At 42.3% G+C, this 55,148-nt stretch carries 62 protein-coding genes and 2 pseudogenes; 53 read left to right on the forward strand and 11 right to left on the reverse strand.

Going from position 1 to position 55,148, the window contains the following annotated elements; translation table 11 throughout:
• Positions 1 to 23 precede the first annotated feature (23 nt).
• From PGQ38_RS13600 to PGQ38_RS13630, 7 genes and pseudogenes are all read left to right on the forward strand, one after another.
• On the forward strand, positions 24 to 359 hold the full coding sequence (locus tag PGQ38_RS13600) for a DUF3784 domain-containing protein (protein WP_021982867.1): 336 nt from the start codon (positions 24 to 26) through the stop codon (positions 357 to 359).
• Positions 360 to 509: 150 nt separating this feature from the next.
• Positions 510 to 617: pseudogene (locus PGQ38_RS13605) on the forward strand (TnpV protein); the annotation flags it as partial.
• Between the two features lie 176 nt (positions 618 to 793).
• The gene (locus PGQ38_RS13610) at positions 794 to 1,468 is read left to right on the forward strand and encodes a response regulator transcription factor (RefSeq protein WP_077325134.1); all 675 of its coding nucleotides are present in this window, start codon (positions 794 to 796) and stop codon (positions 1,466 to 1,468) included.
• Entirely contained in the window at positions 1,456 to 2,637 is a 1,182-nt protein-coding gene (locus PGQ38_RS13615; RefSeq protein ID WP_077325132.1) for a HAMP domain-containing sensor histidine kinase, read from the forward strand. The genes PGQ38_RS13610 and PGQ38_RS13615 overlap by 13 nt, the downstream gene beginning before the upstream one ends.
• Before the next feature lie 82 nt (positions 2,638 to 2,719).
• Complete coding sequence (locus PGQ38_RS13620) at positions 2,720 to 3,784, forward strand: ABC transporter permease (protein WP_055057019.1); 1,065 nt, start codon at positions 2,720 to 2,722, stop codon at positions 3,782 to 3,784.
• Entirely contained in the window at positions 3,785 to 4,444 is a 660-nt protein-coding gene (locus PGQ38_RS13625; protein ID WP_055298348.1) for a hypothetical protein, read from the forward strand. It abuts the gene before it with no gap.
• 4 nt (positions 4,445 to 4,448) lie between these two features.
• Positions 4,449 to 5,324, forward strand: coding sequence for an ABC transporter ATP-binding protein (locus PGQ38_RS13630; protein WP_101884923.1), 876 nt, complete (start codon positions 4,449 to 4,451; stop codon positions 5,322 to 5,324).
• Between the two features lie 73 nt (positions 5,325 to 5,397).
• On the opposite strand, the pseudogene PGQ38_RS21020 reads toward PGQ38_RS13630, so the two are convergent.
• Both PGQ38_RS21020 and PGQ38_RS20105 read right to left on the reverse strand, forming a co-directional pair.
• Positions 5,398 to 5,454 (reverse strand): annotated as a pseudogene (locus PGQ38_RS21020) (hypothetical protein); the annotation flags it as partial.
• Complete coding sequence (locus PGQ38_RS20105) at positions 5,451 to 5,744, reverse strand: penicillin-binding transpeptidase domain-containing protein (protein ID WP_081016920.1); 294 nt, start codon at positions 5,742 to 5,744, stop codon at positions 5,451 to 5,453. The gene PGQ38_RS20105 and the pseudogene PGQ38_RS21020, both read right to left, overlap by 4 nt.
• Before the next feature lie 45 nt (positions 5,745 to 5,789).
• On the opposite strand from PGQ38_RS20105, the gene PGQ38_RS13640 reads away from it, so the two are divergent.
• Positions 5,790 to 5,999, forward strand: a complete 210-nt coding sequence (locus PGQ38_RS13640) for a DUF6219 family protein (protein WP_270432128.1) — start codon at positions 5,790 to 5,792, stop codon at positions 5,997 to 5,999.
• 102 nt (positions 6,000 to 6,101) lie between these two features.
• On the opposite strand, the gene PGQ38_RS13645 is transcribed toward PGQ38_RS13640, so the two are convergent.
• The 3 genes from PGQ38_RS13645 to PGQ38_RS13655 all read right to left on the reverse strand — a co-directional run bounded on the left by PGQ38_RS13645 (position 6,102) and on the right by PGQ38_RS13655 (position 7,887).
• Positions 6,102 to 6,755 carry a CpXC domain-containing protein gene (locus tag PGQ38_RS13645; RefSeq protein WP_029471597.1) on the reverse strand — a complete coding sequence of 218 codons (654 nt, stop codon included), beginning with the start codon at positions 6,753 to 6,755 and terminating at the stop codon, positions 6,102 to 6,104.
• Between the two features lie 65 nt (positions 6,756 to 6,820).
• Positions 6,821 to 7,336, reverse strand: a complete 516-nt coding sequence (locus PGQ38_RS13650) for an ImmA/IrrE family metallo-endopeptidase (protein WP_225876977.1) — start codon at positions 7,334 to 7,336, stop codon at positions 6,821 to 6,823.
• A gap of 92 nt (positions 7,337 to 7,428) precedes the next feature.
• Entirely contained in the window at positions 7,429 to 7,887 is a 459-nt protein-coding gene (locus PGQ38_RS13655; RefSeq protein WP_005423558.1) for a helix-turn-helix domain-containing protein, read from the reverse strand.
• 247 nt (positions 7,888 to 8,134) lie between these two features.
• On the opposite strand from PGQ38_RS13655, the gene PGQ38_RS13660 reads away from it, so the two are divergent.
• From PGQ38_RS13660 to PGQ38_RS13855, 40 genes are all read left to right on the forward strand, one after another.
• Positions 8,135 to 9,424: a Y-family DNA polymerase gene (locus PGQ38_RS13660; protein ID WP_330674506.1), complete on the forward strand. Its 1,290-nt coding sequence runs from the start codon at positions 8,135 to 8,137 to the stop codon at positions 9,422 to 9,424.
• Between the two features lie 14 nt (positions 9,425 to 9,438).
• A complete protein-coding gene (locus PGQ38_RS13665) occupies positions 9,439 to 9,855 on the forward strand; it encodes a hypothetical protein (protein ID WP_226969580.1) in 417 nt (138 codons plus the stop codon).
• 234 nt (positions 9,856 to 10,089) lie between these two features.
• Entirely contained in the window at positions 10,090 to 10,317 is a 228-nt protein-coding gene (locus PGQ38_RS13670) for a hypothetical protein (RefSeq protein ID WP_005334838.1), read from the forward strand.
• A gap of 350 nt (positions 10,318 to 10,667) precedes the next feature.
• A complete protein-coding gene (locus PGQ38_RS13675; protein WP_270432130.1) occupies positions 10,668 to 10,802 on the forward strand; it encodes a hypothetical protein in 135 nt (44 codons plus the stop codon).
• A gap of 135 nt (positions 10,803 to 10,937) precedes the next feature.
• Entirely contained in the window at positions 10,938 to 11,597 is a 660-nt protein-coding gene (locus PGQ38_RS13680) for a sigma-70 family RNA polymerase sigma factor (protein WP_177285078.1), read from the forward strand.
• Positions 11,598 to 12,070: 473 nt separating this feature from the next.
• Positions 12,071 to 17,332 carry a SpaA isopeptide-forming pilin-related protein gene (locus PGQ38_RS13685; RefSeq protein ID WP_270432133.1) on the forward strand — a complete coding sequence of 1,754 codons (5,262 nt, stop codon included), beginning with the start codon at positions 12,071 to 12,073 and terminating at the stop codon, positions 17,330 to 17,332.
• 68 nt (positions 17,333 to 17,400) lie between these two features.
• A complete protein-coding gene (locus tag PGQ38_RS13690; RefSeq protein WP_164492145.1) occupies positions 17,401 to 17,544 on the forward strand; it encodes a hypothetical protein in 144 nt (47 codons plus the stop codon).
• Positions 17,534 to 17,812 carry a hypothetical protein gene (locus tag PGQ38_RS13695; protein WP_055183036.1) on the forward strand — a complete coding sequence of 93 codons (279 nt, stop codon included), beginning with the start codon at positions 17,534 to 17,536 and terminating at the stop codon, positions 17,810 to 17,812. The genes PGQ38_RS13690 and PGQ38_RS13695 overlap by 11 nt, the downstream gene beginning before the upstream one ends.
• Positions 17,813 to 18,376 carry a PcfB family protein gene (locus PGQ38_RS13700; protein ID WP_118447861.1) on the forward strand — a complete coding sequence of 188 codons (564 nt, stop codon included), beginning with the start codon at positions 17,813 to 17,815 and terminating at the stop codon, positions 18,374 to 18,376.
• Complete coding sequence (locus PGQ38_RS13705) at positions 18,373 to 20,187, forward strand: VirD4-like conjugal transfer protein, CD1115 family (protein WP_270432137.1); 1,815 nt, start codon at positions 18,373 to 18,375, stop codon at positions 20,185 to 20,187. Before PGQ38_RS13700 ends, PGQ38_RS13705 begins: the two co-directional genes overlap by 4 nt.
• Positions 20,171 to 20,743, forward strand: a complete 573-nt coding sequence (locus PGQ38_RS13710) for a helix-turn-helix transcriptional regulator (RefSeq protein WP_226837804.1) — start codon at positions 20,171 to 20,173, stop codon at positions 20,741 to 20,743. Before PGQ38_RS13705 ends, PGQ38_RS13710 begins: the two co-directional genes overlap by 17 nt.
• A 249-nt stretch (positions 20,744 to 20,992) precedes the next feature.
• Positions 20,993 to 21,133, forward strand: a complete 141-nt coding sequence (locus PGQ38_RS13715) for a Maff2 family mobile element protein (protein ID WP_117528512.1) — start codon at positions 20,993 to 20,995, stop codon at positions 21,131 to 21,133.
• Positions 21,134 to 21,300: 167 nt separating this feature from the next.
• Positions 21,301 to 21,660 carry a PadR family transcriptional regulator gene (locus tag PGQ38_RS13720; RefSeq protein WP_015534245.1) on the forward strand — a complete coding sequence of 120 codons (360 nt, stop codon included), beginning with the start codon at positions 21,301 to 21,303 and terminating at the stop codon, positions 21,658 to 21,660.
• Complete coding sequence (locus PGQ38_RS13725; RefSeq protein ID WP_117946835.1) at positions 21,657 to 22,115, forward strand: DUF1700 domain-containing protein; 459 nt, start codon at positions 21,657 to 21,659, stop codon at positions 22,113 to 22,115. Before PGQ38_RS13720 ends, PGQ38_RS13725 begins: the two co-directional genes overlap by 4 nt.
• A 3-nt stretch (positions 22,116 to 22,118) precedes the next feature.
• Positions 22,119 to 22,562 carry a DUF6591 domain-containing protein gene (locus PGQ38_RS13730; RefSeq protein ID WP_117946834.1) on the forward strand — a complete coding sequence of 148 codons (444 nt, stop codon included), beginning with the start codon at positions 22,119 to 22,121 and terminating at the stop codon, positions 22,560 to 22,562.
• A 169-nt stretch (positions 22,563 to 22,731) separates the two neighbouring features.
• Positions 22,732 to 23,130 carry a sigma-70 RNA polymerase sigma factor region 4 domain-containing protein gene (locus PGQ38_RS13735; RefSeq protein WP_118749806.1) on the forward strand — a complete coding sequence of 133 codons (399 nt, stop codon included), beginning with the start codon at positions 22,732 to 22,734 and terminating at the stop codon, positions 23,128 to 23,130.
• Positions 23,131 to 23,146: 16 nt separating this feature from the next.
• Complete coding sequence (locus PGQ38_RS13740; RefSeq protein ID WP_117946832.1) at positions 23,147 to 23,359, forward strand: helix-turn-helix domain-containing protein; 213 nt, start codon at positions 23,147 to 23,149, stop codon at positions 23,357 to 23,359.
• Between the two features lie 570 nt (positions 23,360 to 23,929).
• Complete coding sequence (locus tag PGQ38_RS13745) at positions 23,930 to 24,328, forward strand: plasmid mobilization protein (RefSeq protein WP_002569238.1); 399 nt, start codon at positions 23,930 to 23,932, stop codon at positions 24,326 to 24,328.
• Complete coding sequence (locus PGQ38_RS13750; RefSeq protein WP_270432145.1) at positions 24,300 to 25,922, forward strand: relaxase/mobilization nuclease domain-containing protein; 1,623 nt, start codon at positions 24,300 to 24,302, stop codon at positions 25,920 to 25,922. The genes PGQ38_RS13745 and PGQ38_RS13750 overlap by 29 nt, the downstream gene beginning before the upstream one ends.
• Positions 25,923 to 26,107: 185 nt before the next feature.
• Complete coding sequence (locus PGQ38_RS13755; protein WP_002569236.1) at positions 26,108 to 26,320, forward strand: hypothetical protein; 213 nt, start codon at positions 26,108 to 26,110, stop codon at positions 26,318 to 26,320.
• Positions 26,310 to 27,059 (forward strand): phage replisome organizer N-terminal domain-containing protein, encoded by a 750-nt coding sequence (locus PGQ38_RS13760; RefSeq protein ID WP_002569235.1) that lies wholly within the window; start codon positions 26,310 to 26,312, stop codon positions 27,057 to 27,059. The genes PGQ38_RS13755 and PGQ38_RS13760 overlap by 11 nt, the downstream gene beginning before the upstream one ends.
• Positions 27,056 to 27,910, forward strand: coding sequence for an ATP-binding protein (locus PGQ38_RS13765; RefSeq protein WP_002569234.1), 855 nt, complete (start codon positions 27,056 to 27,058; stop codon positions 27,908 to 27,910). The genes PGQ38_RS13760 and PGQ38_RS13765 overlap by 4 nt, the downstream gene beginning before the upstream one ends.
• Positions 27,907 to 28,095: a transposon-encoded TnpW family protein gene (locus PGQ38_RS13770; protein WP_002569233.1), complete on the forward strand. Its 189-nt coding sequence runs from the start codon at positions 27,907 to 27,909 to the stop codon at positions 28,093 to 28,095. The genes PGQ38_RS13765 and PGQ38_RS13770 overlap by 4 nt, the downstream gene beginning before the upstream one ends.
• Before the next feature lie 111 nt (positions 28,096 to 28,206).
• Positions 28,207 to 29,817 (forward strand): recombinase family protein, encoded by a 1,611-nt coding sequence (locus PGQ38_RS13775; protein ID WP_002569232.1) that lies wholly within the window; start codon positions 28,207 to 28,209, stop codon positions 29,815 to 29,817.
• Between the two features lie 21 nt (positions 29,818 to 29,838).
• A complete protein-coding gene (locus PGQ38_RS20795) occupies positions 29,839 to 30,000 on the forward strand; it encodes a Maff2 family mobile element protein (protein WP_118581114.1) in 162 nt (53 codons plus the stop codon).
• A 19-nt stretch (positions 30,001 to 30,019) separates the two neighbouring features.
• The gene (locus PGQ38_RS13785; RefSeq protein WP_055195005.1) at positions 30,020 to 30,892 is read left to right on the forward strand and encodes a VirB6/TrbL-like conjugal transfer protein, CD1112 family; all 873 of its coding nucleotides are present in this window, start codon (positions 30,020 to 30,022) and stop codon (positions 30,890 to 30,892) included.
• A gap of 22 nt (positions 30,893 to 30,914) precedes the next feature.
• Complete coding sequence (locus PGQ38_RS13790) at positions 30,915 to 31,304, forward strand: PrgI family protein (RefSeq protein WP_005334813.1); 390 nt, start codon at positions 30,915 to 30,917, stop codon at positions 31,302 to 31,304.
• Complete coding sequence (locus PGQ38_RS13795; protein ID WP_118627942.1) at positions 31,255 to 33,723, forward strand: VirB4-like conjugal transfer ATPase, CD1110 family; 2,469 nt, start codon at positions 31,255 to 31,257, stop codon at positions 33,721 to 33,723. Before PGQ38_RS13790 ends, PGQ38_RS13795 begins: the two co-directional genes overlap by 50 nt.
• The gene (locus PGQ38_RS13800) at positions 33,707 to 34,165 is read left to right on the forward strand and encodes a hypothetical protein (RefSeq protein WP_270432149.1); all 459 of its coding nucleotides are present in this window, start codon (positions 33,707 to 33,709) and stop codon (positions 34,163 to 34,165) included. Before PGQ38_RS13795 ends, PGQ38_RS13800 begins: the two co-directional genes overlap by 17 nt.
• A 51-nt stretch (positions 34,166 to 34,216) precedes the next feature.
• A complete protein-coding gene (locus tag PGQ38_RS13805; protein ID WP_270432152.1) occupies positions 34,217 to 36,460 on the forward strand; it encodes a C40 family peptidase in 2,244 nt (747 codons plus the stop codon).
• Positions 36,461 to 36,486: 26 nt separating this feature from the next.
• A complete protein-coding gene (locus PGQ38_RS13810; RefSeq protein ID WP_005334805.1) occupies positions 36,487 to 36,795 on the forward strand; it encodes a DUF4315 family protein in 309 nt (102 codons plus the stop codon).
• Positions 36,770 to 37,510 (forward strand): CD1107 family mobile element protein, encoded by a 741-nt coding sequence (locus tag PGQ38_RS13815; RefSeq protein WP_270432155.1) that lies wholly within the window; start codon positions 36,770 to 36,772, stop codon positions 37,508 to 37,510. Before PGQ38_RS13810 ends, PGQ38_RS13815 begins: the two co-directional genes overlap by 26 nt.
• Before the next feature lie 72 nt (positions 37,511 to 37,582).
• The gene (locus PGQ38_RS13820; protein ID WP_270432157.1) at positions 37,583 to 39,694 is read left to right on the forward strand and encodes a DNA topoisomerase 3; all 2,112 of its coding nucleotides are present in this window, start codon (positions 37,583 to 37,585) and stop codon (positions 39,692 to 39,694) included.
• Between the two features lie 28 nt (positions 39,695 to 39,722).
• Positions 39,723 to 40,772, forward strand: a complete 1,050-nt coding sequence (locus PGQ38_RS13825) for a DUF5688 family protein (protein WP_270432160.1) — start codon at positions 39,723 to 39,725, stop codon at positions 40,770 to 40,772.
• Positions 40,773 to 40,854: 82 nt separating this feature from the next.
• Entirely contained in the window at positions 40,855 to 42,876 is a 2,022-nt protein-coding gene (locus PGQ38_RS13830) for a YodL domain-containing protein (protein ID WP_270432163.1), read from the forward strand.
• Positions 42,873 to 43,133, forward strand: coding sequence for a transposon-transfer assisting family protein (locus PGQ38_RS13835; protein ID WP_055055570.1), 261 nt, complete (start codon positions 42,873 to 42,875; stop codon positions 43,131 to 43,133). Before PGQ38_RS13830 ends, PGQ38_RS13835 begins: the two co-directional genes overlap by 4 nt.
• Positions 43,123 to 44,007 (forward strand): DUF4316 domain-containing protein, encoded by an 885-nt coding sequence (locus PGQ38_RS13840; RefSeq protein WP_117499797.1) that lies wholly within the window; start codon positions 43,123 to 43,125, stop codon positions 44,005 to 44,007. The genes PGQ38_RS13835 and PGQ38_RS13840 overlap by 11 nt, the downstream gene beginning before the upstream one ends.
• A 3-nt stretch (positions 44,008 to 44,010) precedes the next feature.
• Positions 44,011 to 44,301, forward strand: coding sequence for a molecular chaperone (locus PGQ38_RS13845; RefSeq protein WP_117528489.1), 291 nt, complete (start codon positions 44,011 to 44,013; stop codon positions 44,299 to 44,301).
• A gap of 233 nt (positions 44,302 to 44,534) precedes the next feature.
• Entirely contained in the window at positions 44,535 to 44,849 is a 315-nt protein-coding gene (locus PGQ38_RS13850; RefSeq protein ID WP_055183024.1) for a helix-turn-helix domain-containing protein, read from the forward strand.
• A 118-nt stretch (positions 44,850 to 44,967) separates the two neighbouring features.
• The gene (locus PGQ38_RS13855; protein ID WP_270432167.1) at positions 44,968 to 45,396 is read left to right on the forward strand and encodes a hypothetical protein; all 429 of its coding nucleotides are present in this window, start codon (positions 44,968 to 44,970) and stop codon (positions 45,394 to 45,396) included.
• 119 nt (positions 45,397 to 45,515) lie between these two features.
• On the opposite strand, the gene PGQ38_RS13860 is transcribed toward PGQ38_RS13855, so the two are convergent.
• Genes PGQ38_RS13860 through PGQ38_RS13885 form a run of 6 tightly spaced genes read right to left on the reverse strand, consistent with a single transcriptional unit; the run spans position 45,516 to position 49,241 of the window.
• Positions 45,516 to 45,794, reverse strand: coding sequence for a helix-turn-helix domain-containing protein (locus tag PGQ38_RS13860; RefSeq protein ID WP_118045703.1), 279 nt, complete (start codon positions 45,792 to 45,794; stop codon positions 45,516 to 45,518).
• Positions 45,795 to 45,798: 4 nt separating this feature from the next.
• Positions 45,799 to 46,212 carry a dUTP diphosphatase gene (locus tag PGQ38_RS13865; protein ID WP_330674509.1) on the reverse strand — a complete coding sequence of 138 codons (414 nt, stop codon included), beginning with the start codon at positions 46,210 to 46,212 and terminating at the stop codon, positions 45,799 to 45,801.
• Entirely contained in the window at positions 46,202 to 46,981 is a 780-nt protein-coding gene (locus tag PGQ38_RS13870; protein WP_117698771.1) for an FAD-dependent thymidylate synthase, read from the reverse strand. The genes PGQ38_RS13865 and PGQ38_RS13870 overlap by 11 nt, the downstream gene beginning before the upstream one ends.
• Entirely contained in the window at positions 46,968 to 47,294 is a 327-nt protein-coding gene (locus PGQ38_RS13875; RefSeq protein ID WP_003864545.1) for a hypothetical protein, read from the reverse strand. Before PGQ38_RS13875 ends, PGQ38_RS13870 begins: the two co-directional genes overlap by 14 nt.
• Positions 47,295 to 47,323: 29 nt before the next feature.
• Complete coding sequence (locus PGQ38_RS13880) at positions 47,324 to 48,877, reverse strand: relaxase/mobilization nuclease domain-containing protein (protein ID WP_270432171.1); 1,554 nt, start codon at positions 48,875 to 48,877, stop codon at positions 47,324 to 47,326.
• The gene (locus PGQ38_RS13885; RefSeq protein WP_117698773.1) at positions 48,855 to 49,241 is read right to left on the reverse strand and encodes a plasmid mobilization protein; all 387 of its coding nucleotides are present in this window, start codon (positions 49,239 to 49,241) and stop codon (positions 48,855 to 48,857) included. Before PGQ38_RS13885 ends, PGQ38_RS13880 begins: the two co-directional genes overlap by 23 nt.
• A 381-nt stretch (positions 49,242 to 49,622) precedes the next feature.
• Here PGQ38_RS13885 and PGQ38_RS13890 point away from each other — a divergent pair, with 381 nt between their 5' ends.
• The 5 genes from PGQ38_RS13890 to PGQ38_RS13910 all read left to right on the forward strand — a co-directional run bounded on the left by PGQ38_RS13890 (position 49,623) and on the right by PGQ38_RS13910 (position 55,128).
• The gene (locus PGQ38_RS13890) at positions 49,623 to 50,048 is read left to right on the forward strand and encodes a GNAT family N-acetyltransferase (protein WP_161144436.1); all 426 of its coding nucleotides are present in this window, start codon (positions 49,623 to 49,625) and stop codon (positions 50,046 to 50,048) included.
• An 18-nt stretch (positions 50,049 to 50,066) separates the two neighbouring features.
• Positions 50,067 to 50,417, forward strand: a complete 351-nt coding sequence (locus PGQ38_RS13895) for a TnpV protein (protein WP_035102904.1) — start codon at positions 50,067 to 50,069, stop codon at positions 50,415 to 50,417.
• Between the two features lie 366 nt (positions 50,418 to 50,783).
• Positions 50,784 to 52,703 carry a tetracycline resistance ribosomal protection protein Tet(O) gene (tet(O), locus tag PGQ38_RS13900; RefSeq protein ID WP_118772847.1) on the forward strand — a complete coding sequence of 640 codons (1,920 nt, stop codon included), beginning with the start codon at positions 50,784 to 50,786 and terminating at the stop codon, positions 52,701 to 52,703.
• A gap of 69 nt (positions 52,704 to 52,772) precedes the next feature.
• On the forward strand, positions 52,773 to 53,993 hold the full coding sequence (tet(40), locus tag PGQ38_RS13905) for a tetracycline efflux MFS transporter Tet(40) (protein ID WP_118237227.1): 1,221 nt from the start codon (positions 52,773 to 52,775) through the stop codon (positions 53,991 to 53,993).
• Positions 53,994 to 54,393: 400 nt separating this feature from the next.
• Positions 54,394 to 55,128 (forward strand): MerR family transcriptional regulator, encoded by a 735-nt coding sequence (locus PGQ38_RS13910; RefSeq protein WP_004612415.1) that lies wholly within the window; start codon positions 54,394 to 54,396, stop codon positions 55,126 to 55,128.
• The last annotated feature ends 20 nt before the right edge of the window (positions 55,129 to 55,148 follow it).

A 55,148-nucleotide genomic window follows, 5' to 3' on the forward strand; every position in this document is an offset into this window, starting at 1 on the left:
AGTTTGAAGCGGAGGTATGTATTATGAATATAGGATTTTGGTCGTGTATAATTTTGGTAATACCATTTCTGATTATAGGTGTGTTATTTGCGATTTTTAAGGAAAAAGCAGCAAAATTTGTTTCAGGATTTAATTCATTTTCTAAAGAAGAACAGGCATTGTATGATAAAGCTCATATCTCTCGTGATATAAGAAATCAGTGCTTTATGTGGGCTATTATAATGTTGGCAGGAGCATTATTATCCTGCTTTTTAACCCCATATATAGCTATACCAACCTATATTATTTGGTTAGTTCTGTTTTTTAGAGAAGTCCACTTTGATAATCATAAAGCGTTTGAAAAATATTTATTAAAGTAAATTCAAGTTTACAGAACTGAATCAAAAGAGCTCGAAGGAGCTCTTTTTCCTTTTTTATAATAGTATCTGGGACTGTTGTTCCGTTGATAAGATTTTCAAGTTGTTGTGCGACTTCGGCTTGTTTGTTTGGATACAGACGACTATAAGTATTTAAGGTTTGAAAGAATTGTAGAGCAGATGAAACAGGCACAGGGGATCACGGAACAGTTAAAGGCAGAAAATCAGATGGAATGGGTAGCGAGAATGAACAATATGTAATCGTGTGCAAGGGAGATTGTGGATACAGAGATGGTTTATCAATAATGGAAATAAAATGAAGGAGAAAAGGCGGCAGTTTAGAAAGGCTGTTGCCTTTTAGGAATTGTTGTTTATTTGTTGTTTTTTATAAGATATACTATAAAGAAAAGATAGCATTATAGCCAGAGGTGGAATTTATGAACTATAAAATTTTAATGGTTGATGATGATAGAGAATTGCTAAAAATGTTGAATCAATACTTTACATTGAAGAATTATACAGTGATTATTGCAGAAAATGGCATAGAAGCAATGGAAAAGATAAGTGTAAATCCCGATATTATTTTATTGGATGTAAATATGCCGGGAATGGACGGAATTGAAGTGTGCAGAAGAATCAGAGATATGGTTTCCTGTCCGATTATTTTTTTGACCGCAAAAGTAGAAGAACAGGATCGAGTAATGGGATTGTTGTCTGGTGGCGATGATTATGTTTTAAAACCATTCAGTTTGAAAGAATTAGATGCCAGAATTATTGCTCATTTGAAACGTGAAGAACGTTTACATAGGAAAAAAGAACAAAGGTTTTATGGAGAATTAGTAATTGACTATGCCAGTAAATGTGCACATATTAAAGGGAATGCTTTAGAGCTTACTAAATTAGAATATGAGATTATAGAATTTTTATCCATGAATCCTGAAATGGTTTTTGATAAAGAACGTATTTATGAAAAGATTAGTGGATATGACACAGAAGGAGATAGTCGAGTAGTGACTGAACTAATCCGTAGAATTCGTAATAAAATAAAACGATATACAAAACATGAATATATTGAAACAGTATGGGGGATGGGATATAAATGGAAAAAATAAAAAATCTTTCGTTAAGAAAAACCATTGTCTTATATATGATAGTCAGTTTGATAGTTAGTTTTTATCTTTCGGCATTGATTATGCGAATGGCAGCAACTATACAAGATGACATTTGGTGGAAATACGTAGATCAAGAAAAGTATTTTGAAATGGCTGAAGGTGACGGTAGAAAGTATTTGACAGATGTTCCGAGACCGAATTCTTATGAAATGAAAAAATTTGATTATCATGTATCAGAGATATGTGACTTCCTTCAGACGTTTACAGTACTTATTGTGTCTGTGGTAGGCAATATCATAGCAGTGTTTCTTTTTTATAAGCATAAATTAAAAAATCCCATTGAAGAATTAGAACTGGCATCACAACAGGTTGGTCGAAATAATTTGGATTTTCATATTACCTATGAAAATAAGGATGAAATGGGAAGATTGTGCGAGGAATTTGAACGGATGAAGGAGCAGCTTGCAGAAAATAACCATCAATTATGGAAAATAATTGAGGAAGAAAAGGCTTTGCGAGCAGCGATTGCACATGATATCCGTTCACCGCTATCTGTATTGGCGGGGTATCAGGAAATGCTTTCAGAATATCTTCCTGAAGAAGAGATAGATATGGATCGAGCCTTAGGTATGGTAAATGAGAGTAAAAAACAGATTGAACGCATGGATACATTTGTAGAAACAATGAGGAAGATGAGCAGTTTAGATACAAGGGAGTTAGTGGTAGAAGAAATTACAAGTATGCAGTTAGAAATAGATATACAGGCAGAGTTGAATGTGTTTGAGAAAAAATTTGGAAAGAGATGCGAATTAGAATGTGTGGAAACAGCAGAAAAATTTTCGGGAGATAAGGAAGTGATTTTAGAGGTTATAGAAAACCTTTTGTCAAATGCCTTTCGTTATGCTAAAACAAAAGTGGAAATGGAAGTTCTCCTTACTTGTTCTGAATTACAAATCAGAGTAAAGGATGATGGAGTGGGTTTTACAGTAGACAAGCAAAAGGCAACAGAGCTTTTTTATCAGCAAAATGTGAAAGACAGTTTGAAACATTCAGGAATGGGCATGTATATCAGTAGGTTGTATTGTGAAAAGCATGGCGGACAGTTACTAATAGAAAATGAAAAACAGAGTGGAGCTGTAATAACAGCAGTATTTCATCGGATTGCATAAGCAGTCCGATTTTTTTATGCTGTTGTCTTTTTATTGTGATTTATATTTTATGATGTCTATAACAAGGAAAGGAGGCAAACGTATGATTGCTATTTTTAAAAGAGAGATTAAGAATTATCTAAAGCGACCGTTATTTTGGGTAGGTATTCTGCTTGTGATTTATGGTGTGTTTAATACGACAAGTCCATATTTAACCACACATTATTTAGGGCAAGGCGAGAAAATTATCAATGATTATCCTGATACAGTTCGCTTAGGAGATGTTTATGAAGGATATATTCCTGCGAATCCTGAAAAACATCGAGAAATATGGAGTGGACAGATAAAACAAGCACTAATTGATGAATTAGAAATGTCTGATTTAGAGGCACAATCCGTAATGAGCAAACTTGTTGATATGGAGTTAGAAGAAGCATTCGTATATCTGGAGGAAAAATATGATTGGTATAGTGCAAGATATATGTACGAAGATAGTGCCTATTACAAAGGAACGCCAGAAGAAATCAACACATATCTGAACGAAAAAATGAAAAATAAGGCGTTTTCTTTTTATTACTCAAGAAAATTTGCTGATTTTGCAGGGTTGTTTATGTGTTTTTTTGCAACAATTATGTTAGCGGTTCTGTTTTTACAGGATACGAAAAAGCATACTTATGAATTGCTTCACACGAAACCGATCACTGCCGGAAAGTATGTATTTGGAAAAGTAAGCGCAGGATTTGCAATTTGTTTGATTGCTCTGACTATTATAAATCTATTATTTTGGGCATTGTGTGTTATTTATACAAAAGACAGTGGGTTTGAAGTGCGGTTCTGGGATTTTATAGTTTCTACTGTACTTTATATACTTCCCAATATGCTGATGATTGTAAGTGTATATACATTGATTTCACTCATATTTAAAAATCCACTTCCGGGAGTGCCGCTTCTGATTCTTTACATGGTATATTCCAATATGGGCGGAAGAAATGCGGAAGGAGTTTATGGATATTGGGGAAGACCTTTTGCGATTATGGTTCGATTCCCCGATCAGCTTTTCGATACAACACCGCCGCCAATGGCATTTTTAAATCAGAGTTTACTTATTTTAGCATCTGGAGTGATTATTCTGATTTCAATACAGATTTGGAAGAGGAGGCGGATGTAAATGAAGAAGGAAATGAAGATTGTTCTGCCGTTTTATAAGATTGCTTATGCAGTATCTTTTGTTGTGATTTTAAGCTTGATACGTGGGGTTGTATTCACAAATGAAATAGGACTTTCCATTGAGGCACCTTTTGCTATATTGACTGCTGTTTTTTGTGCGGACACTTATGTGCAGGAAATTACAAGCAAGCGTTCAGAAATCCATAGGCTGTATCCAATAAGAAAGAGAATTTGCTCCATCATGCAGCGAATAATGATACAGGAATTTTTTTTATTACTGCTTGCTGTTTTAGGTTACGGATTGTTTTTTGTGTTTCAAAAACCAGTCACACATCCGGCAACGGAAAGTGAAATACTTCAGTTTATTGCCTATTTTTTAGCGATTGTAGTAACCATTTTCTTTTGGGGAATATTGGTCAATACATTGTCAATGCTTTTTCGCAATATGTGGATGGGGATTGGAAGCTGCCTTCTGATATGGGTAGCAACAAATTCCACGGGAGGAGATAAACTTTTTGGGGCATGGAATCTGTTTTCCTATGCTTTCAGAGATATAGAAAATACTGCTGATGTTACATGGCTGCAAGGGAAAGCTTTGTGTATTGGTATTGGATTGATTTTATTGGTAGTATTGCCGAAAATAGTTAGAAAGAGAGGGTAAGTTTATGAGTATTCATATTGAGGATTTAACAGTAAGATTTAAAAATGGTGTGACAGCAATCAATCATGCGAATTTAAATATACCGAATGGAATTTTTGGATTATTGGGAGAAAATGGAGCAGGAAAGACAACTTTGATGAGGGTTTTAACTACTGTACTTAAACCTACAAGTGGAACGGTCACATTGGACGGGATTTTATATAGTGAAGGAAACTATGAAAAAATTCAGAGAAAAATAGGGTATCTGCCACAGGAAATTGAACTTTATCCTAATTTGACTGTTCAGGAGTGTTTAGAGTATATGGGTGATTTGGCAGGTGTTCCAAAAGCAGAATGCAAGAAACGAATAGAATATTATTTGAAAAAGACCAGTCTTGCAGAACACCGGAAAAAGAAAATGAAACAGTTGTCAGGCGGTATGAAACGACGGGTAGGATTGGTGCAGGCGCTTTTAAATGAACCGGAATTTTTAATTGTGGATGAGCCGACTACCGGTTTAGATCCAGAGGAACGTATTCGCATCCGCAATTTGTTAGTAGATTTTTCTGAAAACAGAACGGTTTTGTTTTCAACTCATGTGGTAGAAGACTTAGCTGCCACCTGCAATCAGCTTGCAATTATGCATAAAGGTCGATTTCTGTATGCGGGTTCTATGAAGAATTTGACAGAAGAAGCACAGGGGAAAATCTGGATTTGCAAAGTACCTGATGAGAGAAAAGCAAGAGAAGTGGAACAGAAGTATCGTATTACATCTAAACAGTATGTTGAGGGGGGATTGCAGTTAAGAGTGATTTCTGAAATACAGCCAGAATTGGAGTGTATGTCAATTCCTGCAACGTTGGAAGATGCTTATATTTATGTGACGAATCAATACGAGTAGATAAAGCACCATCTGATGCTTTACTACCAGTTGCACGTTGTTCGCTTTGAATATTTGTGGAGAAAAAGTATGTATTATTTTGGCTTTCTATAAAACCTATAAACCAGCCATTTATATCCTGCCCGTTCACTCGTCCGGTTCCGGTTTTTCCATAAATTCTCCATTTTCAGAGGCGGTAAGATGGATGGAATTTTTGACGGCATGAATATTAGCAGGAGTAAAGTTGAAGTTGTTTCGATATAAATTTTTCAAAAGTTCAACTTGTTCTACTGGTGAAATCTTTAAGGATGACTGCATCCAGTAGGAAGAGAAATCTCCGGATATATTTTTATTGCCATATCCTATTTGCTGAAGGTATGAATTTATAGTGGAAGATCCGAGCTGCTTGTCGATTGATTCAAAATACCAGTTTGTATATATCTTTTAAAAGGTATATGATTAAGAAAAACGGCAGGAGGTATCTGAATGAAATCACATAAATATTGGTCTATCGGTGCACTGATTACAATGCTTGGAACTTTTTATACAGGTTATAAGGGATCAAAAGAAGGCCATAAGTACTTTGCAGCAAGTTCTTTGCTTTGCATGATTATGGCTATTTATACAGGACACAAGATGATTTCTGGTAAAGGTAGGAAGAAAAAAGAAGTTTCAGTAGAGAGTGTTGAAGATTAAAAAACAAAATATTTTAATAAATAACGCCGGTGCGGGATTTTTGATATCCAGTACTGGCGTTATTTATTCTACAGGGGCTTGGGGGTGTAGCCACCAAATATACTATTCGTTTTCTGCTTCGGCAAGTTTGTTAAGGATCCACTCCCTATTGATAACTATTTCATCATCATCGCGGAGATCCTTGAAATCATTGCAGTGTGAAGAAGCAAATTCATACATATTGTCAATGTCAACTGCACCAGTAATCTCACCCTTATTAATGATTACAAGAATATTTGTTCCGTCGTCGTCGACAGCAAAGCGCAGTTCATCAAATTCTATATCGGGATCATTTTTGAGAATAGAATCTGTCGCAAGTAATTTAACAAGTTCCATTACCCTGTCATCTTTACCTGCATCAAAGATCTGGATCTTTTCAACGAGCTGATTTGCTGATGTCACAATCCGGTATAAGTACTTTTCGGTACGATAATCAGCCAAAGCATTTTTTTCATAAAATATTTCATATGTCTTCTTTACTTCTGATTCAGGAACCAGATAAATCATGACAAGATCTTCCATTTGGTGATAGAGTGTGGAGTAGTTTAAACGAAAGGTCTCTCCACAGCTCGGGCAGGTATAAAGGAAAATAGATTGATTAAGTACCTTCTCTTTCATTTCAGGATCCAGTGCAGTATTAATACTGTCCCAGAGCTCAAAATCTCCCTCATGATGGCAGGAAGGACAAGTTACCTTTTCTATATGATGTCTTGACATAAATGATCCTCCTTTCAGTGAGATAAATCTATAGTTTTTCTATTGTAGAATAATCTTATCCGCTATTATTTCGCCAGAAAATTACTCTGTATCTCCATCGGCATATGATAAGCCTGGCCTCGTTTTGTCAGGCTGTATAGTTTAAAGCTCATGAGTTCCGGAGTCGCATTCAAAGAGCTGCAGAGTCCGAAATAATCCAGGTCTTCGTTCTGAACCATATCTTCAATCTCCTCATCATCAATCAGAAGATCGGCAGCAAACAGATTGGCCTGGTATTCTGTATTATCCGTCATATTGTAGAGGGTATCATCTTGCATTGGAGCCATTTTCAGCTGGGAACGATGCAGGATGATATGCCCTAATTCATGGGCGGCAACGATCATCTTTTCTTCTTCTGAAAGGAAACTGCTGATCATGACATAGATTGTCTTACAGCTCATAAAACAGTATCCTTTCAGTGTCTTATATCTGGAAGTTTCACCGACCACAATGTTCATCTGATCCATGATCTCAAATGGATCTCGGGTTCCATATTTCTTGATTAATTTCTTTGTTTCTGTATATATGTAAGTGTTTCTCAAATAAATCACCTCAAAAGTAAAAAATAAAAAGGGCAGAAATATCCTTGTAACTATAAGGTAACAGATTAGGTGTACAATAATCCCGCCTTCTATTATTTTTCCTCTTGGTTTTTCAGATATTTTTTCGGTGTAAATTTCTTTGCACGTCTTTTGGAATCCAGATAAAGGCTCTGGATTTCATCCATAAAAGCTATTTTATCTTCGTCTGTCAGTGATCCACCGGCAAACATAGCTGCAGCCTGTTCCAGAATCTGCTGAGCCTGTCTGGCACCACGGTTACCAAACTGTTCGGATGCTTCTGTGATAAAAGCTTCATTCTCACTCATGAGATAAGAAACGTCACACTGTAATGCATCTGCCAGTTTCTGATACAGAACATTTTGTTTTGGAAAACGTCCTTCTACTTCCCAGGATCGAATGGTCCTATATGAAACACCAACCATACTGGCCAGTTCCTGCTGACTCATCTTTTTTTCTTTTCTTAATGATCTTACTTTTTCACCGAATGTCATAAACATACCTCTTTCTAAGCCTTGTCTTATAAGTTTCATTAGCCGCCTCAAGGCAAAACGGGAAATGTGTCTCCCAAAAATTAAAAAATAATCTTGACAAAGGGAAATATCTCTCCTATAATGTGAATCACAGATAAGGGAAACATATTTCCTATAAGATACACAATATTTCCTCTTTTGTCAATGGATATGTGAAATGAATTTCCTGTAATTCAATGAAAACAGGAAGGATAGACAATCATTGATAGTCAAAATGGGATACATGTTACAAAAAGAGGAAAGACGTATGGGAGGTGGCAATGTGAGTCAGGATCAGACTTCTATTATCTGTATTGATCTGAAGTCCTTTTATGCTTCTGTAGAATGCGTAGAACGTGGGCTGAATCCATTTAAAACAAACCTGGTGGTTGCAGATCCGACCAGATCAAAGTCAACAATCTGCCTGGCAATCACTCCGGCTATGAAGTCTCTTGACATCAAGAACCGGTGCCGGATCCATGAGATACCGGATTGTGTGAAGTACATCACAGCCATGCCAAGGATGCAGCTGTATATGGATTATTCCGCAAAGATCTATGGAATCTATCTGCGGTACGTCTCAAAAGAAGATATCCATGTGTACAGTGTCGATGAGTGTTTTATTGATGTGACAAACTATCTGCAGCTTTATCATCTCACTGCAAAAGAAATGGCGGTAAAGCTTATGCAGGAGGTTATGGAGGAAACAGGTATCACTGCAACCGCTGGTGTGGGAACCAATCTGTATCTTGCTAAGATCGCAATGGATATCGTAGCAAAGCATGTGGATGACCATATTGGAATCCTGGATGAATTCTCTTACAGAGAGCAGCTATGGGATCATAAACCATTAAGTGACTTCTGGAGGATTGGATCCCGGACTGAAAAAAAACTAGCCGGTTATGGAATCCATACAATGGGCGATATCGCAATGGTTTCTTTAAGATCCGAAGACTGGCTGTATAAGATGTTTGGGATTGATGCAGAGCTGTTGATCGATCATGCATGGGGATATGAAACATGCCGGATGAGTGACATCAAGAACTATCATTCGGAGGAACACAGCCTTTCAAATGGTCAGGTGCTGATGCGAAATTATTCTTTTGACGAAGCACTTGTGATCGTAAGGGAAATGACAGATAATCTGGTCCTGGATCTGTTTGAAAAAGGACTGGTAACAAGCTCTCTCACCTTATTGATCGCCTATGACCACAGGTATGAGCATGAGGCATCCAAAGGAACCGTAAAACTCGAAAGAGAAAGTAACAGTTCCAAAAAGATCATAGATGCAGTGGAAGATTTATATCTCAGGATTGCAGACAGATATACCGGAATCCGAAGAATCGAGGTGTGTGCGAACAGGGTTGCTCCTGAAAGTTATGTGCAGTACAGCCTGTTTGATGATCCCAAACAGACCGATAAGGAACGGCATTTACAGGAAGCAGTATTGAATGTAAAGCAGCGTTATGGAAAGAATGCGATCATGCGGGGATCCAACCTGCTGGAGTGTTCTACTTATAGAGAACGCAATGAGCAAATAGGTGGTCACCGTGCTTAGAGGAGGTGCAAAAAGTGCTGGCAAGTGCATATCAACCGTATTTATATTTACCAAGACCGGTTTCCAGGAGACATCCCATGGATGTAGGACGCAGGGCAAAACAGTTTGCTCCATTTGCGGCACTTCGTGGACTGGATGAAACAATCCGGCAACAGGAAATCATTTATGAACCAAAAAGAGATTTATCTGAGGAAAAGAAAAATGAGTTGGATATGAAATTAAGGATCCTGGCATATGGGATGAAGATACAGGCAACTTATTTTCAAAAATCCTGGAAGGATCCGTCAGTTGGCCAGTACCATACATTATCCGGAACCGTAGAATTTTTTGATCCATCAGTCCACTTACGGATTGATGATACCGAGATTCAGATCCAGGACATCTGTGATCTGACTGGTGATGTATTTGAAACTATTGAAATATCATGTTAATTAATCACAGCGGAATTTTTTATACCGGAAAGAGTGAGTGGTAGCTGGTGAAAGGATAAAAAAGGATGCACAGATCGACAAAGCAGATCTGATCAGAATAGAAATCGTGCTGTTCGTGTAGCTTTGGCACTTACGGAATGGATGGCATGATGCTCATAAGGCGGATTTGATTTCCCTTTGGTCCGTTGAGTAATAAATGGAGAAATATCTTATTGCTTAAAGGAGGAAGCCTATATGGGATCAGGTGCTATTAAATGGCATGTACACTGCTCTGTATGTGGAGCATTTATTGAAAAGAGCGCACAAAGCGATTCAGAAGTGGAGTGCAAAAAATGTCGCAGTACATTGGAGATATTTGTAAAGGATGATATGGTGTCGGTTCGTCCGATCCACATCCGAGATGAACAATTAAAGTCCAGGATGCGGACGTATTCCCGAAAGATGATGAATCAGGGATCATAACAGAATAGAATGAGCTGTCTGTAGTAAGCGTTGGATTTGGCAGGAACCATCAAGAACGCACCAGGCAGTAAGAGTTTGTCAAGGAGCTGAACCTGACTGGAATCACTAAGAGCCCGGCAAAACATTTACGGATACACTGCAAGATCAGAAGTATTTTCTGGTTTTGGAGATTGTTGAAGTATTTGTTTTGTCGGGCTTTTTTGACGTATTTCGAAAAATTTTTAAATTTTTTGTCGTACCCCACTGTAAAACAGGCTCTCAGCGTTTCGTTATATAGAGGTTGAATTCTTTTTTGCAAAAATAATTGTAAATAGAGATTTTGATAATATGACACAAAGGAGGAAACAAAGATGACTGAAATCGAATACCAGGAATTTGTAAGGCATTGTCCTTACGATGCTATGGGCGATTATTCCATGTTTCGCAAACAGCAAACAGAGAATAAATCAGAGTGCATTCAGTGCAAATCCCAAAATGAGCAGTAATCTAACATACTAATTATGTAAGCAGATTATGCGTTATCAAGGAGTCGCGGACTCCCGTTCAAAAAAAACGGGTGAGTTCGTGACCTCTTGCGCTGCAGTTCTTTATGTCTGTGCAGAAATTTCATAAAAAATGGAATGGACCACCCGGAGCCGAAAGGCAGAAAGGTGGTCATTATGTTGACATTAAAAGAACTGAAGAAAATCGTGAAAGTTGCTGATATGGAGAAAAGAATCCCAAGCGTGAAATCCTTGAAAGAACACAAAGTTGTAGTAAAGGAAATGATCAATGCAGATACAACAATCTCTGTTTATGATCACGGATATGTACTTTATACAGCAGGAAATCAATCAACCGTATTTCCACTTCATAGTTGTGATGACTATGAATATGTGAGTGTAACTGGCGATAACAAGGAATTCAATAAAGAGTTCTTTGATAATGAAAACTGGTATATCCGTCTGCTGATAGAGGCTGAAGACCGTATGGCATACAGCCAGAGCAAAATCAGCACCAATCATGGTGTATTTTCTAACAGCGATGTTACAGATGATGCGGAGATTATGAGAGGATCTTCAAAAGATTTTGTTGACGATGTTATCGACAGAGAAATTCTGCATGCGCTGATCAAGGAATTGACAGAGAGGCAAAAGATGGTACTCAATCTGGTTTATTTCGAAGAAATGCGCCAGCAGGATGTCGCAGATTATCTGGGAATCAAACAGCAGAGTGTAAATGACCTCCTGAACAGGGCATTAAAAACGATGAAAAAAAAGGCGGAAAACGAAGAATTTTAAAAAAATTTCAAAAAAATTGAATTAGACCACTGTAAAACAGGCTCTGAGCGTTTCGTTATATGAAGGGTTTGCATAGAACACCTTCATGTACCTTGAAAAATGAATAGCCTGCCCGGAGTGATATTTGGTTTGAACATGCATAGAGCGAAAAGCTGCGTGTCTGCCAGAAGAAAACGTATCAGAGATGGAAACTGATATAGGAACGGATCCGGGAAAGAAAACAGGAAAACGCTTAAATCTTAAATCAAAATAAAATGTCTGAATCTAAAAAGAGGATGACAGTAGAAATCATGTGGCGGTATTTGTGACAAACAGGTACCGCCATATATTTGTGCTGTTATCTCAGCTTGTGCTGACTGTCCCAAATAGCGCAAATTTCAGGAAAGGAGGCGATCATCTTCGTATAAAAGATAATACGCAGACACGAACAGATAACCATACACAAAAGAATCAGAAAGGAAGGATTTAAGAGAATGAACGTGAAAAAAAAAGCACGCAGGGTGATGTCCGGTTTACTGACTGCAGTAACGGTTCTATCGACGGTACTCTCTCCCGCTGTTGCCTATGCTTCTGATGATGCCGGATCTGTAAAAAAGATTCCGTATTATGAGGAGATCAAGGATCAGTTGGATGAAGATGAAGTGGTAACTGCAAAGGATTATGAGATCAAGGTTGGAGACAATTTCGATGTAAAGAGTGATTATACCGGTCTTACGATCCAGGATGACAGCAAAGTAAAAGTTACATTTCAGGAAGCAAAAGATACGGACGGGAATGATTTTTCTACCGATTATGCCAATTCCTATAAGGCAGTCTATTATGTAGAACCACAGACAACGGATCACCCAACCTACCAGATCAATCGAAAGATCGTGGTAAAAGAAGCGGATCAACAGAAAGATTCGCAGTCAGAAAGTTCTTCTGATCAGGATGCTGGTTCTTCCGATAAGACAGAAACAGAGGATTCTGAGGCTGACTCGTCTACAGAGGAAACTGATGCTGCTGACACGGGGAGCAAAACAGAACTGACAGAAAAAGAATTTGATGCAGAAATCGAAGCAACGGAGGATCAGGAGACCGTTGATCCGGAAACAGGGATCACACTCTCAGAGGTTATGCAGGAAGCTGTTGACCAGGAAGTTGCTCTTGCAGATCTTGAAGCAGGCGAAAGTATTACTTTTGATATGCCAATGATGCTTGCTTCCGGTGAAACAGGAACAAAATCAGTCACAGTTACAGCCGGCTCCTGGTACTATTACGCAGATTATGGATTAGGTTCTTATCTGACTTGTCCATATTATGTGAAATGGGGAAGCATCAATGCGACAGCATACTGTGTTGAACCATCGAAAAAAGGACCGGGAAATGGAACTTATACGATCCAGAAACTTGCCGATGGAAAGACACTTGCAAAGGTCTGCTATTACGGAACAAAAGCAAGTGATGAGAATGGTTTCTTCGATGAGAAACATCCGGATTTTCCGGCAGGAAAGAGATTCATCATTACCCATCTTGCAGCAGCTTATGCAAATGGATCCAGTGACTGGGCATCCGGAACTAATGCAACAGGAAAGAACCTGGCAATGGAACTTTACAATTATTGTGTAAATATGCCGGACATTCCGTCTGTAGATATGAGCTTTTCCGAATCTAATGTAAAGGCTTATGTGGAAGGAAACAGCCAGCGAACAAGCGTGATCACATTCAAAGCAGATAAACTGCAGACAATCACATTTAAGTTGCCAAGCGGTGTAAAGCTTGTAAATGTGACAAACGGTAAAACCAGTGCTGCAGGAGCAAGTGTAGAAATCAGTGGAGGTACACAGTTTTATCTGACAGCACCACTTGATCAGGCAGAGAGCGTCAGTGCTACATTTTCTTCTCGGATGAAGGGAAGCATTGATAAAGAATACTCTGCTTACAAGATTGTAACAGGATCCGGAACACAGGACCTGGCTCTTGTTTTCGGGGAAGGTGTCGGAAATGAGAAATATGTGGATTTTAAAGTAACCTGGACAAAAGAATGCAAAGTATCCATTGTAAAGAAGGATCGGGATACAGGCAATGCACTGGCTGGTGCGGTGTACGGAATCTATTCCGATGCTGCATGTACAAAGCTGATTGCAGAGATGCCTGCAACAGATCAGAATGGTGCTTCTCAGCTTACAATGGAAAAGACACAGGAAGTTGTTTATCTGAAAGAGATCTCTGTTCCGACAGGATATCAGATTGATACAAAGTCTTATAACGTGACGCTTGCTATCGGAAAGACAACGACCAAAAATGTAACAGACAAACGAGTAAATGCAAAGCTCAACATTGCAAAACAGGATGCTGAGACAGGCAATGAAGCACAGGGCGATGCAACACTGGAAGGTGCGGTATATGGTCTTTATGCAAGGGAAGATATTGTTCATCCGGATGGAAGAACCGGAACAATCTATAAGAAAGACACCCTGATCACATCCCTGACAACGGATAAGAATGGCGAAGCTTCTGTATCGGATCTCTATCTTGGAAAGTATTATCTGAAAGAGCTTAGTGCTCCGGTGGGATACGTACTGGATCCGACAGAACATGAGGTGGACTGTACTTACGAAGGTGCTACTGTTCCGACAGTAGAAAGAACTTCTGTATGTAAAGAAACTGTCATCAAACAGCCATTTCAGATCATCAAGGCAGCAAACAACGGAAAGACCGATGCAGATCTTCTGCAGGGAGTTGGTTTTTCAGCATGGCTTGTCAGTGATCTGAAAGTAAAAGCAGATGGAAGTTATGATTTTGACTCAGCCAGACCAGTTGTACTGACTGCAGATGGCCAGGCAGAAATGTTTACCGATGAAAAAGGATATGCAAGATCGATTCCGCTTCCATATGGAACTTATGTGGTAAGAGAAACCACAAGCAAACACAACTATGCACCGGTTGATGATTTTGTAGTGAAGATCACAGAGAATCATCCGGATACACCGCAGACATGGCGAGTGCTTTTGGATAAGGAATTCAAAGCAAAATTAAAGATCATCAAAAAGGATGCAGAAACACAGAAATCTGTACTCCTGGCAAATACTGAGTTCAAGGTATACGACCTGGATAACCAGAAATATGTGGAACAGACAACATCCTATCCGAAGCCAACAGTACACAAATCTTATTTCACAAACGAGGAAGGATACCTGGTACTGCCGAGAAATCTGAAACCTGGTAACTACCGGATTGAGGAAGTGACGGCACCCGATGGGTACACGATATCCAAAAACTATGTGACAGTTGCCGTTGATACAGATACTGCTTATCTGACCGATCCTGTCACAGGAGATGCAGTCATTGATGTGGAATATACCAATGCCCCGGTCAAAGGTCAGTTAAAGATCTATAAACAGGGTGAAGTGTTAAAGGGATTTGATAAGGACTTCCAGTATGAAATGACTGGCCTTGCAGGTGCAGAATTTGAAGTCTATGCGGCAGAGGATATCTATACCGCCGATCATCAGGTAGATGCAGATGGACAGAGAATTCTGTATTTTGCAAAGGATGCACTGGTAGCAACCGTCACAACGGATGAAGATGGTTATGCAACCGCAAAGAATCTTCCACTTGGCAGATACTATGTCAAAGAGAAGAATGCACCGGACACTTATGTGTTAAATACTGTGCCGGAAAATGTCGAATTTGCTTATGTGGATCAGGATACTGCAGTGATCGAGAAAGAAATCTCTGTCACAGATGAACGACAGAAAGTGTCGATTACGGTCGAAAAACAGGATGCTGAGACAGGCAATACAGTAGCCGGAGCAGTGTTCGGTATTTACAATGCAAAAGACATTCAGACGAAAGATGGAAAAGTGATCGTCAAAGCAGATACTCTTTTACAGGAAATGACTTCTGATGAAAAAGGTCAGGCAGCATGTACGCTGGATCTTCCACTTGGAAGCTACTATGTGAAAGAACTGAAAGCACCGGACGGATTCGTATCTTCTGATGAAGTACTGAGATTTGATGCTTCTTATCAGGGTCAGGATGTACAGACAGTAACATTAAAATCAGTAAAGAAGAACCAGCCAACAACTGTTGAGATTACAAAATCAGATGCAACAACTGGTGTAGAACTGGATGGAGCTTATCTGAAAGTAACGGATAAAGATGGAAATGTGGTAGACAGCTGGACATCATCCAAAGATGCACCGCATGTGATCAAATATCTGAAAGTGGGTGAAACTTATACCCTCCATGAAGAGTTTGCACCGCATGGTTATCTGGTAGCCAATGATGTGACATTCACAGTCAAAGATACCGGAGAGGTTCAAAAAGTGGAAATGAAGGACGAGGTACCGGTTGGTGAACTGATCATCAACAAAAAAGGAGAATTCCTGGATTCTGTTACACTGGCCGATAAGGTCAAAGGTGTGGTGGAACACATTTTCAACTATGTAACCGGAAAGCTGACAGATGTTACGTTTGAAGTCTATGCTGAGGAAGACATTAAGGCTGCCGATGGCGTCAGTGACGATTACTATAAAAAGGATGAACTGATTGCAACGATCAAGACAGATGAAACCGGTATTGCAAAACTGGAAAATCTTCCACTTGGGAAATACTACGTGAAGGAAACAGGAACTGCTTACGGTCATGTGCTGGATGGTGAGATCCGTCATGTAGATCTGACTTACGTGGATCAGAATACACCGGTTGTAGTCTATGACAAAGACTGGCAGAACAACCGTCAGAGAGTAGAAGTCAGTGTACTTAAGAAAGAAAAAGATTCTGACCGTACACTGGAAGGTGCTATCTTTGGATTATTTGCCAAAGATGACATTAAGTCTGAGACAACTGGTAAAGTCCTGATCGAAGCCGATGAGATCATTGAGCTGAAATCTACAGATGAAGAAGGAAAGATCACATTTGTTGCAGATCTTCCAATAGGAGCAACTTATTATGTAAAAGAGCTCTATGCACCAGACGGATTCGTAACCAACGATGAAGGAAAAGAATTTACGTTTGAGTATGCAGGTGAGGATCAGCCGACTGTAACCTATGATTTTACCTTTGAGAATCAGCCAACCATTGTAGAATTTACCAAATCCAGTCTGACAACCGGAAAAGAACTTCCAGGATGTAAGCTGAAAGTGGTAGATGCTGATGGAAATATCGTGGATGAATGGACTTCCGGTAAAGAAGCACATGTGATCCGTGAGCTGACTGTCGGAAAAGAATACACACTGGTTGAAACAAAACCTGCTGATGGTTACGTGACAGCTGAAAGCGTGAAGTTCACGATCAAAGATACTGCCGATGTGCAGAAAGTTGAGATGAAGGATGATGTAACGAAGGTGAAAATCTCCAAACAGGATATCGCCGGAAAAGAACTTCCGGGAGCGAAACTCACAATCCTTGATCAGGATGGAAAAGTTGTGGAAAGCTGGACCAGTACAGAGAAAGCACATTACATCGAAATGCTTCCGATCGGAAAATACACTCTCCGTGAAGAAACAGCACCGGATGGCTATCTGGTTGCAAAAGATGTGGAATTCGAAGTAAAGGATACCAGTGTAGTACAGCATGTAACCATGGTGGATGAGGAAAAACCGGCAGAAAAGACACCGGAAGGTGGAAAACCTGTCAGTGATTCACCAAAGACTGGGGATAACACCAATCTGTGGCTGTGGTTTATGCTTCTCGGCATTGGTGCGACTGGTACAGGAGCCCTTGCATTTATGAGAAAAAAGAAACACTAATTAAATAAGAATGAGCGTTCATGGAAACCGAAAGGAATCTGTGGACGCTTTTTTAGATGGGAGAAACCATGAGAAATATCATTATTTTTGTTGCTCTTCTGGGAGCAGCGGCAATATTTACAGTTTTGTATTGTCTCATTGCTGCCGGAAGTCAGGCAGAGAAAAAACTGACAGAAATCATGAGAAAAGAGGAAGAACAGAATGAAGACTAATAAAGATCTGATCATAGAACCAAATGCAGCTATTGAGGGAAGAAAGTACAGCGAAGAAAAGCCATGGTCCTGCAAGTACTGTTACTGGTGGGGAGGCAAAAAGAAAGGCTGTAGCTTGAAACAGTGCCACTATCTGCTTCCGGAAAAGAAAAAAGCAGTAAAAACAACACCATGTGGTGGCTGTCCGTATGGAAAACATGTTCCATGCATCGGATATTGTATTGCCCGTCTTCATTCTGAAATGAAAGGAAAGAAAGGACGTGGGTAATTGCAGGAAGAAGTAAATCAGAAAGTGATCAGCCTGAGCATCCAGGGAGTCAAGATCACTGCCAGTGTGCTAAAAGCAGCCCTTCGGAAGTTCCTGGAAATGGACAACCGGAGGAAACAGGAAACAACGCAGGTGAAAATGGCTGAAAAGACCGGACGGGCTCAGGAGAAAGGAAGGGAAAAAGCCCGAAAAAAGATTGAAAAGAAAAAGCCACATGGAAAGCAGACCATCAAGCAACTGAATGCACAGGGAGTACAGCTTTCCAACATAAAGATCACAGATGAAAATATCAAATCCTTTGACCGTGTGGCAAGAAAGTACGGGATTGATTACAGCCTGAAAAAAGAAGTCGGTGCTGATCCACCAAAATATCTGGTCTTCTTTAAGGCTAAAGATGTGGATGTGATGACAGCGGCTTTCCGGGAATATGCCGGAGTAGAACTGAAAAAGAAACAGGCGAAGAAACCATCCGTCAGAAAGAAACTGCAGAAATCTGTAGAAAGAAAAGCAAAGCACCGCCAGCGTGTGAAGCAGAGACAAAAATCCAGAGGTCAGGAACGATGATCCGGGAAAAATTACAGAAGATCCAGGTCAAACGACTGGTGATCTTAAATCTCCCATATTTCTTTATCTTCTATGTAGCAGATAAAGGATCCTGGCTGTACCGGCATTGCCTGGGAGAAAGCATGGTCCAGAGACTTGGCGTGATGTTAGTCAATTTCCGACTGGCATTTTTAAGCTGGCTGCCAAGTATCGCTTTGCAGGATCTTACAGTAGGTGTTCTGGTTGCAGGTGCATTAAAACTGGTGGTCTACTATCGTTCTAAAAATGCAAAGAAGTTCCGACAAGGTGTGGAGTATGGATCTGCAAGATGGGGAAACAGAAAAGACATCAAACCCTTTATGGATCCGGTCTTTGAAAACAATGTCATCCTCACAGAAACGGAACGTCTGACCATGAACAGCCGGCCAAAAGCCCCAAAGTATGCCAGAAATAAGAATGTGATCGTCATCGGTGGTTCCGGATCCGGAAAGACAAGATTCTATGTAAAACCCAATCTTATGCAGATGACGGATCACGTGTCCTATGTGGTCACTGATCCGAAGGGAACGATCATCGTTGAATGCGGGAAGATGCTGGTAAATGGAGGATACCGGATCAAGGTATTAAATACGATCAACTTTAAAAAGTCCATGCATTACAATCCGTTCCATTATATCCGGAGTGAAAAAGACATCTTAAAGCTGGTCAATACCATTATTGCAAATACCAAGGGTGAAGGTGAAAAATCAACGGAAGATTTCTGGGTCAAGGCCGAACGTCTTTTGTATTCTGCACTGATCGGATACATCTGGTATGAGGCACCAGAGGAAGAACAGAACTTTTCTACTCTGTTGGAATTTATCAATGCCAGTGAGACCAGGGAGGATGATGAAGAATTTAAAAATGCAGTGGATGAATTGTTTGAAGAACTGGAAGCAGAAAATCCGGAACACTTTGCAGTAAGGCAATATCGCAAGTACAAGCTTGCAGCCGGCAAAACTGCAAAATCGATTTTGATTTCCTGTGGTGCCAGACTTGCACCATTTGACATTCAGGAACTAAGAGAAATTATGTCGTATGACGAAATGGAACTGGATATGATCGGTGATCAGAGAACAGCCATGTTTGTCATCATCAGCGACACAGATGACACATTCAACTTTGTGGTAGCGATCATGTACACCCAGCTTTTTAACCTGCTTTGTGATAAGGCGGATGATGAGCATGGCGGCAGGCTTCCCTATCATGTACGACTGCTTCTTGATGAGTTCAGCAATATCGGACAGATCCCAAAATTCGACAAATTGATTGCTACGATCCGAAGCAGGGAAATTTCCGCTTCTATCATTCTGCAGTCACAATCTCAGCTGAAAACCATCTATAAGGATGCTGCTGAGACGATCACAGGTAACTGTGACACTGTTCTTTTCCTGGGGGGAAAGGAAAGTTCCACACTGAAAGAAATATCAGAAACCCTGGGAAAGGAAACCATTGATCTTTACAACACATCCGACACCAGAGGCAGCAACCGGTCCTATGGACTGAACTATCAAAAGACTGGAAAAGAACTGATGAGTAGAGATGAGCTGGCGGTCATGGATGGAGAAAAATGTATCTTACAGCTTCGAGGAGTCCGGCCGTTTTTAAGCAACAAGTATGACATCACAAAGCACAAACGGTACAAGGAACTTGCCGATTATGATAAGAAAAATGCTTTTGATGTTGAAAAATATCTGAATCATAATCTGACATTTTCAAAAGATACAGAGTTTGAGATGTTTCGGATTGATGTAACAGAGGATGAAATAAGACAAATTGAAATCATTAATTAAGAAAATTCCTATGTTACCAAAGTGGAAACATAGGAAAACCATGCTGGTTCTTTCTTTTTTAATGGTATCATTATATGATATGAATGAAAGAGAGGTAAGAAGTATGGCTTTAAATGATAACATTAAAAAAATCAGAGAAGAAAAAAAATATACACAACAACAACTTGCCGATAAACTGTACGTATCACGACAAACTGTATGCCGATGGGAGAACGGTTCAAGATGTCCAGATCTAATTACAGCAAAAAAGTTAGCAATGGAGCTTGGAGTCACTTTGGATGAACTTATATCTGATGAAGATATCACAGATATTCAATCAAAATATGGAATATGGAAGTTTGATAGGGTAAAAGAAAGGGAAAAAATTCAGATGATGCAAAAAAGGATCCTAGATTTTATAGAGATTATAGGAGGTATATTTTTAGCAATTTCTTTGTTGCTAAGAGTTCAATTTGATATGAAAGTACCAGCGTGGATTACGATAATATGTATTTTAATAGTGACAGTAGCATTTTTGTTTAATTTTGTGCTGGCAAAAAAATTGGATAGGAAGTAAAAAATTTCAAGTATTTGTAAAAAGAACAAAAAGCGATAGAGCATGTAGAAAAATCCATCTATATGCTCTATTTTTTTATGTTTTTTCAAGAAAGAAATCTAAAAGTAGGAAGAAAGGAGAAAAAAGTGAAGATAAAGATAAGATCGCCTTGCAAATAAAACAGGTAAAAAAAGGTCTGAATAAAAGGGAAAGGAGTAGAGCCAAACGCTTACAGACCATAAGAAAAAGCGTTTGTTCACACATTTGATTATGGCTTTTTTTAGCAGTGCAATCAATATTCTTCAGACACTGGTCGTTGCAATCGGTGCCGGCCTTGGTGTCTGGGGCGTAATCAACCTGATGGAAGGTTATGGAAACGACAACCCGGGTGCAAATGCTCATGTGCCATAAAGTAACACACAAGAATTTGATAGACAGCAGCCCATTATTCCGATATTGCCTTACGCACGCATCTTGTAACTTTTTCGTTAAGACTATTGACTCTGATACCTCGAAAGAGATATAATATAGTTGCTACTTAGCAAGCCTGAGTAGCGAAACTAAAGAGAGGCGACGATATGAATAACAAATATGTCCAGCAATTCAAAAAAGGCTCTCTGGAAATGATACTCTTATGCCTAATCGGACGCAAGGAAACTTATGGATATGAAATTATAACCGAATTGAACAATAGTGCGTCTGTTTTGGGATATGCGAAAGAGGGAACCATTTACCCTATTCTGTATCGTTTACAGGAAGCAGAACTAATCAAATGCCGATTGGCTCCGGCTGCGGCAAATGGCGGCTCAAAAAAGTATTATTCTTTAACTGATAAAGGCAGGAATGTACTTGATGAACTAATCTTATTTTGGTCAAGCTATGAAAACTGCGTAAACGGCTTTATAGAAAGTTATCAACAAGCGAGGGTGTCCAAATGAAAGAACAATATATCAAACAGGTTGAAAAGGAACTATCTTTACCACGCAAAATGAAAAAAGAGGTTGTGCGTGACTTGAATGAAGTTTTTGCGTCTGCTATGGAGCATGGAGAAACAGAGCAACAGGTTATCCAACGTTTGGGCACACCAAAAGAATTTGCAGACAGCACCGCAGAACAGTTTGGCATTGATAACACCACATTGAAAAAAAGGAACGGTATCATTTCTACTCTTGTTGCGCTTGTTATCGCGGTTGCTGCCTTTTCGGTATATGCTGTTGCACAATCAGGAAAAGTACCAGAAGGAGCAATCGGACAGGCAGACGCGACAACAAATATACAGATTGAGGGCGCATTTGCCTTTGATGTTTCACAAATCCTTTTGACTATTGGGTTTGTAGCAACGGCTATTGCTGTTTTGTTAATTATTAGAACCATACACAAAAACAGGAGGTAACCAATGAAGAAGTATATTTCTGTATTCGCAATCATGCTTATGATTTTTTTGGCTGCGTGTTCTAATCAAAATATCTCATCTGCACCAACCAGCAATGAGAGCAATACACAATCTAACAGTGTTACAAAATTGGAAGAGGGCGTTTGGCCTGCGAATGAGTACACGGAGGGGCTTCCTGTTCCGCCTGGTACGGTTGCATGGGCTACACTTGATACAGAACATGGGAATTGCAGTATCAACCTTACCGGCGTTAGCGAAAACGACTATAACGAGTACATGGAGATTTTGAACCAAGAAGGCTTTTCCGTAATTGAAAATGTGTCAGAGGAAATCGAGGGAGAAAACTATGTTTCTATCGGAACACTTTTGTCAAATGAAGAAAAGTGGATAAGCATCAGCTATGTTCCAGACAGTTTCGGTATCTACATTTCTTTTGTCAACAACTGAATGAACATAACGAAATAGCAAAGCCAGTCGAGCCAGTCAACGGTTAAGATGAACGGCGCATACGCGCCGCCGTTGACAGCCCCGCCCGCCTTTGCTGGCAGGCAATCAAGGGGTGGACAGCAAGGAGTGCTGCCCGCCCCGTACTATTATTCAGAGAGGGGGAATTTCCATGACCGAGATTGAAGCCTATCAAGAGTATATCCGGTGCAAGCACAACGCTTTTTGTAAAGCCGTTATTCGGTATGCCGCCATCGGGAAAATCATACGGCTGCGGCAGAAATGGGAACGGGAAATTTCCCTTGACTATCTGACAAATGAGAAGTTTGTCCAGTTTGCCGAGCCGGAGCCGGACGAAGAACACCCCTTTATCGTCTGCGGCCAGACCGTCCTGCTCTGCAACGTCACCCTTGCCGCTGCACTCTCGACTTTGCCGGAACAAGCGCAGGAAGAAATCTTCCGCTACTATTTCCTGCACCAGCCGCAGCGCGTGATCGGTGCGTACTTTGGTCAAACACGCAGCACAGCGGGGCGGCATATCCAACTTGCCTTGCAGCGGTTACGGGAGTAAATGGAGGTGAGCCGCCATGAGTAGGCTACTTCCCTATGAAACCATTGTCAAAGCCCATGAAGGCGACCCGGAAGCCGTGGACGCAGTTCTTTCCCACTATGCCGGATATATCCGATACTTTTCCAAAATGAACGGGCAAGTCAATGCCGAAGTTGAGGACTATGTGAAAGAACGGTTGATTGCCTGTCTGCTCAAATTCCAATTTGACTACCCGCCGGACGAGCCATAAAAACTGAATACTTGCCGCCCACCGGCGGCCATCGAAAGCAGTAAGTCTTGAAAAAGATTTACTGCTTTTTTCTATTCTATTTCCGGCCATTTTGCCCCTTGCCGGTTGCAGTAGTGAGTGAAAAGAATAATTCTCTACCCCGCCAGTTGCCAAAAAGCTGTTGCCCGGATTACAGGAGCAAAAGGAAATTTGAGAAAATCCCCGTCCAGCGGGTAGATGACGGTCTTTGAAATGTATCTTTAGCGGAAAGGAAAAAAGACCGCCTACAGCGGGCAGCAAAGCCCTTTTCGAGCGTTATATTAGCGGAAAATGAGAAGCCCCCATATGCGCCGGGGTTTGCAGTTACGGAGAGCAAGATTCTACCGAGGTGCCAAAATTCGCGTTTTGCTCATTTTGCCCCTGCGGGAATCTTGTTGGGGAGTGCCTTCCCCAAACCCTGCTTATGCGGCTTACGCCGCTGGAAAATCCCTCAAAATAATTTTTCGGATTTTTCAAAAACAGTTCCGCTTTACACCCTGTTTTTCTCCTATTAGTGAGAGGACACCACGCACAGCCGAAGGAGGTTTTACCATGCGAAAACGATATAACACGCCGCACCGCAGCCGGGTAGTCAAGACACGCATGACCGAGGAAGAATACGCCGAGTTTGCGGAAAGGCTTTCTGCTTACAACATGAGCCAAGCCGAGTTTATCCGGCAAGCCATAACCGGGGCAGCCATACGCCCCATCATAACCGTTTCCCCCGTCAATGACGAGTTGCTTGCCGCTGTCGGGAAGCTGACCGCCGAATACGGCAGGATCGGCGGCAACTTAAACCAGATAGCCCGGACGCTGAACGAGTGGCACAGCCCCTACCCGCAGCTTGCCGGGGAGGTACGGGCGGCGGTTTCCGACCTTGCTGCCCTAAAGTTTGAAGTCTTGCAGAAAGTGGGTGACGCTGTTGGCAACATTCAAACATATCAGCTCTAAAAATGCGGACTATGGCGCAGCGGAAGCCTATCTCACATTTGAGCATGACGAGTTTACCATGAAGCCCACCCTTGATGAAAACGGGCGGCTGATACCGAGGGAGGATTACCGCATTTCTTCCCTCAACTGTGGGGGCGAGGATTTCGCTGTTGCCTGTATGCGGGCTAATCTCCGCTATGAGAAAAACCAAAAACGGGAAGATGTGAAAAGCCACCACTATATCATCAGCTTTGACCCACGGGACGGGACAGACAACGGCTTGACCGTAGACCGGGCGCAGGAGCTGGGCGAGCAGTTCTGTAAAGAGCATTTCCCCGGACACCAAGCCTTAGTCTGCACCCACCCGGACGGGCATAACCACAGCGGCAATATCCATGTGCATATCGTCATCAACTCCCTGCGGATTTATGAAGTCCCGCTTCTGCCCTACATGGACAGACCAGCCGACACACGGGAGGGCTGCAAGCACCGCTGCACCAACGCCGCTATGGAATATTTCAAGAGTGAAGTCATGGAGATGTGCCACCGGGAGGGGCTTTACCAAATCGACCTCTTGAACGGCAGCAAGGAACGGATAACCGAACGGGAATACTGGGCGGCAAAGAAAGGACAGCTTGCCCTTGATAAAGAGAACGCTGTCAGAGAAGCCGCAGGACAGCCGACCAAGCCCACCAAGTTTGAAACGGACAAGGCGAAGCTGCGCCGGACGATACGGCAGGCACTTTCCCAAGCTGGCAGCTTTGACGAATTTTCTTCCCTTTTGCTGCGGGAGGGTGTGACCGTCAAGGAGAGCCGGGGGCGGCTTTCCTACCTCACGCCGGACAGGACAAAGCCTATCACAGCCCGGAAGCTGGGGGACGATTTTGACAAGGCTGCTGTCCTTGCCCTGCTTACACAGAACGCCCACAGAGCCGCCGAAAAGCCCAAAGCCATACCGGAATACCCACATACCCAAAAGGGACGCTTGCAGGAGGAAAACGCCGCAAAAACCACCCCGACAGACAACACCTTGCAGCGCATGGTTGACCGGGAAGCCAAGCGAGCCGAGGGCAAGGGCGTGGGCTATGACCGCTGGGCGGCAAAGCACAATCTAAAGCAAATGGCGGCTACCGTTACCGCCTACCAGCAGTACGGCTTTTCTTCCCCGGAGGAACTGGACGAAGCCTGCTCTGCTGCCTATGCCGCCATGCAGGAAAGCCTTACAGAGCTGAAGCAGGTGGAAAAGACGCTGGACGGGAAAAAGGAGCTGCAACGGCAGGCGCTTGCCTATTCCAAGACCCGCCCTGTCCGAGACGGGCTGAAACAGCAGAAAAACGCCAAAGCAAAAGCAGCCTACCGACAGAAGCACGAAAGTGACTTTATCATAGCAGACGCAGCCGCCCGCTATTTCAGGGAGAACGGCATTTCCAAGCTGCCAAGCTATAAAGCCCTGCAAGCAGAGATTGAAAGCCTTATCCAAGAGAAAAACAGCGGCTACAACGATTACCGGGCAAAACGGGAGGAATACCGCCGCTTACAGACTGTCAAGGGCAATATCGACCAGATTTTACACCGGGAGCGCAAGCCTGTGAAAAGGCAGGAACAGGAACGATAAAAACCGCCCCAAAATGTACCCGAACCTATACAGAACAAGGGGGCTGCCCCGTACCCTATCCGCAAATACCAAAGGATTTTTTAACGGGCTTATAGGGCAGAAAAAACCCGAAAATGATACCGAGATGATACAGAATTACCGCCGATACCGCCACACCAGCGGAAACGGCAGAAAGGAGCGCACCCATGCCAAGAATGAGCAAGAAACGGCGGCTGGAATGGTCTTTTTTCCTGCGGCAAGTGAAAGTCGGGAATTCCACCTGCGATCGTATCACATACAATGACCTCTGCCGGGGCTGTACCCATAGCTGCAAGCAGAGCTTCCGGGCGGTTATCATACTCTGCCCCCACTACTACTCCAAACGCCGGAAAAAGGAGGACAGGGACAATGGCAGATAACCGCAAGTATTACTACCTCAAGCTGAAAGAGAACTTTTTTGACAGCGACTCCATTGTGCTGCTGGAAGATATGAAAGACGGGATTTTATACTCCAATATCCTCTTGAAGCTGTACTTAAAATCGCTGAAAAACGGCGGGAAATTGCAGCTTGACGAGCATATCCCCTACACAGCGCAGATGATAGCGACACTGACCCGCCACCAGATAGGGACGGTTGAGAGGGCTTTAGAGATTTTCCGGCAGTTGGGGCTTGTGGAGCAGCTTGACAGCGGGGCTTTCTATATGACCGACATTGAGCTGATGATAGGACAGTCCTCTACCGAAGCCGAGCGGAAACGGGCTGCAAGACTGGAAAACAAGGCACTTTTACCGCCCCGGACAAAAGGCGGACATTTGTCCGACATTCGTCCACCAGAGATAGAGATAGAGTTAGAGAAAGAGATAGAGATAGAAAAAGAGAGAGAGGGAGAAACGGGACACCCCGCCCCCGCCGCTTATGGCAGATACAACAATGTGATACTGACCGATACAGAGCTTTCCGGGCTAAAAACAGAGTTGCCCGACAAGTGGGAGTATTATATTGACCGGCTTTCCTGCCATATCGCTTCCACCGGGAAACAGTACCACAGCCATGCAGCCACCATTTACAAGTGGGCGCAGGAGGACGCTGCCAAAGGCAAGGCTGCCCCGAAACAGGGCATACCCGATTATTCATGCAAGGAGGGCGAGAGCTTATGAAAAACGGAATTGAAGCTATGATTACGGACATTACAGCCACTACCGCCGAAGCGGAGGACTACACAGGCGAGGACGGGCTTTTATACTGCGGTAAGTGCCATACGCCCAAAGAAGCCTATTTTGCAGAGGGAAAGACTTGTTTCGGGCGTGACCGCCACCCGGCAGAGTGCGACTGCCAGCGGGCAGCCCGTGAAAAGCAGCAAGCCGCCGAAAGCCGACAGAAGCACCTTGAAAAAGTGGAGGACTTGAAACGCCGGGGCTTTACCGACCCTGCTATGCGGAACTGGACATTTGAGCATGACAACGGCAGAAACCCGCAGACCGAAACCGCCCGCTTTTATGTGGAGAGCTGGGAAACCATGCAGGCTGAAAATATCGGCTACCTGTTCTGGGGCGGCGTGGGGACGGGAAAAAGCTACCTTGCCGCCTGTATCGCCAACGCCCTTATGGAAAAAGAGGTTGCCGTCTGCATGACAAACTTTGCAACGATACTGGGTGACCTTGCCGCCAGCTTTGAGGGCAGGAACGAATATATTTCCCGCCTTTGCAGCTACCCTCTGCTGATACTTGATGATTTCGGTATGGAGCGAGGAACAGAATACGGGCTGGAACAGGTTTACAGCGTGATTGACAGCCGTTACCGAAGCGGCAAGCCGCTGATCGCCACGACCAACCTCACGCTGGAGGAATTGCAGCACCCGCAGGACACGCCCCACGCCCGTATCTATGACAGGCTGACTTCCATGTGCGCCCCCGTCCGCTTCACGGGCAGCAACTTCCGAAAGGAAACCGCACAGGAAAAGCTGGAACGCTTAAAGCAACTGATGAAGCAGCGAAAGGAGAGCCTATGACAGAAACGAAACAGACAAGCACCACCAAAACAGACCGCCGCCCGGACTGTGTGACGGAAATCCGCATGGGCAACTCCGTCCTTACCGTTTCCGGCTTCTTCAAGCAGGGCGCAACCGACACCGCAGCCGACAAGATGATGAAAGTGCTGGAAGCGGAAGCTGCTACACAAAAAACGGCGATTTGACCGACCATAAAGAAGCAGATTTGACGCTTTTGCCGCTATACAGACAGCCGCCCCATGTGGTACAATCAAGGTACGGAATAGTGGGGCTGGCTGTCGGAAACGGAGGATTTTATGTTAAGACAGACCAACCAACAACCAATTACCGCCCTTTACCCAAGACTATCCCATGAGGACGAGCTGCAAGGCGAAAGCAATTCCATTTCCAATCAGAAGCGTATCCTTGAAACCTATGCAAAGCAGAACGGCTTTTCCAATCTGCGCTGGTACACGGACGACGGTTATTCTGGTGCGAACTTTCAAAGACCCGGTTTTCAAGCCATGCTTGCGGACATTGAAGCCGGAAAAGTCGGGACAGTTATCGTAAAGGATATGTCGAGGTTAGGGCGAAACTACCTGCAAGTGGGAATGTACACGGAAATGATTTTCCCACAGAAAGGTGTCCGCTTCATCGCTATCAATGACGGAGTGGACAGCGCACAGGGCGACAATGACTTTGCCCCGCTGCGGAATATCTTTAACGAATGGCTGGTGAGAGATACGAGCAAGAAAATCAAAGCAGTAAAACGCTCAAAAGGCATGAATGGCAAGCCCATCACAAGCAAGCCTGTGTATGGCTACCTCATGGACGAGGATGAAAATTTCATTATTGACGAGGAAGCTGCACCCGTAGTCAAGCAGATATACAACCTCTGTCTTGCCGGGAATGGTCCGACCAAGATAGCCCGTATGCTCACAGAGCAGCAAATCCCCACGCCGGGAACGCTTGAATACCGCAGGACGGGCAGCACCCGCCGCTACCACCCCGGCTATGAGTGCAAGTGGGCGACCAATACCGTAGTGCATATCCTTGAAAACCGGGAATACACAGGCTGTCTGGTAAATTTCAAGACAGAAAAACTTTCTTACAAAGTCAAGCACAGTGTAGAAAATCCCCCGGAAAAGCAAGTGATTTTCGAGAACCACCACGAGCCTATCATAGACACCCAAACATGGGAACGGGTGCAGGAGCTTCGCAAACAGCGCAAACGCCCAAACCGCTATGATGAAGTGGGTTTGTTCTCCGGCATACTGTTCTGTGCGGACTGCGGCAGCGTGATGTATCAGCAGCGATACCAGACGGACAAGCGCAAGCAGGACTGTTATATCTGCGGCAACTACAAGAAACGCACCCATGACTGTACGGCGCACTTTATCCGCACCGACCTCTTGACCGCTGGTGTACTCTCCAATCTGCGGAAAGTGACCAGCTATGCGGCAAAGCATGAAGCCCGGTTTATGAAACTCTTGATTGAGCAGAACGAGGACGGGGGCAAACGCAGGAACGCCGCCAAGAAAAAGGAACTGGAAGCCTCCGAGAAACGCATAGCCGAGTTATCCGCTATCTTCAAGCGGCTGTATGAGGACAGCGTGACCGGGCGCATATCAGACGAGCGTTTCACAGAGCTGTCGGCAGACTATGAAGCAGAGCAACGGGAGCTGAAAGAAAGAGCCGCTGCTATTCAAGCGGAGCTTTCCAAAGCACAGGAAGCCACCGTGAACGCAGAAAAGTTTATGAATGTTGTCCGGCGGCATACCAGCTTTGAAGAACTTACCCCTACTCTGCTGCGGGAGTTTGTAGAGAAAATCGTTGTGCATGAGTGCAGCTATGACGAGAACAAGACCCGCAGACAGGACATTGAGATTTATTATTCTTTTGTTGGCAAGGTGGACTTGCCCGAATAACCGCCCGACCTATCCGACACAATGCGCAAGTGCCGGATAGGAACGGCAAAATTTTTTACACTTCTATTACTTCTTTATCGCACATCAGTAAAATCCCAGGGAATTAAGCAGCTGATGAGCGGTGGTGGTGTTATCCTGATCGGAACACAGCTGATCCCGCTTCTGAGTGGATTATTTGGTTAAGAGAAAGGAGTAGAGATCCATGTTCAGTCAGATTTTTGATGCGATTGAGGAATGGATGAGGGAACTCTTAACCGGGATGATCACTTCCAACCTGGACACGATGTTTACTGATGTCAATCAAAAGACTGGTGAGATCGCTACCCAGGTTGGACAGACCCCGCAAGGGTGGAACGGCAGCATATTCAGTATGATCCAGAATCTATCAGATTCCGTGATTATGCCGATCGCAGGTATTATTATCACACTCGTACTCTGCTACGAATTGATTTCTATGCTGACCGAGCGTAACAACATGCATGATATTGATACCTGGATGTTTTTCAAGTACTTCGTAAAAATGTGGATCGCTGTGTATCTGGTGAGTAACACATTTACGATCACAATGGCGGTATTCGATGTGGGCCAGCACGTAGTTAATTCTGCGGCCGGTGTTATCACAGGAAGTACCGCCATTGATATTTCTTCGGCATTGACGGATCTTTCCACAACACTGGAAAGTATGGAAATCGGAGAACTTGTTGTATTGGCGCTGGAAACCCTTATCGTCGGCTTCTGTATGAAGATCTTGTCTGTACTGATCACAGTGATCATGTATGGACGTATGATAGAGATTTACCTATATACCTCAGTTGCGCCGATTCCATTCGCAACTATGAGTAACAGAGAATGGGGACAGATCGGCACAAATTATTTCAGAGGACTCTTTGCCCTGGCTTTCCAGGCATTTCTGATGATGGTATGCGTTGCAATCTATGCAGTGCTTGTTGCAGGTATCCAGTATTCAGATAATCTGAGTTCTTCATTATTTGGCGTTATGGCTTACACAGTAATCTTATGCTATAGCCTCTTTAAGACGGCATCCTTAAGTAAGTCGATATTTAACGCGCACTAAATTACAGGAAGGAGTGAAAATCATGGCATATGTCAGCGTACCGAAAGATTTAACGAAGGTAAAGAATAAAGTAGCATTTAACCTGACCAAAAGACAGTTGATCTGTATCGGGATAGGTGCTGCAATGGGAATTCCAAGCTATTTCCTCTTGCGTAATGTGATGGGAAACAGTAATGCAGCAACGGTCATGGTGCTTTTAATGTTACCGGCATTTTTATTTGCCATGTACGAAAAAGACGGGATGCATCTGGAAGATGTTCTGATGCATATGATCCGGGTGAAGTTTCTTCGTCCGCCCGTCAGAAAATATGAAACTGAAAACTATTATGAGACAGATCCGGAACAGATCAGACAGTCTCCGGATGCAGGAAAACCGAAAGGAGGAAAAACGGTTGCGAAAAAAGAAAAATAAGAAAACTGTCGCAGATACCGGATACAAAAAAGTAGACAGAAAAGAGAAAAAGAAAAAAGAAAAGCAGGAAGAGAAACGCAGGCAGAAAAAACTGTCCGTCCAGCAGTCGATCGCTTATAAGGAAATGGGAAGAGATGGAATCTGCAGGGTACAGGGAAAAACTTATTCTAAGTGTATCCGCTTTTATGACATCAACTACCAGCTGGCTCAGAATGAAGATAAAAATGCAATCTTTGAAAACTGGTGTGATTTCCTCAATTACTTTGATGCCAGTATCCATTTTCAGCTGAGCTTTATCAATCATAAGAGCAGCATGAAGGAGTTTGAGCAGGTGATCCAGATCCGGCCACAGGAGGATGCTTTTGATGATGTTCGCATGGAATATGCAAAGATGTTGAAACAGCAGTTGGCAAAAGGAAACAACGGTCTGGTGAAGTCAAAATATATCACATTTGCCATTGAAGCAGAAAATATCCGGGAGGCAAAACCAAAGCTGGAACGTATCGAGTCGGATATCCTGAATAACTTTAAGATCCTGGGAGTTCCGGCATATCCGCTGAATGGCGTGGAACGTCTGCAGATCCTGTATGAGACATTCAATCCGGATGTGATGACAGATTTCCAGTTTGACTATGGATCCATGATCCGGACAGGACTCAATACAAAGGATTATGTGGCACCGACCAGTTTTGTGTTCCGGGACAGAAATACATTCCAGATGGGAAATACCATCGGGGCTGTCTCCTATCTGCAGATCCTGGCGCCGGAGCTTACGGATAAGATGCTGGCAGAATTTCTGGATATTGATAAGAACCTGATCGTCAACCTGCATGTGCAGTCGGTGGATCAGATGAAGGCAATCAAGCTGGTAAAAAGCAAAGTGACGGATATCAATCGTATGAAAATCGAAGAACAGAAAAAAGCAGTCCGGGCCGGATATGATATGGATATTATCCCATCGGATCTGAACACGTATGGAGGAGAAGCGAAAAGGCTTCTGGAAGACCTGCAGTCACGAAATGAGCGTATGTTCCTTGTAACAGCGCTCTTTTTAAATACCGCAAAGACAAAGCAGGCACTGGATAATGCCATCTTCCAGACTGCCGGTATCGCCCAGAAATATAACTGTGTACTGAAACGTCTGGATTATCAGCAGGAAGAAGGACTTATGAGTAGTGTTCCGTTGGGAGTAAATCATATCCCGATCAAGCGGGCTCTTACGACTACCAGCACAGCAATCTTTGTTCCATTTACGACACAGGAACTATTTATGGCGGGAGAATCCTTATATTACGGATTGAATGCCCTTAGTAACAACATGATTATGGTGGATCGTAAAAAGCTGAAAAACCCGAATGGATTGATTCTTGGTACACCTGGATCCGGTAAATCCTTTGCAGCAAAAAGAGAGATCACCAATGCGTTCTTTGTTACGAAGGATGACATTATCATCGGAGATCCGGAGGGCGAGTATTACCCGCTGGTCCATGCACTTGGCGGACAGGTAGTACACATCTCACCAACCAGTAAGGATTATATCAATCCGATGGATATCAATATGGATTATTCCGATGATGACAATCCACTTGGTGTGAAATCTGATTTTGTCCTGTCCTTATGTGAGCTAATCATGGGAAGCAGGGATGGTATTGAAGCAGAGGAAAAATCAGTGATCGACCGTTGTCTTCCACTGGTGTATCAGAAGTACTTTGCAGATCCAAAACCGGAAAACATGCCGGTCCTCGGTGACCTGTATGACTGCCTCAGAAAGCAGAAAGAACCACAGGCCCAGAGAATTGCAACAGCACTGGAAATCTATGTAAATGGATCACTGAAAGTATTCAACCATAGAACCAATGTGGAACTGAATAATCGAATTGTCTGTTTTGATATCAAAGAGCTTGGAAAGCAGTTGAAGAAAATCGGAATGCTCATCGTCCAGGATCAGGTATGGAACAGAGTTACGATCAACCGTGGCATCAAATCCACCAGGTACTACATCGATGAGTTCCACCTTCTGCTCAAAGAAGAACAGACAGCAGCTTATTCCGTAGAAATCTGGAAGAGATTCCGTAAATGGGGAGGTGTACCGACTGGTATCACTCAGAACATTAAGGATCTTCTTGCCAGCAGGGAGATTGAAAATATCTTTGAGAACAGTGATTTTATCCTGATGCTGAACCAGGCTGCAGGTGACAGACAGATCCTTGCAAAACAGCTGAATATTTCCCCATATCAGTTGTCTTATGTGACGAATTCCGGGGAAGGTGAAGGACTTCTTTTCTATGGAACAACGATCATTCCATTTAAGGATAAGTTCGATAAGACATTGAAATTATATGGTCTGATGACCACGAAGCCCGAGGAAACATTGAAACGAGATAAAGAAATGAGGGATGCAAATGAAGGAAATCGATAAGATCCGAATCAAGCAGTGGAATCAGGACAATCCTTACATTCAGATGAAAAATCTGGAAAATGTGCAGCCAGGATACCGTGTTCATACAGTCAATGATAATCATCATCTGTATGAACTTCCGCTGGAAACACAGAACATTATCCTTGACTGGGTATTCTGGAATTTTTATCCGGCACAGAAAATCTATCCGCATCTTACCAGTGATGATCTGAAAGAAGTTCTGTATAAACGTACCCAGATCCATCTGCACAACAATCAGTTCAAGGAGGCTATGCTGATCAATGGTTTCTGGCCGAGAGATCCGAGTGAATTGAATTGGGTATTTCATATCCAGGCGAGCTCTCCAGCAATCAGGACACAGGCAGATGGTTATCCTGGTATCCCGATTATAGGACGCCAGGAACTGAATGAGTACAGAAAGAAAAGTTGTGCCAGGAGGTGATGACCTATAGCTGGAAAAGAATTTAAAGGCAAAGATAAAAAGGTCGCAAAGATGACCAGAGATGGTCTGATAGAAGAAAATCTCCGTGATGGCAGCATAAAAGATATCAGTCACAGGAGTCGGGGGCGACCGGAAAATAAAGAAGAATTTGTTCCGGAACGGGAACGAAAAAAGGCTGAAAATGAAGATACAAAATCGGGAAAAGGAAAACGACTGCAGATGGAGAAAGTCCGTAAATCTTCTGTCCGGCAGGAAGCTGTTGAGGATACAGTTGAAGTTACACCGGAAGAAAAAGTATCCGGATATCGAAAGAAACTGCATCGTTATGAAAAAATCCCGGATGATGATAATAATCTGAACAGCCAAAAGAAATCCATTCGGAAGAAACAGTTGCAAAAACAGATGACCAAAGAACAGGCAAAAGCTGGAAGATTATCTTTTGATGATGAAGGAAATCAGATGGTGAAAGGTGCTGGCATGAAACCGGGAGGGACAGCCGGGAAATACATTGCTACACAAGCTGTTATATCTGGCATGAAAGCAGTCTCTTCCGAAGAGGAAGAAACAGATGAAAATGCAGGTGTGGAAAGTGCCAGACTTGTAGAGCGTGAAACAGAAGATGCGTTACGTGGTCTGCGTCATGCTCAGATCCGCAGCAAACGGACGGATGTGAAAACCCATCGCAGAGGTTATCGTGAGGCTACCGTAGAAAAGAAACTGAAATTTGGTTCTGCAGAAAGTATGGAAGGAGTCAAGAATGCAGAAACGGTAAAGAAAGCCGAACAAAAGAGACATTTCTATAACCGCTTCTTCCAGAAAAAACGATATAAGGATGCTTACCGAGCAGCCAGAGCCGGAAAATCCGCTGGCAGTCTGGGTGGAGCAACAACCATTGCCGGTGTCGAGAGCATGACGGTAAAAGCAAAGATCGCCTTGAAAGAGATCATAAAGCGTAATCGTGCCATGTTCGCAGGCATCGGTATTTTTGCGCTTCTTTTTCTAGTCATTTCAGTATCTCTGGGGAGCTGCAGTGCTTCTATTGAGGGTGCTGGATCTGTGATCGGTATTACAACGTATCCAAGTTCAGACGAGGATATCTATGCTGCCGAAAACAGATATGCTGCTTTGGAAAGTGCCTTGAACCAGCAGATTAATGAGATGGAACGAAGACATCCGAATTATGACGAGTATCAGTACAACATTGCTGAGATTGGTCATAATCCATATCATCTTATCTCGTATCTTACTGCAAAATATGGAGACTGGACGTACTCAGATGTTGAAAACGAGCTGCAAGCACTTTTTGAAGCACAATATCATCTGAATACGGAAGGTCGAACAGAAACGGTGACAGAAACCAGAAATGTTCGAGTCGGAGAATCATTAGGACAGGTAGTGACCAGCGGATATTGTAACTGTCGAATCTGTTGTGGTGTATGGTCCGGAGGTCCAACTGCCAGTGGTGCATATCCAACTGCAAACCATACCATTGCTGTAGATGCTTCCAATCCATTTGTGCCGATTGGCACTAAGGTAGTAATGAATGGTGTGGAATACACAGTTGAGGATACCGGAGCCTTTGAACGATATGGTGTGCAGTTTGACGTTTACTATGATAACCATGCTGCCGCTTCTGCTCATGGACATCAGACCTGGGAAGCCTATATCGCAGATGACAATGGCAGTCAGGAAGTAACGGTTACCAGTACAAGCACTAAGAAGATTCTATATGTGACACTGACAAATGGAAGCTTTGATGCTGTGGCAAGAGCCAATCTGAATGCAGAGCAGCTGATTATTTACAATGCATTAAATACGACCTATGGAAACAGAAATTATCTGTGGGATGTAAACAATGTGACCAGTGGATCAGGCGGTAATGGAATGAGCTATGAGATTCCACCGGAAGCACTGCAGGATGAAGAATTTGCCCGGATGATCCGAGAAGCGGAAAAATATCTGGGAGTACCTTATGTATGGGGTGGTTACTCTCCGTCCGGATTTGACTGCTCAGGATTCGTATCTTATGTCATTAACCACTGTGGTAATGGCTGGAACTATGGACGATTGACCGCAGATGGATTAAGAGGCGTATGTACTTATGTATCACCGCAAGAAGCAAAACCAGGAGATCTGATCTTCTTCCAGGGAACGTATAACACATCCGGTGCAAGCCATGTGGGTATCTATGTCGGTAACAATATGATGATCCATTGCGGGGATCCGATCCATTACTCAAATATCAGCACATCCTACTGGCAGCAACATTTCATGTGCTTTGGAAGACTGCCATAAAGGGGTGAACGAAGGGAGGTGAAAGTTTGAATAAAAAGATTAAAAAATATCTGGATGAGATTGCCAAGACAGAGAAAAAGATCGCGGATCTGCAGCAATATCTTAGGGGTGTCCAGGCTGCATTAAAGCAGGAAGAGGACAATGAGATGATCAGGTGCATCCGTGGTATGAAGATGGATAATGATCAGTTATATGATCTTTTGGATGGTATCCAGAGTGGAAAAGTTAAATTTCAGGTAAGCAGGGAGTCTGACGATGAAGGTTCAGGCTCCTTTGTATTCACAGAAGAAAATAAGGAGGAATATCAGAATGGTGAAATGGAAGAAAATGAATAAGAAAATGGCAGGACTGCTGTTGGGAGTCATGATGCTTTTTACAGCATCAACCACAGCATTTGCCTATGTGGATGAATCGGCAGAGGCATCCAAAGTAGAGACAACTCAGACGGAACAGTCAACAGACAAAGAAGAGAAAAAGGACGAGGCGACAAACACAAACGAGGTGCTGCCAGAAGATGGAACAGACCAGGGAACTGCATTTACGACACCTGGCAATGGTGAAGTCAAGGATGACATTACCGATGATTCCACAAAGGAATTTCTTACGGTTACAACGAAGAATAACAACACTTTCTATATCGTGATCGACCGCAGTGCCACATCCCAGAATGTCTATATGTTATCTCAGATTGATGAGAATGATCTGTCCGAGTTTCTGGATAAAGACAGTACAGCTGCTGTTGTAACACCACAGCCGGATACATCGAAGGTTGTGCTAGATGAGACAAATAATGAGGATGTAGACAAGGAAGCTACTGTTGATCCTGAGAAAACATCATCTGCAAAATCTAATATGGGTGCAATGGCAACTATCCTGATCCTGGCACCCGGCGGTGTGGCAGCATACTACTACTTCAAAATCTATAAGCCAAAGAAGGAAGAAGAAGAGGATGATCAGCCGGAAGGCTTAGAAACAGGGGACTTAGAGACTGTAGAAGATGATGAAGAACTGGATGACGAGCCAGAAGATTTTGAGGATTCAGAAAAATAAATAAAATTTTTTTAACGGAGAGCCTGTAAAATGCAGTCTCTCCTTTTGTATATGTGAAGGAGGTAATACATCATGTATTTAGTAATTGCAGAAAAACCAAGTGTATCAAGAGCAATCGCAGAGGTGATTGGAGCACAGGAACGAGAAGACGGATATTTAAGAGGAACCGACTGTATGGTCAGCTGGTGTTTCGGACATCTGGCAGAATATGTTTCACCGGATGTCTACGATGAAAAATTTAGTCAGTGGAGATATGAAGATCTCCCGATCATCCCGAAAGACTGGAAAGTTACAGTCTCAGAAGATAAGAAAGATCAGTTCTATATCTTAAAAAGACTGCTTAATAGTCCGGAAATTGAATACGTCGTAAATGCCTGTGATGCCGGACGTGAAGGAGAATTGATCTTCAAACATGTCTATGACTTGTCCGGAAGTAAAAAGCCGGTGAAACGATTATGGATCAGTTCTCTGGAAGATTCCGCAATCCTTGATGGAATGCAGCATCTGAGATCCGCGGAGGAATACCGACATCTGGCCGAAGCTGCTGTATGCCGTTCTCAGGCTGACTGGCTGGTAGGAATGAATGCAACCAGAGCTTACACCACAAAGTACTTCAAAAAGCTGACCGTTGGAAGGGTTCAGACACCGACACTTGCCATGTTGGTGGAACGTGCCGGACAGATCAGCAATTTCCAGAAAGAAAAGTATTTCAATGTGGAACTCGATTGTGATGGAATTCCGGCTGTAAAGCCAAAAATCTTTGATCCGGATGAGGCGGAACAGTTAAGAAGCAGATGCCAAGGAAGTGAAGCTATTGTCACAGCAGTAAAAGAAACGGAAAAGAAAGTAAAAGCACCAAAGCTTTATGATCTGACCACACTGCAGAGAGAAGCAAACCGTATCTACGGAATGACAGCCAAACAGACACTGGATACCGCTCAGAGCCTGTATGAAAAGAAACTGATCACTTATCCAAGAACGGACAGCCAGTATCTGACCGAAGATATGGAGCAGACCGCAAGAAATGTGGTTCGTCAGATTTATGAGAAATATCAACTGACAGGTCCGTTTGATCAGCCGGAGCAGCCAGATGTGAAGAAAGTCATGAATAACAGTAAAGTGACAGATCACCATGCAATCATCCCAACGATGGAGCTTGCATCCTGCCATCTGGATGAATTGAAATCCTGGGAAGAAAAGATTCTGTTCCTGATCGCAGTCCATACGGTCATGGCAATGAGTAAGGATCACATTTACCAGGAAACAGAGATTGAAGTGGAATGCCAGGGAGAAATCTTCAAAGCAAAAGGAAAGATTGTTCTGCAGGATGGATGGAAACTCTTTGAAAACTGCTTCAAAAATAAGGATCGCATGGCAATCGTAGATCCGGATCAGGAAATGAAAGAGAGAATGCCGAAAGTAACCCAGGGACAGACTTTCTATGCTGTAGCTGCAGAAAAGACAGAACATTTTACGTCCCCACCAAAACCATATAGCGAAGATACTCTCCTTGCGGCAATGGAAACAGCTGGAAATAAGGAATTTGATGAAGATACGGAAAAGAAAGGATTAGGAACTCCGGCAACAAGAGCCGGTATCATCGAAAAACTGATTTATTCCCAGTATGCTACCCGAAAAGGAAAAAAGATTCTTCCAACAGATGATGGAAAAGTCCTTGTGGAGATCCTGCCAGACTTTCTGAAATCTGCAAGTATGACTGCAGAATGGGAAAATCAGCTGCTCTTGATGGAGCATGGAGAGATTGCACCGGAACAGTTTATGACCGGGATCAAAAACATGCTGACCATGATGCTGAATGGATGCGATGCGATTTCCGAAGAAGAAACAAGAAGATTTCAGACCAGAGAAAGCATTGGAACATGTCCGGTATGTGGAAGCCTGGTATATGAAAGCAAAACCAACTTCTATTGTAGCAACCATGATTGTCACTTTGCTCTCTGGAAAGATAACCGCTATCTGCAGAGCATGGAAAAAACCATGGATAAAAAGATGGCTGCAGAACTTCTGAAAAGTGGATGTGTGCATGTAAAAGACCTGTATTCCAGAAAGAAGAATATGTACTTTGAGGCAGATCTTCATATGGATGCAGATGAAACCGGAAGGGTGAATTTTTCTTTATCCTTTCCAAAAAAGAAACCAAAAAACAAAAGCAAAAAGAAATAAAAAAACAGATTAGAGGAGGAAACGAAGAATGAATTTTAATGAATTTGTAAATGAAGTAAAGGACAATATCAGACTCTTTTTACCGAAGGATTATGAGAATGCAGAAGTATCAACGATGGAGTGTCAGAAACTGAACCGTGCCTATACGGGACTGATGGTGAGAAAAGAAGGTGAGATGCTTACCCCGACGATCAATCTTAATCAGCTGTATGAAGCATATAAAGCACAGCCTGGCGTAACAATGGAAACTGTATGCAGAAAGATTGCAGATATAGTTATTGAGGCACCGATACAGGTTGATCTGAAATCCATTTTAAATTATGAAGATGTGAAGGACAAGCTGTTTATCCGTGTATCATCAGCCGAAGCAAATAAGGAAGTCCTCGAAAATGCTCCACATCAGCTGAAGGAAGACCTCGCAATTACCTATCATGTGGCAGTAGGCAAGGATCAGGATGGATTAAGTTCCATGTTTATCAAGAATGATCTGCTTGAACAGTATGGAATCTCTGCAGAACAGCTTCATGAAGATGCGATGAAAAGTTCACCGCATGTCATGATCCCGGAGGTATCAAGTATAGGTGCATTGATAGATGAAATGTACCAGAAAAATATTCTCATGCTGACACCGGATGAACGTGAAATGCTGCAGGAAACATTGCAGGAATCAAGCGAGATGCCGACATTCTTTGTTGTTACGAATACAGAAAGAATTGATGGAGCCGGTGTGATCTTTTATCCGGAATTCATGGATAGCATGGGGGAACTTCTTGGAAATGATTTCTTCATTTTGCCATCATCCATCCATGAAATGCTGATTTTACCGGATGACGGGCAAGTGGATGCAGAAATGTTAAGAGATATGGTAAAAGAAGTCAATGCCACTCAGGTAGCTCCTGCAGAACGCCTTACCAATGATGTATATCACTTTGATACAAAGGATCATGTCTTTGAAAAGGCAGATAGATTCACAGAACGTCAGAAAGAAAAAGAAGCACAGGCTGCAAAAACGGAGAAAGCCGGAAAAGAACAGCCAAATCAGAAACCGAAAACAAAGAAGCACGATATGGAACTCTAATAAAAAATAATCATCTCATCAACTAATAAAAAGCCCTGCGGCATAAGCACAATGTCGTAGGGCGTTTTTGGAAAGGAGTATTATGACAGAACAAAATAAAACTACTACTATTCCACTGCCGGTCCAGAGAAAAGATATGGACAGCATTATGCAGTCACTGGAATCCGGTGTGGAAGAACTTTTTACAAGTAACCGCTATCAGGAATTTCTTAAGACCATGGCAAAGTTTCACAATTATTCTTTTAATAATACAATGCTGATTGCCATGCAGCGACCGGATGCTACGCTTGTTACCAGTTACAAAAACTGGCAGTCCATGGGTAGACAGGTCATGAAAGGGGAAAAAGGAATTATAATCATTGCACCGGCACCATATAAGAAAATGAAGGAAAAAGAGGTTCTGGATGAAAATCAGCGCCCAATCATGGGAACCGATGGAAAACCTAAGACTGAAAAAGTGGAAGTTACGGTTCCACATTTTAAAGCAGTTACCGTCTTTGATATTGCTCAGACATCCGGGGAACCAATCCAGACACTAGCACCGGAATTATTGACTGCAGCTGTGCAGGATTTTGATTCTTTCATGCAGGCTATTCAGAAAATATCCCCAGTGCCGATACGATTCGATGAGATCAATGGCAATGCCAATGGATATTATCACAATGTAGATAAGGAAATCGTGATCAAAAAAGGACTCAGTGAAAGCCAGACCTTAAAGACTGCTATTCATGAAACCGCCCATGCAAAACTGCATGACAGGGAGATCATGGAAAGTCTTGGAGTAGAAAAAGACCGACTGACAAAAGAGGTTGAAGCAGAATCCGTTGCTTATTGTGTGTGTTCTTCCTTTGGTTTGGATACATCGGATTATAGTTTTCCTTACATTGCAGGTTGGAGTAGCAGCCGGGAAATGAAGGAAATGAAAGCATCTATGGATGTGATCCGCAAGACAGCCGGTGAAATGATCGATCAGCTTACAGAAGAGCTGGAAATCATTCTTGAAGAAAAACAGAAAACAGAATTACATGAAAAATACGGCATTCTAGTAGATGCACTGGAAGCAGCCGGATACCGCTATGATTATCGGGAAAGCGAACCGGGACATATTGTACTGGCACCGGATGGGACACATGAAATTGCTGGGTATTTGCAGTTTAAATCATGGGGAGATATCAAAGATTGGCTGGAAGATACGATTGCAGAAGGAACGGATATTTCGGAAAGAGTTGATCGGGCTTTGTATCCATTTAAGTTTGATTATACCCTAGAGGAAGAAATGTTCAGAGGTAATGGTGACCGATATGCGATTTACCATGTGGATGAAGGCACACCGGGAAAACAACATTTATTTATGAATATGGCAATGGTCAAAGAAGATGGCATTACAATCGATGCAGCAAATTATAAATGTGTCTATTCTGGCAGATTACATGAAAATGAAAAGCTGGATGATTTGTATGCCGTATTCAACGATAATCCACCGGCAGATTATAAAGCACATTCTATGTCGGTCAGTGATGTTATCATTACAAACCGTGGTGGGGATATGCAGGCATATTACGTGGATCGATTTGGTTATGAAGAACTTCCAGACTTTGCAGCACAAAGAGAAAAAATACTCGATATTGTCCCGGAAATAGAAAATGTGGATTATGAAAATGATCTTACATGTATCAGCTTTTATGCGGCTGAATGTGCTGAATTTCCTGTAATGGGTGAAGTACATTATGACCTGACATTACCAGAAGCCTTGGAAGCTTATGAGAAAATCCCATCAGAACGTATGCATGGACTGAAATGTGTTGGCTTTGATCTGAAAGACGGAAGTGATTATGAAGGAATGCAGAGTCTGATGATCGAAGGAAAAATACAGAAAGAATTTTTGAATTCGATTCCTGGATTTAGAGAAAATTCTTATGTGCAAAATGCAATCAGTCGTGTGGAAAAGTACTTGGAAAAAAGACATCCAAATGTGGAAAATCCTCTGAAATCCAATAAGAAAGTGGATAACGAAAAAAATATAAGCGAAGAAAAAAACGAGAAGGAGCTGAATATACAGATGAAACCAATACCGAAAAAGAAAAGGGGGGAAATGAGCCTATGAGAAATGTAAACCTGGAAGAAAACGAACTGACTATTACTGCTATCTTCCAGCAGCACACAAAGGAAGAAACAATCCAAACACTGAAAGAAGCTTTGGAAGTTTTGGAACAGGAAGAAAGTGATACTGAGAATGATGAAATGATGGAGATCATCAATTCTACAGTTGGAAAATTACAGCAGATCGAAGACAAATACTACTATTCTCTGGATCTGAATTATTATCTGAATAACTTGGAGGACGATGCCTATGAAGCTTAATCAATTTGCAGTCTACCGAGTAGATCAGCAGACAGCAGGAAAAGCACTGTGGCATCTGCCATATCAAGAAGCAAGACAGCAGAATGTGTCGATTACTGTCGAAAATTACCGAGTAATCTCGATTCATGAAATGCAGGAAGAAGAAAAAGTCGCTGACATCTGGAAACGAATGAAAAAGCAATGCGAAGTCAGTGACGTACTTGTACTGAACAGGGATGGAGAAATCAACTGCTACTATGTAGATGAGAACTATCCACAGTATCTGGCCGGATTCATTCGTATCAATACATCGGGCGCACTGATCACTATGGAGACTGAGAATTATCAAATTGACGGAAAAAAAGGGAACTGGATTGCAACAGACACCATCATCATCGACGGGAAACAGTTTTATCTGATGGAACATCAAGTATACCGGGATCAGGCTCAAGGTGTTATCCTGGATGCCTATGGAAAAATGGTTGTCGAAGAATGTAAGAAATTCGACGAAAAAACAAAACAAAAGATCCATAATTACATTCAACAGCAGGCACCGCTAAATTCAGTCGAACAGTTAAAACAAGATGGTAAAATCCGTCTGGAACATTACCAGAAGTTCTACCAGAACGGCACTTATGAACGAAGCAGAGAATCCGGTACCGAAGCCAATTATGATATGGTGGACGGTCTGGTAAATAATCAGAAGAAGAATCCAGAAAAGATCTCTAATGCCCGCAGCAACAAACAGACTCCCAGAAATCAACAGGATGGCAAACCTAAGAAACGAAGATCCGTGATTAAACGACTGCATCAGAAACAGATTGCTATTGCTCGCCGGTCCGGAAAGCCGATACCAAAGTACCTGGATCAGGAAATGGAAAGAAAGCGGGGGTAGAATATGCGAAGGTTAAAGTGTGAAAAAGAAACGATTATTCTGACCAATGAAGATGATGGATTCTATGATGTGTATACCTTCAATCAGAGTCTGCAGAAACGGTTACGGTCCTTTGCTGAGAAGTATCCGGAGGATTGCTGGTTGAAAGGGGCTTCGGAGGATGGCAGTGAAACGTATATGATCAGAAAAGGACGGTTGTCATTGAATCTAAGACCACCCTATTCCAAGGATAGGATTCATAAAGCGACAGAACGAATTATTGAAGAACAGAAAGAACAATCGAAGGATTCATAGAATGCGATTTAAGAGAAAAAAGCCTCATGACCATGAGGAAAAATGAAAGTGAAATACGTTAGCTGATAAAGTGTATAGGCTCAAAAGGGAAAGTGCCCTTTTGGGCCTTTTTAATGTTTTTTATTTGAAATAGTTCTAAAGAACAAGTTGACAATCTGTAGATTCTGTATGTTTTAAAGATCAATCGTTATACTAATTTTAGACCGAATTATCGTTCTAAAGGAGGTGTCACAATGGATTTAAAGGCGGTTGGTCAGAGAATAAAAGCTGCAAGGGAAGCTAAGAATCTTACACAAGAAGAATTGGCAGCACTGGTAAACTTAAGTCCAACTCATGTAAGTGTTATAGAGAGAGGACTGAAAGTAACAAAACTTGATACCTTTATTGCGATTGCAAATGCATTAGATGTTTCGGCAGATACACTATTGATTGATGTTGTGACACATTCGGTTACTGGTGTTACGAATGAATTATCTGAAATGATAGAGAAACTACCGAAAGAAAAGCAACAGAGAATTATCAATGCAGTGAGAGCATTGGTGGAATAAATACGTGAATAAGAAGATGGAAGGGCTTATTGCTCTTCTTTTTTTATTTGGTTTAACGTGAAATAATATGATATAGTAGTTCTAAAGACTTATATATAACTCTAAGGAACTTAATAAAATGAAGAAAAAAAATATAACACTTGTATTTGTTGCTATCGTTTTTTCGATTATTGTTGGAATGATAATTGGGAAAAGCTTATTAAAGTATAAAGAAGGTGAGCCAGATGTAGTTGGCAGTTTTTCTATGAATAGAGATGAGAATCTTACAGTAGTTGCTAACAGAAAAAACATTTCTGATAAAGAAGCATTTGCAAGACTGCTTTTAAAAATGTACAAAGAGAATTCATTTCATTCAATAAAATTTTCTACAGATCATGGATATGCAACCAGCCTTGATATGACCGTATATTCTTGGAAAGAAGATATCGAAAATGGAAAATCCATTATGCAGATAGAATTTAGACCGATTGAATATGGAAAAGATTATGATATTGTTCATAATCCGGATAAATATGTGCTTTTTATCGATGGAACAGAAATAAAATGAAATATATAGATATGCAGATAAAGAGGATTGCTCAACACAGGAGGATATTTTCAATTACCCTCAAAATGATAAAAGCGAGGCAGCGGAAAATCCGTTGCCTCATTTCAGTATTATGACAATTAATCTAGTTCCGCCCCTAACTCATACCTCCAATACTCCGCCGCCTCATATTCCCTAGGTTCTGAGAGTACCGGTACAGTAAAGAGTTCAACCGGAACACAGAGTGTTGATGCAAAGATTTTCATAAGATCCTCTTTTGGAGTTCGGACATCGCTTTCATACTGAGCAATCCGGACATCAGCACAGCTGTCGGGAAATCCAACAGCCATGCCAAGTTCTTTCTGGGTGAGATGATTTTTCTGTCTTAAGTGTTTTAATTTTCTTCCAAATGTAATCATAGTATTATTCTCCTGTGCTTCCAAAAGCCCCAGTTCCTCGTTCTTCACCGAGATCCAGGACAAAGTCTGCGATCACAACCGGTGTGATCACCAGCTGACCGACGCGTGTGTCTTTATGAATGATCTGAGAAGATGTGCTCACGTTGCTGATAATGGCATGGATCTCACCACGGTAACCGGAGTCAATCGGTGGAAGTTCGCATACCAGTCCTTTTGCTGCCATGCTGCTTCGAGGAAAGACATATCCGGCAAATCCATCCGGGATGATGAGACCGAATCCAAGTGGAATCCTAGCAACCTCGCCTGGTTGTAATGAGCAATCATAAGGCATGAATACATCAGCACCGGCATCATTTTCATGTGGCCGGAATGGATGATGATTTGCTTTCAGACCAAAGTCAATCAGTTTAATCTTTATGGCTGCTCACCTCCTTCCTGATGAGCAATGGATAATCTTCTTTTAAGATATCAGCAGGAGTCCAAAGTTTTGAAATAGGATTCTGGCAGGACATCTGTTTTTCCATACAGCTTCCTCTCTGACAGAATGAACCGGTCAGATCCGGTGCAAAAAGAATCGGGCTTAATTTGTACAATCTTTGCCAGATCTGTAGCATCACAATCCTTGTTTCATCCGTATTTCTTCGGCAGGTTCTTTGGCCAATCATATGCTTCCACTGGTAAGGTGTCGCGCTGATGATCAGTACGTTTCGAAGTCCCTGAGGTGTGGCATATCCGGCTGAATCATGATCAATGCCTAAGGCACAAAGCTCTGCATAATGATCCAGATCTGACTGACAGCTTTTCTTGTAAATATCCTGGATTTCTTTATCTGCTTTCATGATTCCATATGGAATAGCAAATGCAGCATGACCGGAATAATTGCTGTACTGCAGAGATGCACTCATGTACTTTACTTCGTTCTGATGTCTTGTGATTTGTGCCAGGAAGCGTCTGCTTGCACCAACAACAGCTACGGTAATGACCATGAATTTCTGCACGGTTGGATGCGGAAGCCCTGCAATGTTTTCTACAGTCTTCTGACTGTAGGATTGACGGTAAAGATCCATCAGATCTGCCATGTTCTGGATCGTATGACCGTGTTGTGTGAGTCTGGCAGCAAAGACCATATTCTGTTCTGCTTCCCGGATTCCATAGCAGTTTAAGATAGCTGTTTCAATGTGATCCATAGGCCTGTTCCTCCTTTACCAGAGCTTTTAAAAGGATCAGATAATTGATGCAGTCTGTGATTTTTTCATCCCACTGTTCCATGTCAAAATGTAACAGAGTGGAATAACACATATCGTAAAGGGATACGACATGTTTCGACATCATACCGGCCAGTGCTGCTTTTGGATCGCAGTTTTGTAAAGCGGCAGCAATCTTGAATGCACTGAGGCGGTCAATATTGTCACCGGTATATTCTTTCTTTTTATGTGCCAGAATATCGGCACACTTTCTCATCTGAAGTTCAAATACAATATTAAATTCTTCTTGTGTCATGTGATAGTTCCTCCTTTGTTTTGTGATGGTTATCTTTCGAGATCCTTGGTTTTTGATCTTACTGGTTCCGGAATCTGCATCTGAAGAATGAAATCAACATTCTGATCGGCAGTATCCAAATCTTTTAATTTTTCTTTCAAGCTGCTTATTGCTTCTTCTTCGGAAGCTATCTGCTGTTGCAGTTTTTCTTTTTGTAAAGTCAAGGTTTTTAGGCTTGTCATCTTTCCATCCTGATAAAAGGATCTCAGCCAATCTCTGGCTTCTTCATATTTCTGAATTTCCTTCGCATGTTCTTTCCGGTACTTTCCTTTGTACTTTGCTTTTGAAAACTGGGAATAAACTTCCTTATTTGCATAGTACTGTCCGGTATAACGGATCTGATTGTTGAGGATCCTTAGACCGGAACGATGCTGAGCAACCTGTGTCTGCATTTCTTTTAGTTCCTGCTTTGAGGCAAGCAGTGTGTTTTTCAGATCTGACTGCGTATCAAATCCATGTTCCTGCACATAGATAATGGTATTTGCCATTTGCTGCAGGTTAGAAAGTTTTACCCGATGAGCATAAGCCGGGCTCTGCATTGCTTTCACATTTGTCTGGAGATTTACAACCAGGCGCAGGTGAGATCTGATGTAGAGAATGGTCAATGGATCCTTGCGTAAGAAGGTCTGTTCCAGGTATTCTTTTCCATATCGTGTTCCCAGTGCACGTTCAGTAATCCGCTTCTGTCGATCAGGATGAAGATAGCTGTATCTGCCCCGATGATCAATCACAGAGATCTGAAATTGTTCCAGAAGTTTAGATTGGAATTCATCAAAACTATTGGATGTGGCAGCACATTCATCAATCGCATTTCGTAAATATTCTTTCTGTGTAAGGAACACGGTGGAGGTTGGTTTGAGACCATCTTCGATGATTTTCTGATTGATCTCATTAAGTTTTTGTTGGCCGTGTTTCTGTGCCTGATACTCTTTCTGCGTGATTTTTCTTTCAGCCGGAGCAAGAAGATCTATCTGGTGAAGTCCTTCCTGTTGGCACCGATCCATGACAGTTTTCTTAAAAGTGCTCATGAATTTATCAGTGGAACGATGCTTGTAACCGGCGGCTTCCTCATGTGGTTTATCCATATATGGCTGCCTTTCCACTGCAGTCTTTCGCACACTGTTGATAACGATGTGAGTATGGATATTTCCGGATTCATTGTGGCCATCGGTGTGAGTAACTACCAGTGCCTGATATCCGGGAAACATCTGCTTTGCAAGTTCCAAACTGATTGCCTGTGCTCTCTTTCCGGTAAGACCGTTTTCTGTAACATCGGCTGGATCGTAGCTGATAATGTAGTGATGACTTTTGATGTCTTCACGTTTCTTATTCTTATGAAAATGAGCATTTGTCAGTTCGCATTCTTTGTCAAAAGACATCGGATCACAGTTCAGTCCATCCATATAAAACTCTTTTCGCAGGATGCTTCGTCCGGATTCATTTACAATCTTTTTCCCGGTTTTTTCATCATGTTCAAACAGAAGATAATTGATAGCAGCCGAGTAATTTGCATTTCTGCTTTTAATGTGTTTTACGATTGCCATTCATACCACCTGCCAGTTTCAGTACCTCTTTTCTCAATAGGAATAAGTCCGTGATACACTGATGGATTTCGTTTTCTATAGCACGTGACTGACTGCCACCACTGTTAAAATGCTTGGCGATCTGATTGAGATTCGATCCAATCTTTCCATATTCACTGACCAGTTTTCTGAGATCGTTCATGTCTGCAACAACTTCAATCTGATGATTGATTTGCTTCTCAAGCAGAAGTTTTCTCAGATATTCAGATCGTGAGATTGAAAAACAAGTAGCTCCTTGATCCAGCAAATTGAGTTCGACATCTGTCAGTCGTACTGCAACAAAATGTCTGTGATTTAGTTCTTTATCTTTGTTTTTTGTTCTCATACTCCTCCTTCCGTTGCTACTATTCCTCCCACTGGGAGTCCACGTATTTCAATATCGGCTGTCCCTTCCGATATTAGAAATAGTGCTGTGAACACCTTTAGGTGGAACCAACAGACAAGTGAAACGTCTGTTATGAAGAGGGTATGGGGAGATCCCCATCAAGATAAAACCCATAGGAGAACAGGATGCCAAGCGGCAATACTGTTAAACACGGGTGGATCTTGCTCTGTATGTGTACCCTTCTATATAACGAAACGCTCAGAGGCTGTTTTACAGTGGGGGAAAAGAAAAAATATCAAAAAAATGATGATTAATGGTGAGCTTGTGATAGAATGAAAAAAAGAGAAAAGCATAAAGAATGTAGTTGTGGAGAAATTTGTTATGATTAGAAAGTTGCTGAACGGAGATATCGATAGAGTTGCTGACATATGGTTAAAGACAAATCTGAAAGCACATTATTTTATTTCCAATCAATACTGGAAAAGTAATTATGAATTAGTAAAAGAAATGATGTCACAATACGAAGTTTATGTGTTTGAAGCAGATAAAATGACACAAGGATTTGTAGGACTAAATGATAAATATATAGAAGGTATTTTTGTCTCCGATGAAATGCAGTCATGTGGCATAGGTAAGCTTTTATTAGATTATGTTAAGGATAAAAAAGTTAGCTTACGATTAAATGTATACCAGAAGAATGCCAGAGCAATTTCTTTTTACCAAAGAGAAGCGTTCATTATTCAATGTGAAGGCTTGGATGAAGCTACTGGTGAAAAAGAGTACACTATGCTATGGAAACGAAAATAGAAATCGGGATTTGAGGAACTGGGCGGCAAATACGAAAGGCAAGGGGATTATTTGATACCGTGCTTAACTGTACCCGCCGAAGAAGAACAGGCAATAGGCATCTGGGGGCAACGGCATTTAGATTATCTAAAACAGTACCGTAAAGTTACATACACCAATCTTCTTACAAGCGGCAGGCTAAACGCCTACCTTGCCGACATCAACAGACAGGCACAGGAACGCTTTGAAAGGCTCATAGAGGGTATGAAACAGGCACAGGGCATAACGGAACAGCTAAAGGCAGAAAACGCCTTAGAATGGACAGGATGCCTCAATAACATAAGGGCTTGTGCGAGGGAGATTGTGGAAAAGGAAATTATTTTTGCATAAACAGATGATTAGTGGCAGGGGGAAATCCTGCCGCTTTTTCTGCTTTAGTTTGTCAGCTTGACAAATAAAGGGTTAAGGAATATAATTAGATTCAGTATTATACAAGGAGTTAATAAATATGCGGCAAGGTATTCTTAAATAAACTGTCAATTTGATAGTGGGAACAAAAAGTAGCAGTCCCGTTTCACTTTTAATATGGGGCTTAGTTTTTTGTACCCAGTTTAAGAATACTTTTATCATGTAATTTTATATGCCCGAAAACATATAAGTGTTTTGGGGCTATTGGAGTTATTTACCCAGTGATAGGAGTATTTATCACTGGGTATTTTTATGCCCTTTTTTGGGTGTTGATAGGAGGAAAATCACATGAAAATAATTAACTTAGGCATTCTGGCTCACGTTGACGCAGGAAAGACAACATTAACGGAAAGTTTATTGTATACCAGTGGTGCAATTGCAGAACTAGGGAGCGTAGATGAAGGCACAACAAGGACAGATACAATGAATTTGGAGCGTCAAAGGGGAATCACTATCCAGACAGCAGTGACATCTTTTCAGTGGGAGGATGTAAAAGTCAACATTATAGATACGCCAGGCCATATGGATTTTTTGGCGGAAGTATACCGTTCTTTATCCGTATTAGACGGAGCAGTATTATTAGTTTCTGCAAAGGATGGCATACAGGCACAGACCCGTATACTGTTTCATGCACTACAGACAATGAAGATTCCGACAATTTTTTTCATCAATAAAATTGACCAAGAGGGGATTGATTTGCCAATGGTATATCAAGAAATGAAAGCAAAGCTTTCTTCGGAAATTATAGTGAAGCAAAAGGTTGGGCAGCATCCCCATATAAATGTAACGGACAATGACGATATGGAACAGTGGGATGCGGTAATTATGGGAAACGATGAACTATTAGAGAAATATATGTCAGGGAAACCGTTTAAAATGTCAGAACTGGAACAGGAAGAAAACAGGAGATTCCAAAACGGAACGTTATTTCCCGTTTATCACGGAAGCGCTAAAAACAATCTGGGGATTCGGAAGCTTATAGAAGTGATTGCCAGTAAGTTTTATTCATCAACGCCTGAAGGTCAATCTGAACTATGCGGGCAGGTTTTTAAGATTGAATATTCAGAGAAAAGGCGGCGTTTTGTTTATGTGCGTATATATAGCGGAACATTGCATTTGAGGGATGTTATTAGAATATCTGAAAAAGAGAAAATAAAAATCACAGAGATGTGTGTTCCGATAAACGGGGAATTATGTTCATCCGATATAGCCTGCTCTGGTGATATTGTAATTTTACCAAATGATGTTTTGCAGCTAAACAGTATTTTGGGGAACGAAATGCTGTTGCCGCAGAGAACATTTATTGAAAATCCTCTCCCTATGCTCCAAACAACGATTGCAGCAAAGAAATCTGAACAGCGGGAAATATTGCTTGGGGCACTTACAGAAATTTCAGATGGCGACCCTCTTTTAAAATATTATGTGGATACTACAACGCATGAGATTATACTTTCTTTTTTGGGGAAAGTGCAGATGGAAGTCATTTGTGCCATCCTTGAGGAAAAATATCATGTGGAGGCAGAAATAAAAGAGCCTACTGTTATATATATGGAAAGACCGCTTAGAAAAGCAGAATATACCATCCACATAGAAGTCCCGCCAAATCCTTTCTGGGCTTCTGTCGGGTTGTCCATAGAGCCGCTCCCTATTGGAAGCGGAGTGCAGTATGAAAGCAGAGTTTCACTTGGATATTTAAATCAATCGTTCCAAAATGCGGTTATGGAGGGGGTTCTTTATGGCTGCGAGCAGGGGCTGTATGGATGGAAAGTGACAGACTGTAAAATCTGTTTTGAATATGGATTGTATTATAGTCCTGTAAGTACCCCCGCAGACTTTCGGCTGCTTTCCCCTATCGTATTGGAGCAGGCTTTAAAAAAAGCAGGGACAGAACTATTAGAGCCATATCTCCACTTTGAAATTTATGCACCGCAGGAATATCTCTCACGGGCGTATCATGATGCTCCAAGGTATTGTGCAGATATTGTAAGTACTCAGATAAAGAATGACGAGGTCATTCTGAAAGGAGAAATCCCTGCTAGATGTATTCAAGAATACAGGAACGATTTAACTTATTTCACAAATGGGCAGGGAGTCTGCTTGACAGAGTTAAAAGGATACCAGCCAGCTATTGGTAAATTTATTTGCCAACCCCGCCGCCCGAATAGCCGTATAGATAAGGTTCGGCATATGTTCCACAAGTTAGCTTAACAGCTTGCAAAAGTCATATAAAATGAGATTTGAAAGGATTAGAGACTAATTATGATGAAATGTAACTTCATGTTTGCTAAAAATTCAAAGGCATATTCTGTCTACCTGCTGTTCCGATTTGTCTGTTCCCTGGCGGTTTCTATGTCCACAGTGCTTTCCATCGTGTACCACCTGGAGGTGGTGCAGCTGGATGCTTTCCAGCTTGTCCTGGTAGGGACGGTTCAGGAGACCTCCTGCTTTCTGTTCGAGATGCCCACCGGTGTGGTGGCGGATTTGTATAGCCGTCGGCGCTCGGTGCTGATTGGAATGTTCCTCTACGGCCTGGGCTTTCTGATGGAGGGTGCGCTACCGTGGTTCGCGCCGGTTCTGCTGGCCCAGGTTGTCTGGGGTTGCGGTGATACCTTCATCACCGGCGCTCTGGAGGCGTGGATTGCCTCGGAGGAAGAGGACAAACCCATAGACAAGGTGTTCCTGCGGGGCAGTCAAATGGGGCAAATCGGCGGCGTTCTGGGCGTGGTGCTGGGCACACTGCTGGGAAACATAAACCTGCAAATGCCTGTCATCTTGGGGGGCAGTTTGTGCTTGTTGTTGGGGCTGGTGATGGTTCGCATCATGCCAGAAACCAACTTCTCCCCTGCTATTGAGGAACGGCAGGGCTTGCTTAAAGACTTTGTCTGCCTGTTCAAGCTCAACCTGGGCTTTGTGAAAGGCGCACCTGTGTTGCTGGCGCTCTTAGCAATCACACTATGCGGGGGACTTGCCAGTGAAGGCTTTGACCGGCTCTCCACCGCTCATTTTCTGGATGACACGGTAATACCCGTTATCGGGCCGCTGAACAGCGTCACTTGGTTCGGTGTTATCAGTCTTATCGGCAACGGCTTAGGTATTCTGGCTTCTCAGTTGCTCATCGCCCGCATGGAGAAAAAAGGGACTGTCAGCCGAACCAGTGTGGTCATGTCCACCAGCGCCGGGTATATCCTGTTCCTGGTTCTCTTCGCGGTGGGGCGGAGCTTTTGGTTCATGTTGTTGGTGTTCCTGCTGGCGGGGCTTATGCGCACCATCAAGGAGCCTGTGCTGGCCGCCTGGATGAACGACCATGTGGATGAGAAAATGCGCGCCACAGTCTTTTCCACCAGCGGACAGCTGGACTCTTTCGGGCAGATCATCGGCGGGCCTATTGTGGGGCTGGTAGCCCAGCAGGTGTCCATACCCTGGGGGCTGGTCTGTACCGCTTTCCTGCTGTTGCCCGCGCTGTTCTTAGTGCCGGTGGCGGGAAAGAAGCGGGATTGATATGGCATAGTTAAGTTTACTGACGAGCGGGAGATTACTTCCGCTCGTCTTCATTTAGTAGCGCAAAATTTGAGGACTCTTTATTTCCTTATTCGGTATAGCGGAGGCGGCTGTCAATTCGACATAATTTTCTTGTGATACTTTACCGTACATGAGCATTAGGAATAGGAATGTATCTTTGTGTGGTAGTTGTTACTTGCACAGGTATTATTGTTTCAAAAATCAGTTCCAAGCCAAATGAAGATACTCCTGAAGAAAAAGAAGAATGACCAATTCCAGTTTTTGAAACTGAGAAATCGGGATTTATCAAGCTGTTAATTTTGAAAATTTCTTTGAAAAACTATTGACTCCTACGCAACGTAATAGTTTACGATATGTTTATCGAGAGGAGGAAATGACAATGATGACAGTGAATGAGGTAAGTAAATTAACAGGAGTGAGTATACGCACTCTGCAGTATTATGATACCATTGGTCTCTTAAAACCTATTGAATATACAGAGTCAGGTTATAGGTTGTATGACGATACATCCTTGGAAAGGCTGCAACAAATTTTACTGTTTAAAGAATTGGAATTTCCGCTTAAGGAGATTAAAAAGATAATTGATGCCCCTAACTTTGACAGGAACAAAGCATTAGAGCAGCAGATTGAATTGCTAACTATGAAAAAAGAGCATCTTGAAAATCTTATTAGTTTCGCTCGAGGAATAAAAGGAATAGGAGTGAAATATATGGATTTTAAAGTATTTGATACAACAAAGATTGATGAGTATTCTAAACGAGCAAAAGAACAATGGGGACAAACCTCTGAGTATAAGGAGTTTGAAGAGAAAACAAAGAACTGGACGAAAGACGATGAAGCTACTGTTGCAAATGAGTTTATGCAATTATTTGTTGAATTCGGACAAATGAAAGAAATGGATCCAGAAGATGAACAGGTGCAGTTGCAGGTAAGGAAACTTCAGGATTACATTACAGATCATTTTTATACATGTTCTGATAAGATTTTATGCGGTCTTGGAAGAATGTATGCCGGTGGAGGAGAACTTACGGAAAATATTGATGATGTTGGAGGAGTTGGCACAGCAGAGTTTGCAAGTAAAGCTATTGATATATTTTATATGAGCAGAAGGTAAATTCAAGTTGAACAAAATCG

Source organism: Blautia faecis, assembly GCF_027662325.1.
Classification (GTDB): domain Bacteria; phylum Bacillota; class Clostridia; order Lachnospirales; family Lachnospiraceae; genus Blautia_A; species Blautia_A faecis.

Coding starts and splice junctions, on each gene's coding strand:
- PGQ38_RS13850 (WP_055183024.1), top strand. CDS start 44,535: ATGGATTTAAAGGCGGTTGGTCAGAGAATAAAAGCTGCAAGGGAAGCT.
- PGQ38_RS13625 (WP_055298348.1), top strand. CDS start 3,785: ATGAAGAAGGAAATGAAGATTGTTCTGCCGTTTTATAAGATTGCTTAT.
- PGQ38_RS13730 (WP_117946834.1), top strand. CDS start 22,119: ATGAAGAAGTATATTTCTGTATTCGCAATCATGCTTATGATTTTTTTG.
- PGQ38_RS13830 (WP_270432163.1), top strand. CDS start 40,855: ATGACAGAACAAAATAAAACTACTACTATTCCACTGCCGGTCCAGAGA.
- PGQ38_RS13880 (WP_270432171.1), bottom strand. CDS start 48,877: ATGGCAATCGTAAAACACATTAAAAGCAGAAATGCAAATTACTCGGCT.
- PGQ38_RS13745 (WP_002569238.1), top strand. CDS start 23,930: ATGCGAAAACGATATAACACGCCGCACCGCAGCCGGGTAGTCAAGACA.
- PGQ38_RS13805 (WP_270432152.1), top strand. CDS start 34,217: ATGACCAGAGATGGTCTGATAGAAGAAAATCTCCGTGATGGCAGCATA.
- PGQ38_RS13910 (WP_004612415.1), top strand. CDS start 54,394: ATGATGACAGTGAATGAGGTAAGTAAATTAACAGGAGTGAGTATACGC.
- PGQ38_RS13705 (WP_270432137.1), top strand. CDS start 18,373: ATGATCCGGGAAAAATTACAGAAGATCCAGGTCAAACGACTGGTGATC.
- PGQ38_RS13615 (WP_077325132.1), top strand. CDS start 1,456: ATGGAAAAAATAAAAAATCTTTCGTTAAGAAAAACCATTGTCTTATAT.
- PGQ38_RS13670 (WP_005334838.1), top strand. CDS start 10,090: ATGGGATCAGGTGCTATTAAATGGCATGTACACTGCTCTGTATGTGGA.
- PGQ38_RS13795 (WP_118627942.1), top strand. CDS start 31,255: ATGCAGGAAAACCGAAAGGAGGAAAAACGGTTGCGAAAAAAGAAAAAT.
- PGQ38_RS13835 (WP_055055570.1), top strand. CDS start 42,873: ATGAGAAATGTAAACCTGGAAGAAAACGAACTGACTATTACTGCTATC.
- PGQ38_RS13855 (WP_270432167.1), top strand. CDS start 44,968: ATGAAGAAAAAAAATATAACACTTGTATTTGTTGCTATCGTTTTTTCG.
- PGQ38_RS13720 (WP_015534245.1), top strand. CDS start 21,301: ATGAATAACAAATATGTCCAGCAATTCAAAAAAGGCTCTCTGGAAATG.
- PGQ38_RS13645 (WP_029471597.1), bottom strand. CDS start 6,755: ATGTCAAGACATCATATAGAAAAGGTAACTTGTCCTTCCTGCCATCAT.
- PGQ38_RS13715 (WP_117528512.1), top strand. CDS start 20,993: ATGGCTTTTTTTAGCAGTGCAATCAATATTCTTCAGACACTGGTCGTT.
- PGQ38_RS13600 (WP_021982867.1), top strand. CDS start 24: ATGAATATAGGATTTTGGTCGTGTATAATTTTGGTAATACCATTTCTG.
- PGQ38_RS13875 (WP_003864545.1), bottom strand. CDS start 47,294: ATGACACAAGAAGAATTTAATATTGTATTTGAACTTCAGATGAGAAAG.
- PGQ38_RS13815 (WP_270432155.1), top strand. CDS start 36,770: ATGGTGAAATGGAAGAAAATGAATAAGAAAATGGCAGGACTGCTGTTG.
- PGQ38_RS13825 (WP_270432160.1), top strand. CDS start 39,723: ATGAATTTTAATGAATTTGTAAATGAAGTAAAGGACAATATCAGACTC.
- PGQ38_RS13675 (WP_270432130.1), top strand. CDS start 10,668: ATGACTGAAATCGAATACCAGGAATTTGTAAGGCATTGTCCTTACGAT.
- PGQ38_RS13640 (WP_270432128.1), top strand. CDS start 5,790: ATGAAATCACATAAATATTGGTCTATCGGTGCACTGATTACAATGCTT.
- PGQ38_RS13790 (WP_005334813.1), top strand. CDS start 30,915: ATGGCATATGTCAGCGTACCGAAAGATTTAACGAAGGTAAAGAATAAA.
- PGQ38_RS13630 (WP_101884923.1), top strand. CDS start 4,449: ATGAGTATTCATATTGAGGATTTAACAGTAAGATTTAAAAATGGTGTG.
- PGQ38_RS13820 (WP_270432157.1), top strand. CDS start 37,583: ATGTATTTAGTAATTGCAGAAAAACCAAGTGTATCAAGAGCAATCGCA.
- PGQ38_RS13770 (WP_002569233.1), top strand. CDS start 27,907: ATGACAGAAACGAAACAGACAAGCACCACCAAAACAGACCGCCGCCCG.
- PGQ38_RS13800 (WP_270432149.1), top strand. CDS start 33,707: ATGAAGGAAATCGATAAGATCCGAATCAAGCAGTGGAATCAGGACAAT.
- PGQ38_RS13765 (WP_002569234.1), top strand. CDS start 27,056: ATGAAAAACGGAATTGAAGCTATGATTACGGACATTACAGCCACTACC.
- PGQ38_RS13860 (WP_118045703.1), bottom strand. CDS start 45,794: ATGATTACATTTGGAAGAAAATTAAAACACTTAAGACAGAAAAATCAT.
- PGQ38_RS13760 (WP_002569235.1), top strand. CDS start 26,310: ATGGCAGATAACCGCAAGTATTACTACCTCAAGCTGAAAGAGAACTTT.
- PGQ38_RS13785 (WP_055195005.1), top strand. CDS start 30,020: ATGTTCAGTCAGATTTTTGATGCGATTGAGGAATGGATGAGGGAACTC.
- PGQ38_RS13620 (WP_055057019.1), top strand. CDS start 2,720: ATGATTGCTATTTTTAAAAGAGAGATTAAGAATTATCTAAAGCGACCG.
- PGQ38_RS13735 (WP_118749806.1), top strand. CDS start 22,732: ATGACCGAGATTGAAGCCTATCAAGAGTATATCCGGTGCAAGCACAAC.
- PGQ38_RS13775 (WP_002569232.1), top strand. CDS start 28,207: ATGTTAAGACAGACCAACCAACAACCAATTACCGCCCTTTACCCAAGA.
- PGQ38_RS13690 (WP_164492145.1), top strand. CDS start 17,401: ATGAGAAATATCATTATTTTTGTTGCTCTTCTGGGAGCAGCGGCAATA.
- PGQ38_RS13660 (WP_330674506.1), top strand. CDS start 8,135: ATGGGAGGTGGCAATGTGAGTCAGGATCAGACTTCTATTATCTGTATT.
- PGQ38_RS13840 (WP_117499797.1), top strand. CDS start 43,123: ATGAAGCTTAATCAATTTGCAGTCTACCGAGTAGATCAGCAGACAGCA.
- PGQ38_RS13680 (WP_177285078.1), top strand. CDS start 10,938: ATGGACCACCCGGAGCCGAAAGGCAGAAAGGTGGTCATTATGTTGACA.
- PGQ38_RS13755 (WP_002569236.1), top strand. CDS start 26,108: ATGCCAAGAATGAGCAAGAAACGGCGGCTGGAATGGTCTTTTTTCCTG.
- PGQ38_RS13740 (WP_117946832.1), top strand. CDS start 23,147: ATGAGTAGGCTACTTCCCTATGAAACCATTGTCAAAGCCCATGAAGGC.
- PGQ38_RS13890 (WP_161144436.1), top strand. CDS start 49,623: ATGATTAGAAAGTTGCTGAACGGAGATATCGATAGAGTTGCTGACATA.
- PGQ38_RS13725 (WP_117946835.1), top strand. CDS start 21,657: ATGAAAGAACAATATATCAAACAGGTTGAAAAGGAACTATCTTTACCA.
- PGQ38_RS13655 (WP_005423558.1), bottom strand. CDS start 7,887: ATGAAACTTATAAGACAAGGCTTAGAAAGAGGTATGTTTATGACATTC.
- PGQ38_RS20795 (WP_118581114.1), top strand. CDS start 29,839: ATGCGCAAGTGCCGGATAGGAACGGCAAAATTTTTTACACTTCTATTA.
- PGQ38_RS13845 (WP_117528489.1), top strand. CDS start 44,011: ATGCGAAGGTTAAAGTGTGAAAAAGAAACGATTATTCTGACCAATGAA.
- PGQ38_RS13610 (WP_077325134.1), top strand. CDS start 794: ATGAACTATAAAATTTTAATGGTTGATGATGATAGAGAATTGCTAAAA.
- PGQ38_RS13870 (WP_117698771.1), bottom strand. CDS start 46,981: ATGGATCACATTGAAACAGCTATCTTAAACTGCTATGGAATCCGGGAA.
- PGQ38_RS13695 (WP_055183036.1), top strand. CDS start 17,534: ATGAAGACTAATAAAGATCTGATCATAGAACCAAATGCAGCTATTGAG.
- PGQ38_RS13885 (WP_117698773.1), bottom strand. CDS start 49,241: ATGAGAACAAAAAACAAAGATAAAGAACTAAATCACAGACATTTTGTT.
- PGQ38_RS13685 (WP_270432133.1), top strand. CDS start 12,071: ATGAACGTGAAAAAAAAAGCACGCAGGGTGATGTCCGGTTTACTGACT.